Origin of the sequence: Mycolicibacterium llatzerense, from assembly GCF_025331195.1 — a bacterium.
GTDB classification, from domain to species: domain Bacteria; phylum Actinomycetota; class Actinomycetes; order Mycobacteriales; family Mycobacteriaceae; genus Mycobacterium; species Mycobacterium llatzerense.
In genome coordinates this window covers 211616-268621 of the sequence record NZ_LXOV01000014.1, presented here as the reverse complement: position 1 = coordinate 268621, position 57006 = coordinate 211616, and the positions used below count along the sequence as shown (strand labels likewise).

Sequence of the window (57006 nt, the reverse complement as noted above, 5' to 3'; positions counted from 1 at the left end):
GCCGCCAACCGTGCGAACTTGGCCTTGTCAGTTTCCTTTTCGCGCAGCGATCCGTCCAGCGCCGCGCCGATGATGCCTTCGACCTCGTCGGCCAGGAACGCCATGCCCTCGACCTTGGTCACCGACTGCACGTCGACCAGGAACTTGCCGCGCAGCAGCAGGGCCAGCTGACCGAGGTTCATCTCGGGCACGACGACCTTGTCGTACTTGCGCAGGACCTCTTCGAGGTTCGCCGGGAACGGGTTGAGGTGACGCAGCTGGGCGTGGGCCACCTTGATGCCGTTGCGCCGAGCTCGCCGGCACGCCTCGCCGATGGGGCCGTACGAGCTGCCCCAGCCGAGCATCAACAGTTCGGCCTCGCCGCTCGGGTCGTCGACCTCGAGGTCGGGCACCTTGATGCCGTCGATCTTGAGCTGGCGCAACCGGACCATGAGGTCGTGGTTCTTGGGCTCGTAGGAGATGTTGCCGGAGCCGTTGGCCGCTTCCAGACCACCGATGCGGTGCTCGAGGCCCGGCGTACCGGGGATGGCGAACTGACGGCCCAGGGTCTCGGGGTCACGCGCGTACGGCTGGAACGGCTCGCCCGGCTTGGCGAACGTGTGCTCGATGGCCGGGTAGCTGGCGATGTCCGGGATGCGCCACGGCTCGGAGCCGTTGGCGATCGCGCCGTCCGACAGGATGATCACCGGGGTGTGGTAGCCGATGGCGATCCGCACCGCCTCCACCGCGATGTCGAAGCAGTCCGACGGGGAGCACGGGGCCAGCACCGCGACCGGCGACTCACCGTTGCGGCCGTAGAGCGCCTGCAGCAGATCGGCCTGTTCGGTCTTGGTCGGCAGACCGGTCGACGGGCCACCACGCTGCACGTCGATGACGATCAGCGGCAGCTCGGTCATCACCGCCAGGCCGATGGCCTCGGACTTCAGCGAGACGCCGGGACCCGAGGTGCTGGTCACGCCGAGCGCGCCACCGTACGAGGCGCCGATCGCCGAGCCGATGCCCGCGATCTCGTCCTCGGCCTGGAAGGTCATGACGTTGAAGTGCTTGTACTTGGACAGCTCGTGCAGGATGTCGCTGGCCGGGGTGATCGGGTAGGTGCCGAGCACCACCTGAACGTCGGCCAGCTGGCCGGCGGCGACGATGCCGTACGCGGTGGCGGTGTTACCGGAGATCTGGCGGTACTCGCCCGACTTGAGCTTGGCCGGGGCCACCTCGTAGGTGGTACCGAACGCCTCGGTGGTCTCGCCGTAGTTCCAGCCGGCCTTGAGCGCCAGGACGTTGGCCTCGGCGATCTCGGGCTTGCGGGCGAACTTCTCGCGGATGAAGGCCTCGCTGTGCTCCAGCTCGCGGCCGTACATCCAGGACAGCAGGCCGAGCCCGAACATGTTCTTGGCGCGCTGACCGTCCTTCTTGGTCGCGCCGATGGCCTCGACGGCGGCCAGGGTCAGCGTGGTCATCGCGACCGGGATGACGACGAACTCGGACAGCTCGTCGTTCTCGAGCGGGTTCTCGTCGTACCCGACCTTGGCCAGGTTGCGCTTGGTGAACTCGTCGGAGTTGGCGATGATCATGCCGCCGCGCGGCAGGTCGGCAACGTTGGCCTTGAGCGCGGCCGGGTTCATCGCGACCAGCACGTCGGGGCGGTCACCGGCGGTGAGGATGTCGTAGTCCGCGATCTGGATCTGGAACGACGACACACCGGGCAGGGTGCCCTGTGGTGCGCGGATCTCGGCGGGGTAATTCGGCTGCGTCGCAAGGTCATTGCCGAAGAGCGCGGCTTCCGAAGTGAACCGGTCACCGGTCAGCTGCATACCGTCACCGGAGTCACCGGCGAACCGGATGACGACCTTCTCGAGCTTCTGCCGCGAGGCTGCGCCGCTCCCGGCGCCAGTGCCGTTGTCGCCGTCGTTAAGACCCACGACGCCCGCCTTTCACACTCTGTTTCGGCAGCCCGTCGCACCGTGTCGGAGACGCCGCGGAGCGGTACTCACGATCACCAGCCCGGCGTCGCCAAATTTTTGATGTCACTGCTAGTACCGATTATTGCACTTCTCTTAGGGTGCACTCGCCAGGACGCGCCATTGCAGGTCTGATGACGACCACATGAATACGCACGTCAAATGGATTACAGGCGCTTGACACCTGTCAAAATGTGGCTTTCATCACGCTCCACTCGACGGAATTCCTAAGAAAGCGGTTACCGATCGGTAGCCGTCTGCGCTAGCGCTCGGCCGCGTCGGAAATGCCCGGCGCCACAAGCGAATAGGCGTCAGTCCGGTTGGCCGTCTGGACGGGTGTCCAGACGGCGGCCATGCCACCGGAGGCGCAGCAGCATCAGCTGCCGGTGCGCCTGGAACCCCAACGTCAGCGGGTCGGCCCAGGCGCGGCGACCCGGCGTACTACGACCGGTATCGGTATCCATACGGCCATTGTCCAGAAGCTGGGCAACCGCGCACGTCCCGCGACGGGGCGGCGACATGTCGGTCTGGTGAAGATTGCGGCAACCCGATCTACACCTGGAGTCCGCTGAACTGCTGCACCAGGTCCGAAAGCTCGGATCGCGACGACACCCCGGCCTTGACGCTGGCCTGATAGATGTGGCCCTCGACCGTCCGGATCGACAGCGACGTCGCCGCCGCGATGTCCCTGTTGGACAGGCCCCGGGACAACAATCCCGCGATCTCGTGCTCTCGGCGCGTGAACGGCAGCGGTACGCGAGCCGTCGCCAGTGCGGGGCTCACCGCACCACCGCACTCCTCGGCGAGCCGGCAGGCGCGGGCACTCGCGGTGAGCGCGCTGCCCCGGCGGCCGGCGAGGCGGTGCGATGCCGCCGCTTGCGCAGCCGCGTCCGCCGCGGCCAACGCATCGGCCATCTCTTCGAACTCGACCGATATTCCATCCAGCGCGGCAGCGTCGTCGGCTGCGAGAGCATCTGCGTAGCGACGCACCAGCGGAGCTCGGGGACCTTCCACCGCGTCGGCCAGTTCGCTCAGCCGGGTGCCGCCACTGACGTCGCCGAACTGCACGGCCGTCTGCAGGCACAGCACTTCGCGTGCTGGCTGCCCATGTACCCGGGCGAATTCGGCTGCCGCCAAAGCTGTTTCGCGCGCCGCCGCAGTTCGCCCCTGGACCGCACTCACCCACGCACTAGCCAAGAGATACCCGGAGGTGACGTATTCGTAGGCGGGATGCCGACTTCGGCGGGTCGCCTCCAACGCAGCTTCGGCAGCGGCTGCGTCCCCCGACCGGGCCAGCGCCTCGGTCCACAGGATCCTGAACCGGTAGAACAGCCCGGAAACGTCGCCGTAGCCGCCGAAACTCTCGGCCGCCGAATCTAGATGCCGCAGCGCACTGACCAGATCGCCACGCGCAAGCGCGGCCATACCCAATGCGGCGACAGCCATGGACAGCGACTGACCGGGCAGCTCGGCACACCGTCGGTACCCACGGTCGGCGATGGCACAGGCTTCGTCGATGTGGCCCGCCGCCAGGAGCGCGTAGGCGTGAAACTCGGCCAGGCCGGTCGCCTGGAAGGAATCCAGCGGTGATTCGTCGAGTACCCGGTGTCCGGCGCCGGCCCGACGGGCCACCTCTGCCACGCGACCGAGATCCCCGAGCGCGAGGGTCTCCGCCGCGTAGCCGACGACGCGCCCGTAGTTGTCCAGGCAGTCGTAGTCGACGGCCGCCATCGTCTCGATCGCCTCGGTGTGCTCGGCGGCCATGGCCGACCAGACCGCCCGGAACGTCCGCAGCGCATGCCGGCGTTCGGCGGGACCCAGGCTCAGTGCCGTGTCGAGTACTTCCCGAGATTGTTGCGGATCACGCAGTGGCAGCAGCAGATTCGCGGCGCGGATGACGGCGCCGTCGAGGAACCCCGGGACGGCCAGCTCGTGCGCTTCGAGGCTGTTGAGAATCTCCTCGACCGCTTCGCCGTTCTCCTGCAGATACAGGATGTGGGCCAGCTGGAGCTTGACCTCCGGGGTGGGCCGCGCGTCGACCGCCGCCCGAGCCAGCCGTTCGGCCAGTGGCACGGACAGCCGAAGCGCCGCCACGCTGGCCGCTCGGGCCAGGACGTCTGCGTCCGGCGGAAGGTCGGATTCCAGCCACAACAGACCGAGCCGAAGCGGATCGCTGGTGTCGGCCTGCACCATCGCGGACGCGACGCGTCCACGCAATCTGCGCAGCCGCAGCGGACCACACCGGCCGAGCCGGATCTCGCCGTACAGGGGATGACCGACATAGACGCTGTCGCCCGCCGGGGCCGCCGCGATCAGTCCGCGTTGCTCGGCATCCTCGATGGACCCCGGATCGGCGAGTGCCGCCAGGACCATACGGTCGATGGGCTCGGCGACCACGACCAGGTCGACGACTTCGAGCACGTCGTCGGGGACGGTACCGATCTGCATGTCGACCAGCTCGACCAGGGACGGCGGCGCGGATGCCGTTGCCGCCCAGGACCATTGGCCGTCGAGTGGAGTCAGCCCACCCGTCGCACGGCCGTGCTCGACGAGATGACGCAGGAAAAGGACGTTTCCGCGGCTGAGGTTCCACATCCGTTCGGCGCAGTCGGCAGCGACCGGGCCGCCGAGGACGCTGTGCAGCAGGTCACCGCAGTCGTCGCGGGACAGCGGCTGCAGGTCGAGCCGGTACAGGTGATGGTCCTTCCACAGCGCCGTCACCGCGTCGGCAGCGGGCTCGCCTGATCGGATCGTGGCGATGACGGTGATGCCGCCCTGTAGCACCAACTGGTGGACGACGAGTGCTGACAGGTCGTCGAGCAGATGAGCGTCGTCGACGAAAAGCAACAGGGCCGCGCCGCCCGTCTCCGCCGTGAGGCTGGAGAACACCTTGCGCGCCAAGGCCAGTGGCGAGGCACCGGTGTCGTCGACCCACCGCGCGAATGCCCCGAGCGTGATCGCCCGACCGGTGGCCGTGCCCGCGATGCGGTGCACTGACAGGCCTTTTCGGCCGGCCGCCTCAGCCGCGGCACGGGCCAGTTGAGTCTTGCCGACACCGGCAGGACCGGCGATGAGGACGCCGGCGTGTTCGTCATCGGCGAGCGCCTCGTCGATGACGAGCAACTCCTCAGCGCGGCCGGTCAGCGGCCAACGCTGCATCATGGCCCAGATGTTAGCGGCTCACTGAGTTCACGGGCCGCGTTTGCTGAGGACGGTGTGCAGCTTGCGCCGGGCCACCTCGAGCAGGATGGGCAGGCCCTCGGCATCGATGTGGAGGTAACCGCAGATCACCTCGTCGGCTGCCCCGGCATCGCGCAGACGCAAGGCAAGCGAGTGCGCCTCGGGCAGCCTTCGGAGCGCGGCTTCGTACTCCTCGCCGGTTGCCATTGCCGTGCGGTGGCTCTATCCGTCGGAACCGTTACTGCCACCGGGGGAACCGCCGGTGCCACCGGTGCCGCTCGGAGAGCCGCCGTTGCCGCCCGGCCCGCCGGTGCGGCCGTTGCCGCCACTGCCGCCGTTGCCGCCCGTCTTGCTGGGTATCGCGGCCGACGCTCCGCCGCCGTTTCCGCCCGCACCCCCGGTACCTCTGGTGCTGTCTCCGCCGCGCCCACCGTGGCCACCCAGGCTGATGCCCACGGACGTGAGGGAGTCACCACCATCTCCGCCCCTACCTCCCGCGGCCTCAGACCGGGCATTGCCACCACGGCCCCCGGAACCCGCGGTGACGGTGCCGGCACCAGAACTGGTGTCGCCGCCGCGGCCGCCGTCGCCGGCTGTGCCGGACCTCCCGGAGTTGCCGCCCGCGCCGCCGGTTCCGCCGGTGACGGTGTAGCCGACGTTGGCTCTGCCACCTGCGCCGCCGTCGCCGGCGTTGCCCCGGAGAGCCCCGCTGTCACCACCGGCTCCACCTTGGCCGCCGGTCGCCACCGAGTCGCTCGCGTAGGTGGCCTTGCCGCGACCGCCGGCGCCACCATCGCCGCCGGCACCGGACAGCCCCGCGTCGCCGCCGGCACCGCCGGCACCACCGATGCCCAGCTCCCCGGCTTGGGACGAGCCCTCCCCACCGGCCCCGCCGGCGCCGCCGCTCCCGGCGATCAGCCCGCCACGCCCGCCGGTTCCGCCGGCCCCGCCGGAGGCGTCGTAGGTGACATCAGCGAGCCCGCCGGCGCCACCTTTGCCGCCGTTGCCGGACAGCAGCCCGCCGTTGCCGCCCTTGCCGCCGTTGCCACCCGTGCCGTTCCAGTTCTCGTGTTCGACCGCGTTCGCGAGAGCGGCTGCGCCATCGCCCCCGGCACCGCCGTTGCCGAACAAGCCCGCGTGTCCGCCGTTGCCGCCGTCCTGCGCGACCACCGTGATCCCGTCCAGGGTCGACAACACCGCGTTGCCGCCACGTCCGCCGTTGCCGAACAGCAGGCCGCCACGCCCGCCGTCCTGGCCGGGGCCGCCGTCGGCGCCATTGCCGATGAGCAGACCGCCGTTCTCGCCTGGCTCGTCGCCGTTGCTGACGAACACCGCCACCACCGCGGCCAGGAAGTCGGCCGGAGAGGATCCAGCATCGAGGGCCACCATCCTTCCCGCCTGCGCTCCCGGCATGCCCTGATCCGACAATGCGTTGCGAGCCATGATGATTCGACGGGTCGGGCCGGTCTGCGCCGGCCCGGAAGCCACCTTCGACACGGCAAGGTTCGTGGCCGCCAAGGTGGACGGACGAACCGTCGGGCCACGCCACACGGCGCCACCGTCAACGCCGGTGATGGGCAACGAGAGATCGGCCGGTCGGATCGGTGCCGCTTCGGACCACACGGCATACAGACTGTTCGGCGTCGCGAAAACGGCCGGCGTCCACACCGCACTCGACGCCTGGTGCCGCGGCACGGCGGGCGTCGACGGCGCGACCTGTGGACTGATCACAGTGAGCGCGCCGGCAGTCATCGCGGCGATGGCAACCATCGTCGACCCGGACTTCAGCCCCGACGACACGCGGCGATGCCCGCCGGCGTGCCGACCCCTCGAACGGCGGCTTCCCATCACGATCCCTCGATTCCCTCGCGGACACAGCACCGCACATGACACTGCTCCACACCACTGCCCGGGGACCCGTAGCTAACTACTTGGATTCGCGAGCCCGTCCGCGCAGGACTACCTGGTCGTCGCCAAATCCCGGCATTGATAGGCCTCGCCTATCAATGCATTTGAAATGCCGATTACCAACGGCCCGCCAACAGCCTGGATCGCCGCTGACGAGGATTAGATTGGAGCGATGACCACCGTCAGGGACGGCCACGACGTCGACGCGACATACGACGAACACGACGTTCAGGTCAGCGGCGCGAAACACGAAGCCGCCGGGGTCAAGGCCGTGCTGGTCAGCATGCAGCGCGCCATGGCACAGATGGGGCCGCTCCGCACCGCGGAGACGCTGAGCAAGATCAATCAGCGCCACGGCTTCGACTGCCCGGGCTGCGCCTGGCCCGAGGAACACGGCGGCCGCAAGATCGCCGAGTTCTGCGAGAACGGCGCCAAGGCCGTGGCCGAGGAAGCCACGCTGCGCCGCGTCACCCCGGAGTTCTTCGCCCGGCATTCGGTCGCCGACCTGGCCGCGCAACCCGAGTACTGGCTGTCCCAGCAGGGCCGGCTCACGCACCCAATGGTGTTGGCGCCCGGCGACACCCACTACCGGCCGATCGACTGGGACGACGCGTACGCGCTGATCGCGAATGAGCTGAATGCCCTGGGCTCCCCTGACGAGGCGCTGTTCTACACCTCCGGCCGCACCAGCAACGAGGCCGCGTTCCTCTACCAACTGCTCGCGCGCAGCTACGGCACCAACAATCTGCCGGACTGCTCGAACATGTGCCACGAATCGTCGGGCACCGCGCTGGTCGAGTCGATCGGCATCGGCAAGGGGTCGGTCACCGTCGACGACCTCATCCACGCCGACTGCATCGTCATCGCCGGACAGAACCCGGGCACCAACCATCCCCGCATGCTGTCCACGCTGGAGAAGGCAAAGGCGAACGGCGCCAACATCATCGCCATCAACCCGCTGCCCGAGGCCGGGCTGATGCGGTTCAAGGATCCGCAGAAGGTGCACGGTGTCGTCGGCCACGGGGTACCCATCGCCGACGAGTTCGTGCAGATCCGGATCGGCGGCGACATGGCGCTGTTCGCCGGATTGGGCCGGTTGCTACTGGAAGCCGACGACCTGGCACCGGGCACCGTGCTGGATCGCGACTTCATCAACGAGCACTGCGCCGGCTTCGACGAGTACGAAACCCGCACCCGCACAGTCGAACTGGACGTCGTCTCCGAGGCCAGCGGAATCGGACGTGACCAATTGCAACGGGTCGCCGACGCGCTGGTCCGGTCGGAGCGCACCATCATCTGCTGGGCGATGGGCCTGACCCAGCAGACGCATGCGGTGGCCACCATCGGCGAGGCCACCAACCTCTTGCTGATGCGCGGCATGATCGGAAAGCCCGGCGCGGGAGTGTGTCCCGTGCGCGGACACTCGAATGTGCAGGGTGACCGGACCATGGGTATCTGGGAGAAGATGCCCGAGCAGTTCCTGGCCGCGCTGGATACCCGCTTCGGCATCAGCTCCCCGCGCAAGCACGGCCTCGACACCGTGGACGCGATCCGGGCCATGCGCGACGGACAGGCCACGGTCTTCGTCGGCATGGGCGGCAACTTCGTCTCGGCCACCCCCGACACCGACGTCACCGCCGCGGCGATGCGCAATTGCGCTCTGACGGTGCAGATTTCGACCAAGCTCAACCGCAGTCACCTGATCCACGGGCGCACGGCGCTGATCTTGCCGACGCTCGGCCGCACCGACAAGGATTTCCAGGCGGGCGGCAAACAGGTGGTGTCGGTGGAGGATTCGATGTCGATGGTGCACCTGTCGCGCGGTGGCCTGACCCCGCCCAGCGACCAGGTTCGCAGCGAGGTCGCCATCGTCTGCCAGCTGGGCCGGGCCCTGCTGGGCGCCGACCACTCGGTGCCGTGGGAATCGTTCAACGCCGACTACGACGGCATCCGCGACGCCATCGCCGACGTGGTCCCCGGCTGCACCGACTACAACGTGCGGGTCCGCCGGCCTGACGGCTTCCAGCTGCCGCACCCGCCGCGGGATTCCCGCGAATTCCCCACGCACACAGGCAAAGCCAACTTCTCGATCGAGCCCGTGGAGTGGGTTCCGGTGCCCGAAGGCCGGCTGGTGCTACAGACGCTGCGCAGCCACGACCAGTACAACACCACCATCTACGGCTTGGACGACCGCTATCGCGGCGTCAAAGGCGGCCGGCGCGTGGTGTTCGTCAACCCGGCCGACATCGCGGCCCTCGGGTTGCAGGATGGCAGCCGTGTCGACCTGGTGTCTGAATTCGACGGCCAGGAGCGCCGCGCGAAAGACTTTCTGGTGGTGCCCTATTCGACGCCCGCGGGCAATGCCGCGGCCTACTATCCGGAGACCAATCCGTTGATTCCGTTGGACCACACCGCCCGGAAATCCAATACCCCGGTATCCAAGGCAGTCGTGATCAGGCTTGTCCCGGGGGTCGAGCGCAGCGAGGGGGGATCGGACCAGCCATGGGCCGAGTAACCGCACGGCGCCGGGCCGAACACGTCACCGCGGGCGGCGCGGTCTCGCGCCCGGAAACCCTGGCGGTCGAGGAGCCCCTGGAAATCCGGGTCAATGGCAGTCCCCTCACCGTCACCATGCGGACGCCGGGGTCGGATGTCGAACTGGCCCAAGGGTTTCTGCTCACTGAGGGCGTGATCGCACGCCGCGACGACATCGCCCGCGTCGCCTACTGCCGTGGCGCCACCGAAGACGGGGCCAACACGTACAACGTGCTCGACGTGATGTTGGCACCGCATGTTCCGCCGCCGTCGGTCGACGTGACGCGCAACTTCTACACCACCTCGTCATGCGGCGTGTGCGGCAAGGCGTCGATCGATGCCGTCCGAACCGTCAGCCACTACTCCCCCGGCGACGACCCGACCAGCGTCACCTCCGACGCGCTCTCGGCCATGCCACAGGTACTGCGCCAGGCCCAGAAGGTGTTCAACAGCACCGGCGGACTGCACGGTGCCGCGCTGTTCAGCGCCGGCGGCGAGATGTTCGTCGCCCGTGAAGACATCGGCCGGCACAACGCGGTGGACAAGGTGATCGGGTGGGCGCTCGAGAACGACCGCATTCCGTTGACGGGCACCGTCTTGCTGGTCAGCGGGCGGGCATCGTTCGAACTCACGCAGAAGGCCGTCATGGCCGGTATCCCGCTGCTGGCCGCCGTGTCCGCGCCGTCCTCGCTGGCGGTCGACCTGGCCAGCCAGGCCGGGCTCACCCTCGTGGCGTTCCTGCGCGGCGAGTCGATGAACGTCTACACCCGTCCGGACCGGGTGCTCAGGTAGGGACTCAAAAGGAAAAGCCCCCGCCGTGGCGGGGGCTTTTCCTTTTGACGAACTAAGCGCTCTTGTCGCGACGCTCCGAGCGGGACGCCTTGCGCGGCACGATGGTCGGCAACACGTTGTCCTGGACGGTCTCCTTGGTGACGACCACCTTGGCGACGTCGTCGCGGCTCGGGATGTCGAACATCACCGGCTGCAGGACCTCTTCCATGATGGCGCGCAGGCCACGGGCACCGGTGCCACGGTGGATGGCCTGGTCGGCGATCGCGTCGAGGGCCTCTTCGGTGAACTCCAGCTCCACCCCGTCCATCTCGAAGAGCCGGACGTACTGCTTGACCAGCGCGTTCTTCGGCGTGGACAGGATCGACACCAGCGATTCCTTGTCCAGGTTGGTCACCGACGCCACGACCGGGAGACGACCGATGAACTCGGGGATCAGACCGAACTTGATCAGGTCCTCGGGCAGCACCTCGGCGAAGTGGTCCTGGGTGTCGATCTCGGCCTTGGAGTGCACCTCGGCGCCGAAGCCCAGGCCGCGCTTGCCGACCCGGTCGGACACGATCCGCTCCAGCCCGGCGAAGGCACCGGCCACGATGAACAGCACGTTGGTGGTGTCGATCTGGATGAACTCCTGGTGCGGGTGCTTGCGCCCGCCCTGCGGCGGCACCGACGCCTGCGTCCCCTCGAGGATCTTCAGCAGCGCCTGCTGCACGCCCTCACCGGACACGTCGCGCGTGATCGACGGGTTCTCGCTCTTGCGGGCGATCTTGTCGACCTCATCGATGTAGATGATGCCGGTCTCGGCGCGCTTGACGTCGTAGTCAGCGGCCTGGATCAGCTTCAGCAGGATGTTCTCGACGTCCTCGCCGACGTAGCCGGCTTCGGTCAGCGCGGTCGCGTCCGCGATGGCGAACGGCACGTTGAGCATCTTGGCCAACGTCTGCGCCAGGTAGGTCTTGCCGCAGCCGGTGGGTCCGAGCATCAGGATGTTCGACTTGGCGAGCTCGACCGGCTCAGACCGGGAGTCGCGCGACTTCTCCTGCGCCTGGATCCGCTTGTAGTGGTTGTAGACAGCCACCGCGAGCGTCTTCTTGGCGTTGTCCTGACCGATGACGTAGCCCTCGAGGAAGTCCCGGATCTCCTGAGGCTTGGGCAGCTCGTCGAGCTTGACGTCGTCAGCGTCGGCCAGCTCCTCTTCGATGATCTCGTTGCAGAGGTCGATGCACTCGTCGCAGATGTAGACGCCAGGTCCAGCAATCAGCTTCTTGACCTGCTTCTGGCTCTTTCCACAAAACGAGCACTTCAGCAGGTCACCGCCGTCTCCGATGCGCGCCATGGGGTGAGGCCCTACTTTCTCCGGTCGCCGTCAGTCGTTACACCAGATAGTGGGTTATTTCGGGTGTGAACCCGACGCTACCCGTTCGCTCCGTTGCGATGCGACCGAAAGGGGCGAATCGCTCCGGTGGTATTTATCCGTGTGCAGGAGAACATAGCCCGATCGGTGGCTTGCCACCCCTCGGCGCGCTGACCGTGATTCTGGCGTGTCTTCCCGGCGCCGGTTGACGTCGGCTCGACAGGCCTCTGATCAGGGCTGTTCACCTATCTGCAACCCTACCGTGTGCACATTGAGGCCGCCGACGCATTTCGCGGCCAGCGCAAGTCGACGACCGTCGACTACCCCTGCAGCCGCCCGCCCAGCTGGTCCACCGGCACCGCCACCGTGAGCGGCCCACCGTTGCCCACCAGTTGACTTTCGCCGAAGAAGAACGTGACGGCGTCGTCGGTGAGCGCGAAGTCCCGGTACGAGTTGCGGTCCGGTTCGATCAGCGCCGCATTGCGCGCCTTCAACGCGCGCTGCACCACCGGCGTCAGGATCGCCACCGGATCGGAACCCGGCCCGAACAACGTGTCGATGGTGATCGACCCGTCGGGCCCGTGGGTGAAGGTCTGGTACCGGATGTCCGGATGCCCTTCGTGGGCGAAGCCCGTCGGATCCACGATCTTGAGCACCAGGGTTTGGGTTCGCGCCGAGCGGTACACCGTCGGCGTCACCGTCTCCGTGTACACCCGGCCGCGGCCGAACTTGTCCACCCAGCCGACGAACCCGTCACGGTCCTGGGCCAGAAAGTCAGCTACCGCCTGTTGGTCGGGATAGTCGACCGGGAAGGCCGCGGTCCGTTCGTACCCGGTCCCGACCTCGTGAATCCGGCAGATGCCGGTGGCGTCGGCCGTCCCCCCCAGCGCACCGCACGACTGCTGCGTGGACGCCGTCGGCGCCACGCTCAGGAATGTCACTGTCGCGGCCAGGGCAAGAACCGAAAACCTCATGCCCCCATGGTTCGCCGATGCGCTTGGCGGATTCTTGGCCTGCCCCTACCCGAGTTCGACGGTGAACTCATGCCCGCCGATGCGGATGCGATCACCATCGAACAGATTGGTGTTGGCCTCGATCCGCGCGCCCTGCACGTACACGCCGTTGGCCGAGCGCAGGTCCACCATCACCGGCCCGGTGCCGGCATCGACGATGACGGCATGGTGCCGGCTGACGTCGGCCGCGTCGAGCACGATGTCGTTGTCGGCGAGGCGACCGATCCGGGTTGCCATCGCGCGCAAGGCAAACCATCGCCCGGTCGCGTCGCGCAGGCCTGCTCTGGACGAGGTCGACTGCGTGGAGCCTGGCCGGAGCCGGCCGATCGTGTGCACCGCCGTCGCTTGCGCGGCACCCTGCACGTCGAGTGGTTCCTGGCGCAGAATCCGTTGCTGCAGGGCAGTTATCGCCTGGCCTGGGTCGATACCGAGGTCCTCGGCCAGGATCGCCTGCACCCGCCGGAACGCATCCAGCGCGTCCGCCTGCCTTTGACAGCTGTAATAGGCGGTGATCAACTGCGCCCACAGCGGTTCCCGGTAGGGATGTTCGGCGACCAGCGATTCCAGCGGCCCGATCACCAGAGATGCATGGCCACAAGCAATTTCAGCTTCCGCTCGGGCCGTCTCCACCGCGATCCGGTCGTCAACCAGCGCGGCGGCGACGGCGTCGACGAAGGCGAAGTCGGACAGATCGCCGAGGACCGGGCCGCGCCACTGCGCCAACGCGGCCGACAGGTGGGTGCCCGCGGATGAGAACCGACCGGCCGCCGCGGCGCGCACACCGGCGACCTTTTCCTTCTCGAAACGCCCCAGGTCTGTTGCCTCCTCCGGCACATCGAGTCGATAGCCGGGCGGTGCGGCGGCCAACGTCTCCCGCGGCATTCCGGACTCCGCCAGGACCTTTCGGAGATTGGAGATGTAGGAGTGCAATGCGGTGCGGGCGGCCGCGGCGGGCGACTGCTCCCACACCGCGTCGATCAACGCGTCCACCGACACCGGGCGACCGCGATTGAGTAACAGCATCGCGAACACCGCTCGCTGCTTGGGTGCGCCCAGCGAGACGACGTGGTCGTCGACGGCCATCCGCAGCGGGCCCAGAACGCCGAAATCGATTCCGGTCGGCCGCATGGGCCGAGGGTATCGGGTGCTATCGGCCGATGCGGGCTATTGCCAGTTCCGCGAACGTCTTCAGGGTGTCGCACCGCCACACATAGCTGCCGGTCACCCGATAGATCCGTTCACCCGTCAACAACACGGTGAGCGTCGTCGACGGAGGTGTGACGTTGGGTTCGTAGGTGCAGACCGCCTGCAGGCCCACGCCGTCGACCGCGGTGGCCCTGGGCCAGGCGGCCACCTCTTTGAATGTCGTTGCGGCGTCCCATGGGAACGCGTCGGCGAACCGGACATCGGACTCCAGGCTGCGTCGTGCCTGCGGCTCGTCTGATGACCGGTAGGCACAAGACAATTCGGGCAGCTGCGTCCGAATCGGCGCGGCGGTGGCCGGACCTTCGAGAAAGACCGCGGCTTCGTCGGCGCTGACCCAGCTGCAGGCCTCGGTGCTCTCGTGGTCGTCGGCGTGCGCGATGGGCGACAGGGTGACCGCGACGGCCAGGGCCGCCAGGGCGGACGCGAACCGGGTCATGACCGGTAGCCCTCGCCGAAGGTCATGGCGTCGACGACGTGCCCGTCGTTCACCGTCGGGCCGAGCAGGACCCGCGTGGTGTTCGCGGCCGGGTCGTAGGCCATCAGCGCCTGCGACGGGCTGCATCCGGCCGTCGACTTCAGGACCAGCGAGCCGCCTGACGCACCGACGACGTCGATGTTGTTGCCGGCGCCGGGAACCTTGACGCGCTGGGTGTGACCATCGGCCGTCACCCGCGATAGGAACACCACGCCGCAGGCGCCGAGTGACTGCACGAACGTGCCGCTCGGCAGCTGCCAGAGGCCGACGTCGCCGTAGTCGCCTTCGAATCCGGGTTCGTTCTTCGCGTTGTTGACGGCGGTGAGCGCGGTCGGCGCCGACCCGTCGATCGGCACCTTCCACAGCTGGCTGCCCGCGGACTTCTGCGCGGTACAACTGGCGACGAAATCCGTTGGCGCCAACCATCGGGTCGTCCGGCACACCGCGCCCGGCATCGGTACCGGCAGCACCCGCCCGACGGTCCCGTCGTTGCCCATGAGCACGAAGCTGTTGTCGGTCCGCGGCACCTCGTCATTGGCCCGGTTGGCCGTCGACAGCACGAGTGTGGTGCCGTCGGGGGTTTCCAGATAGTCGCCGCCGAATCGGCCGGCGCCGCCCAGGTCGTCGGTCGGGTAGGTCAGCTGCACGTTGCCCGCCAGGTCGACACGCTGCAAGGTGCTGGGCTGGTCGTGGCTCGTCGATGACAACACGATCGCTTCACCGCCCGGCCGGCTGAACCGCGGGGAAGCACTCGACGGGAAGGACGTCTGACTGCCGGTGCGCAAGTCGACGACGATTACCGAGTCGCCGATTGTCAGCAGTGCGCGACCACCGTTGCCCGACCAGTCGACCAGGCGCGGGTGCCATCCTTTGTCCGTCGGCTCGAACCTGGTGATGGCGTACCGGTGACCGGCCGGATCGATCAGGAACAGGGTCTCGGCGGCCTTCGCGGGTGCCGGCGCGTCCGGGTCGGGGCGTTCGCCCGGGAGTCGCCCGGGGACCGGGTTCCAGGTGGCCAGGGTCCAGCCGTCGCCAACCTGATTCCACGGCACCGGCATCGAGGTGTCCGGGGTTGGATTCGCCTGGGCCACCGGCAATCCGGCCACCACGGACGCGACCAGAGCGGCAGCGGCCAGTGCGACGGAGGAACGGCGTGCGGGTCGGCTCATGACGGGTCCTGTTCGGGGTGGCCGGGATTCGTGGTCGCGTCACAGGGTGCGGCGGGCGCCTTGGCGGTTTCTTGGCGCGAGGCTGGCGGCCGACGAAGGGCGAAAACATACCTTTCGACGTAATCTTCCGATTACGTCAATTAACCTTCTCGACTGGGGCCCACCCCCACCGAGCGACGCTCTCATCCGAATACGCGAAGGACCTGCGCGATGAATCACTTCAGCCACGCCACGACAGCCACCCCACTCCGGCGGCTCCAAAGCCTGCCCCTGGCCGGTGTCGTCGCGGCCGCCTGCGTCCTGGCGCCGAACGGCCAGCTCGCGACCCAGGCGCATGTTGCTGCCGTCAGCACCCCGCGGATTGAATCCCGGGCCATCCAGTTCGCGGCATTCGCCCAGGACATGGCCGCGCAACAGCAGCAGCTGCTCGACCAGATCACCAGCGCCGCAGCGACCAACACGTCCGCGGGGCCGGTTGCCCTGGCCGCCAACCCGGTCGCCCTGGCAGCCAACCCGGTCACGACGGCCGGCAACGTCGTCGTCGACGTGATCACAGTCCTCGCGCAGGCCGTGGTCGCGTCAGCCAAGAGCACCGTCCAATCGGTGGTGTCCATACCGCTGGTGATACTGAGCCGCGCGACTACCGATCCCTTCTATCTCCCGTGGGTGCCGATCGCGCTGGCGTCCTATGTGCTTACGCTCCCGTTCCAGGTGGTGGGTACCTTCGCGTACAACCTGGTCGCAAACCTGACCAAAGCCGTGACGACCCTGCTGCCGGCCGCCGCCGGCCCGGCACCCGCTGCGGCCGACAGCCCGGCGGCCGCGGCAGCCGACCCGGCACCGACTGCGACCAACCCGGCCCAACAGACCATCGACACCGTCAAGACGAGAGTGACCAACGCGACCAACGCCGCCGGCTCTGCCTTGGCCGCCGCGCCGGCCGCGCTGGCGTCCGGGCTGCAGCTGCCGTCGGCACTCGCTCCGCTGGCGCCCGTCGCCGGTGCCGCGTTCGCCGCCCTGTCCCCGGCGATCGCCGTCGCGAACTTCATCTCCGTGCTGGTGACGGGCAAGGCGCTGCCATTGAATGTGGTGAAGCCGCAGCTGTCGTCCATCTTGTCGTCTGCGGCGACCGCCCCGCGCTCGACCGCCGCGACCGACAAGGCGTCGGAGCCGGACTCCCCCGCTGCCGGCACCGCGGGCACGAACGAAGCCGCCGGCGCCGACAAGCCGTCCACTCAGACCGAGAAGAAGCCCACCACCAAGACCGTGCAGAAGTCGCGGACCAAGCGGACTTCTCCGGCGTCGACCGCAAGCACGACACCGACGGCGAGCACCGACGATTCGCCCACCAAGTCCGGTAGCGAGCCGGCGACGGCCACCAAGCCGGAAAAGCCCGACACCAAGCCCGAGAAGCCCGATACCAAGCCCGATACCAAGCCGGAGAAGTCCGAGAAGTCCGGCACCGACAATTCGTCGTCAGCGCAACACGATTCGACGAAGGGCAAGAAGACCAAGGACAAGAAGGCCGCCAAGGGCGGCGCGTCGTCCGCCGCGTCGAAGGCCGGCTCGGTCAAGGACTGAACAAACGCCAACGGCCGCCAACCTGAACAGGTTGGCGGCCGTTGTGCGTTACAGAACTAGGCCTTCTGGGCCGAGAGCTTCCGGTACTCCAGGACCGTGTCGATGATCCCGTACTCCTTGGCGTCGGCCGCGGTGAGGATCTTGTCGCGGTCGGTGTCCTTGCGGACCTGCTCGGCAGTCCGGCCGGTGTGCCGCGCCAGCGTCTCCTCCATGAGGGTGCGCATGCGCTCGATCTCGGCGGCCTGGATTTCCAGGTCCGAGAACTGCCCCTGGATGACGCCACCGAGCGACGGCTGGTGGATCAGCACGCGGGCGTTCGGCAGGGCCATGCGCTTGCCGGGCGTACCGGCGGCCAGCAGCACCGCGGCGGCCGACGCGGCCTGACCGAGGCAGACCGTCTGGATGTCGGCGCGCACGTACTGCATCGTGTCGTAGATCGCCATCAGCGAGGTGAACGAGCCACCCGGCGAGTTGATGTACATGGTGATGTCGCGATCAGGGTCCTGCGACTCGAGCACCAGCAGCTGGGCCATCACGTCGTTGGCGGACACGTCGTCGACCTGGGCACCCAGGAAGATGATGCGCTCGTCGAACAGCTTGGCGTAGGGGTCGACGATGCGCTCGCCGGTGTGCGTGCGCTCCGTGAACTGCGGCAGGATGTAGCGCGCCTGCGGAGCCAGCTCCGGGTTCAGATGCTTGGAGATCACTTCGAGGCCCCCTTGCCGCCGTTGAGGTTTGCGCGGGTGATGATGTGGTCGACGAAGCCGTATTCCAGCGCTTCCTGCGCGGTGAACCAGCGGTCGCGGTCGGAGTCGGCCTCGATCTGCTCGATGCTCTTGCCGGTGAACTCCGCGTTCAGCCGGAACATTTCCTTCTTGATGACGTGGAACTGCTCGGCCTGGATGGCGATGTCCGACGCGCTACCGGTGACGCCACCGAGCGGCTGGTGCATCAGGACCCGCGCGTGCGGCAGCGCGTGGCGCTTGCCCTTGGCGCCGGCGGCCAGCAGGAACTCACCCATGGACGCGGCCATGCCCATCGCATAGGTGGCGATGTCACAGTCCGACAGCTGCATGGTGTCGAAGATCGCCATACCGGCGCTGATCGAGCCACCCGGCGAGTTGATGTACATGTGGATGTCTTTGGTCGGGTCTTCGGCCGTCAGCAGCAGGATCTGAGCGCACAGCCGGTTGGCGATGTCGTCGTCGACCTGCGAGCCCAGGAAGATGATGCGCTCGGCAAGCAAACGCTCATAGACCGAGTCCGTGAGGTTGAGCCCCGGTGCGCTTGAACGCATGTCAGTCACGACTGGATACCTGCTTTCTCGAGTTCGTTCACACGACACTAACCAACGGCCGACGGCCGCGAGTCCCCGACGCGGCCTAGTTCGCTCACAGCGTCACAGTCGCCGTAGAGCGGACGGTGCCGCAGGCATCACTGAAGACACCTGCGGCACCCGTACCACGATCAGAGTTTGAGGACTCAGTCCTCGTCCTTGGAATCCTTAGCGGACTTCTTCACCTTTTTGTCTTTGGCCGGCTTCTCGTCCTTCGCCTCAGCCTTGGCCTTCTTCGCCTTGGCGGGCTTCTCGTCCTTGGCTTCCTCGGCCGGAGCCTCGTCGGCGGCCTCGGTCTCGTCGGCAGCCTCAGCCTCAGCGGCGTCGGCGGCCGGGCCGAAGAACTCCGCGGTGTCGACCGCGTTGCCGTCGGTGTCGGTGACGGTGGCACCGCTGACGACGGCGGCGATGGTCATGCCGCGACGGATGTCGGCGAACATGGACGGCAGCTGGTTGTTCTGCTGCAGGATCTGGATCAGCTGCTGCGGCTCGATGCCGTACTGGCGGGCCATCAGGGCGATGCGCTCCATCAGGTCGCCCTGGCCGACCTTGACGTCCAGCTCATCGGCGATGGCGTCCATCAGCAGCTGGGTCTTGACGGCCTTCTCGGCGTTGGTGCGGGTGTCCGCGTCGAACTCTTCGCGGCTGCTGCCCTGCTCCTTGAGCTGCTCCTCGAACTTGGCCTCATCGTGGTCCAGTCCGTGGACCGCGTTGTGCACGGTCTCGTCGATGGTGGCCTGGACGATGGCCTCGGGCAGCGGCACCTCGATCTGCTCCAGCAGGGCCTCGACGGCCTTGTCGCGGATCTGCTCGGCCTGGCCGATCTGCTTCACCCGGCGAACCTGCTCGACGAGGCTGTTCTTGAGCTCGTCGATGGTGTCGAACTCGCTCGCCAGCTGGGCGAAGTCGTCGTCCGGCTCCGGCAGCTCGCGCTCCTTGACCGACTTGACGGTGACGGAGACCTGGGCTTCCTTGCCGGCGTGCTCGCCGGCGGCCAGGGTGGTCGGGAAGTCCTTGGACTCGCCGGCCTTCAGGCCGATGATGGCCTCGTCGAGGCCCTCGATCAGCTGACCGGAACCGATCTGGTGCGACAGGCCCTCGGTCTTGGCCTCGGGCACGTCCTCGCCGTCGACGGTGGCCGACAGGTCGATCGAGACGAAGTCGCCGTCAGCGGCGGCGCGCTCGACACCGGTCAGGGTGCCGAAGCGGGCGCGCAGGTTCTGCAGCTCGGCGTCGACCTCGTCGTCGTCGATGACGATCGGGTCGACCGAGATCTTGATGGCCTTCAGGTCCGGCAGAGCGATCTCCGGACGGACGTCGACCTCAGCGGTGAAGACCAGCTCGTCGTTGTCCTCGAGCTTGGTGATGTCGATCTCCGGCTGGCCCAGCGGCTTGACGTCGCCAGCGGTGACGGCCTCGCCGTAGCGGGCCGGGATGGCGCTGTTGACGACCTGCTCCAGCACCGCGCCGCGGCCGACACGGGCCTCGAGCAGCTTGGCCGGGGCCTTGCCGGGGCGGAAGCCGGGCAGACGGACCTGCTTGGCCAGCTCCTTGTAGGCCTGGTCGAACTCGGGTTGAAGCTCGGTGAAGGGCACCTCCACGTTGATGCGAACCCGGGTGGGGCTCAACTGCTCCACGGTGCTCTTCACAGCGTTACTCCTTGTTTTTTGATACTTGTCATCAGTCGGTGGTCGGGGTGACAGGATTTGAACCTGCGGCCTTCCGCTCCCAAAGCGGATGCGCTACCAAGCTGCGCTACACCCCGTGCCTCGTCGCGGTCGCATTACCGCGGTCGAGATACTACGTCCTAGACACACGACAACCTCAATTGGATTGGCGGCCGCTGTCCCGGTACTGTCTGCCGGTACTGTGATCGCAGCAGTGCACGCGGGCGTAGCTCAATGGTAGAGCCCTAGTCTTCCAAACTAGCTACGCGGGTTCGATTCCCGTCGCCCGCTCCATAGGACCGGCCTGACCAGGCCGGTCCTTTTGTTTTGGGTCTGGTTTTTCGGCGTGGGCGGGCACGAAATCCCGTCGCGCCGGAACCGCCTCGGCGGCGCGCGTGACCCCTCGCCCAGCGAGCACCCGAATCCGCTATTTCTTTCGACAAACGAATTTGCCTGAGCGATAAATGCCCGTTATTGACCGGCGGGCCAATTAATTGCGTTTTCCGGCGCGCCGATTTCACCGATTTCTGGGAGTTTCCTGCCAATTCAGTGCAAATTGCCGCAATGCCGTATCAGCCGTGATCCAGGGCCACAATATGCAGGTCAAAGCCAATCTGGCCAACTATTCGGAAGACGCTGGCAAATATTTTTGCCAACCGAGTCGAGACTTCACAGCGGCAGCGGTATAAATGCTCCGATGACCACGTCGATCACCCGAACAGACCGCCGAGACCGGCGGTCTATTGACGTGGATTCAGAAGTTGCTGAGCACACTTGGCGAGACCCGAAGCGATACCTGTGGCTACTGGTCCCGTCCGCCCCCGGCGCCGTGACCCTGTCCTGGCTGCTGGTGTGGACCACCCGGCTGCACGTCTTCTGGTGGACCGCACTGGTCGTGATTCTGGTCGTGGGGCCCGCCGCCGACCATCTGTTCGGACGGGAAACGCACGACCGCGCACCCGACCGCATCCTGGCGGCGCTGCAGCAGGACAAGTTCTACCGATTCGCCACCCACATGTTCCTGCCCACGCAGTACCTCGCGCTGGCTTTCGGCTGCTGGGTGTGGGCCGGCGGCGGCTGGGTCACGTTGACGTTCACCGACAAGCTGGGGCTGATGGTCGCGGTCGGCCTGTCCGGCGGCATCGCCAACAACGCCGCACATGAATTGGGGCACCGGCGCGACCGCGCCGAACGGTGGCTCAGCAAGTTGGCTCTCGCGCAGAGCTGGTACGGGCAGTTCTACGTCGAGCACAACCGCGGGCACCACGTCCGCGTCGCGACGCCGGAGGACCCGGCCAGCGCTCGCTTCGGCGAGAACGTGTACTGCTTCGTCGTCCGGTCGGCGCTCGGCAGTACCCGCTCGGCCTGGCGGCTCGAAGCCAAACGCCTTGACCGGCAAGGCCATTCACGCTGGAGCCTGCGCAATGACGTCCTCAACGCCTGGCTGATGAGCGTCGTCCTGTTCGCCGGGCTCGCTCTGTGGTTCCGGCCCGTGGTCCTGCCGTGGCTGTTCGGCCAGGCAGTCATCGGCATCTTCCTGCTGGAAGGCATGAACTACCTGTCGCACTACGGGCTGCGCCGGCAGAAACTACCGTCGGGCCGCTACGAGCGACTGCGTGCCGAGCACAGCTGGAACAGCAACACGGTCATCATGAACGTGTTTCTGCTGCATCTGCAGCGCCATTCGGACCACCACACCGACCCGTCCCACCGCTACCAGGGGATTCGGCATGCCACGGAGGCACCGCAGCTGCCGAGCAACTACACCGCGATGCTGGTGCTGAGCCTCGTCCCGCAGTTGTGGCGCCGCGTCATGGATCCGCGCGTCCTCGCCATCTACGGCGGTGACGTCAGGCTGACCGCGCTCAGCCCGCGCCGGCTGAAACGGTTGCAGCTCGACGGCAGCTAGCGCTGCTTGCCGTACCCCTCGAACAGGTTCCAGGACTGGCTGCCCCGCACCACGTGCAGGTAGTACGCGTAATTCGCGGTCGTCATGGCGATCGCGGCGAGACCGAACCCGATGCCACGCACGAGGGTGTCCGACGCATTGAGGACGACGAGCACCACCTCGACCGCGACGAAGATGCCGAGCAGGGTCAGCCCCTTGCGCCACATGCCCTTGACGAAGAAGTAGATGGGGCCGAACAGGAACGCCAGGATGTTCGAGGTGAGCTTCAGCCGTTCCAGGAACGTCAGGGCCTGGTAGGCCGCCTTGGACTCCGGCGTCGAGTTCGGCAGACCGTAGGTGTTGAAGAAATCAAACCGCTTCTGCCACGACGGGGACACCGTGAAACTGGGGAATTGCTGTGACACCTCATCGACATTAACGCCTGTGCAGTTTTGCTTGTGTGCTCGGGCGTCTAGCTACTACCCGGAATCGGCCGCGCGACGCCGTTCGTCGTGCGAATGACGTTGAACTGCGGCGGATTGGCGGGGGCTTCCGAACTCGCGGGCGCGGTCGCGGTCGCGGTCGGTGACGCGCTGGCGGTCGGCGACGCGGTGCCGGGCTGACTGGCAGGTGGCGTGTACTGCCTGGCGGGCGGCGTATAGGTCGTCGGCGCCTGAGTGGTTTGTGTCGACGGGCCAGTTGGCGGTGCGGGCGTCGGGCTCGCGGGGGCGGTGGCCGTCGCGGTGGTGACCGGCGCCGGCGCGGGTGTCGCGGTTGCCGAAGACGACGAAGTGGCGGCAGGAGCCGAGGTCGAGGCCGGAGCCGACGTGGCGGCGCTCGTCGGGGCGGCCGGTTGATCAGGCGCGGGCGGCGGGATCTTGAATCCGGCAAGAGCCCCGATCGCCAGCAGCAGCAACAAGATGACGACTGCACCGACCCCGATGATCAGCACCTTGCCGGTGTCGGTGTTGAACCATCGCCCGGGTGCTGCTTCGGTATCGGTGTTTGCCATAGGTTCGGTCTCTGCACTTGTCATCAGTTGATCTCCTCCCAGCAGGGTGCCGGGAGCGTATCTCGCAAAGCAGCAGGTCGCGACTCGAGGCGAGATCATTTCCCCAGGTCGCGGGCATGTTCACAGGAACGTAACGAGCGCACCCCGTACCGAGTCCAGCCGCACCCAAGCAATTTGCCAGCGCTTACGCAGGCGCCGTTTTACCGCGCCACCCTGAACACCGTCACCGGCCGGGTATGCGCGGGCCGACTGCCATCCGAGGTGAAGAGCGCTGCCCGTTCCAGCCGGCGCCGCATCGCAGCGAGCGGAATCGGCTCGGCTCCCGTACCGCCGGACAGGTGGAACAGCAGCTCGGTCAGCGCGCAGACCTCGCCGGCCGTGCACCCGGCGCCGAACATCGCCGCGGCCGTCGCGGGGTCCGACAACAGCCGCTGCGACACCGTGGCCGCGGTGTCTCGGATCATCGCGTTGTGCCCGAACGGCAGGGCGGGCATGGCCTGTCCTTTGCGCACCACCAGCGCGTCGTCGCCGGCTTGTGCGCGCATCACATTCACCAGGGACACGGTGTGACCGCGCTCGTCGCGCTGCGGGTCGGACACCACGAGGGCCACGGTCGGCGGCCCGTCGATCGGCTCGGCATCGGCCCGGTCCCGCAGCGCTCGGTGTGCCGCGGCCACGACCGTCTCCCCGTTGGCGGCGTCGAGCACCACGCCGGGCAGCGCCCAGTCCCCCTTATGCGGTTCGCGTTGCCTGCGCGCCAGGATGAGCCCCGGCTCCTCGCCGGGGCTCACCGCAAAGACGTCGACGCTCAGCCAGGTGGCCAGCGACTCAGCCATGACGCGCGTCCTCCTCGCCGGCGGCGTATGCCGCCCAATCACGTCGCACGGTAGCGCGCACCTCGGCGAAGGACACGGGGTTGACGATGACGCCGTCCTCGAACACCGTCCGCATGGCGTCCGTCGCCTCTACGGCACCGGCAGCGCCCTGCACCAAGGTCAGCCGCCCACGCTCGTCACGGACCACAGCCAACCGGCCCCGCGCGCTGAGCTTGCCCGGATCGGTGACCGGCGCCTTGGCGATGTCCCGGCCGCGGCCGTCGACCTGTACCCAGGTGGCCTTCATCGCGATGGAGAAGGTGTCACGCGTGACGTATTGATATGTGTACGAACCGAATCCGAGAACCGGAGTGGTGGACACGTAGCCCTGCCCCATCAGGTTGGCGGTGATGGCGGCCGCCCGCTCGTGCGTGATCGAGTCGCCGTAGATGACGCCGATGTGCGGGTCCAGTTCCCGATATCCGGCGGCGTTGACCGTGCCGCCGAACACCTCCCACAGCAGGTTCACGACGCCCTTGTTCGCGGGGCTGCCCGCCGGGGCCTGCGGGTCGCCGCACAGGATGCGTTCGGGGTCACCACTGTCGGGGCGGATCACCACCTTGCCGTCACGCGCGGTGATCGCGTCTTTCAGCGTGGGCAGGATGCCGGTGCAGACATGCCACAGGTCCCAGGTGTCGCTGACGATCGACACGATGCCGGTCGGATACAGGTCCAGCAGCCGGGCGAACGTGGCGACCTCATCGTCCTGGGTGCCGGCACACATGACGCTGTGCTCGGTGGCCGGCACGCTGCCCCCGATGATCCCGGTTGAGCCCGGGTAGTTCCGGTCGATCCAGCCCAGCGCGGGCAGGCAGTCGGTGCCGGTGAACGCCAACAGGTGCGCGGCCCCCGATGCGGCGGCAGCCGCGCTGCCGGCCATGCCTCGGAAGGAGAAGTCGTGCCCCTGCCAGTCGACCGCGGCCGGGTCGGCGCCGCAGTCCCGCGCCCGAGTGTCCAGCAGAGTCCGGTTGCGCCACGCGGTGGTCGCCGACGTGATGGGCTGCCACAGTGCGGCCGACATCTCGGTCTCGATGTAGTTTGTCAGCCAGAAGAACTCGGACGCGGTGTTCTCGACGGTCAGGTACGGGACGCCGACCGGCACGATGGTGCCCTCCGGCAGTGCCCGTACCCGCAGCGGCAGCCTGCCGTAGGCGTGCAGTTGCCGGATGTGCTCGGCGCCAACATCGTTGGGCCCCAGCACCTGGGTGACGCGGTCGACGTAGGCCCGGCATACCTCGTCGATGTCAGCGGCGAAGAAGGCGCTCCACCGCTGGTTCAGGTCGCGCAGGTAGGCCTGCAGGCCGAAGAACGCGGTCCAGGTCACCCCGGGGATGCGGCTGCCGCGAGCGGTCAAGTTGGAGTAGACGTACTCGGTGCCGGCAGGGTACTGACGGCGGTGGTCCAGCTTGTAGGCATCGGTGTCCATCAGGACATCCAGGGCCGCAATGGTTTCGGGCCGGTACGTGGCGGTTGCTTCGATGGTCATGATGAAGTCCTTCTGATCAGATCAGCGTGGTCAGGGTGTGGGTGATGAACGGTTCCAGTGGTTGGACGTGCACGCCGTCGGGTGTCGCGCGGGAGTCGGTACTGGTGACCGAGGCGTAGCCGGCGAGGTTGTCCCGCCAGCGTCCGGTGAAGCAACCGTGGCTGACCCACAGGTGCAGGGCCAGGTTGGGTCTGCTCGCGCGGATGGCAGCAGCAAGCCCGGCGAAGGTGCCGCCGCCGTCGCAGATGTCGTCGATCACCAGCAGGCGGCCGCGCTCCGGCAGACCCTCGGGGGCGACAAACCCCGACAGCTTCCCGTTGGCCGGATTCCGTTGCTTGCCAGCGACATACAGCGGCATACCCAACCGGGATGCCACCTGTCCGGCACGGTCGCGGGCGCCCTTGTCGGGTGCGACGACACCGGCCCAGCCGGGGTGGTGCGCGGCGCCACAGCCGACCAGGTCGACGGCTTCGATGACGGCGACGGCCGCTCCCCCGCGCCGGGCTTCGTCGGCCCAGACCGGGGAGTGCGGGTCCACCGTCACGATGTGCGCGACGCCGGTGGCGGCGGTGAGCCGGGCGGCGACGCGGGCGTCGTCGGTCGGGTCGTGATCACCGCGGGCCGACGGCAGGTACGGCGCGACCAGCACCGGGGCCTCCGCGGACTGGTTGCGATGGAACGCCGCCCATTGCCCGAGCGCGGCGTAATCGATGGCGCCGCAACGACTCCAGGCGACCGGGCGAAATCCCGCACCGAGCGGTGCCAGTTCACGGACTGCGGTGTCGCCACCCGGGTAGCTGGTGACGATTCCGGGCGCGGTCGACAACACACCGCGTTCGATGTCGAAGACGTGGAATGTCAGGTTCATGACGACGACGTTAGTAGATATGGACATAAATGTCCATATCTATGTGATGGCGGTCATCGGTAAGCTGCCTGCATGGAGTTCGTGCTCATCCTGATCGTCATCGCGGCCATCGGGTTCTTCCTGTTCAGCAGGCAGAGCAAGGCCAACAAGGCCGCCGCCCTGGCCAACGCGAAAGCCGATGCCCGGCGCGTCATCGAGATGCTCGGCGGCCAGGTGTTCAACCTGACCGGCACCGACGACGCCTCGCGCCAGGCCATGGCCGACGCATCCGAGCGCTACAACGCCGCGGCGTCGCAGATCGAGCAGGCCACCACGGCCCAGCAGGCGGCGTTCGCCAAGCAGAGTGCGATCGAGGGGCTGTACTACGTGCGCGCCGCTCGGACCGCGATGGGCATCGACCCCGGTCCGCCGCTGCAGGCACTGGCCGGTCAGCGCGGCGCGGGCGAGGTCACCGAGGACCGCCGAATCCAGTTCGACGGCAGGCAGATTCAGGCCTCACCGGGGCCGACGGCGGCGACGCCGAACTATTACCCCGGCGGGCGGGTCGCCGGCCGCCCGGTGCCCGAGGGCTGGTACTCCGAGCCGTGGTGGAAGCCGGCGCTGGTGGCCGGTGCGTGGGGCGTCGGCTCGGTGCTGTTGTTCGACGCACTCTTCGACGGCATGCACGGAGTCAATTACGGTGCACAGGGTTTCGAGTCCGGATACGGATCGGGATTCGACCAGGGCTACCAGCAGGGCCTCGATCAGAGCCAGTTCGCCGACTCCGGCCAGGGGCAGGACGTCAGCTGGAACGACAACAACGGCTGGGATGCCGGCGGCGGCAGTTGGGACTCCGGGAGCAGTGACTCCGGAGGCAGCAGCTGTGGCGGCGGTGGTTGCGGTGGCGGCTGCGGCGGCGGCGGCGACTAGCTCGCCGGTCCGTCACACCTGACAATCGGGGCACCAGAACAGGTTTCGCCCCTCCATCACCTCGGTGCGAATGGTGGCGCCGCACACGCGGCACGCCTCCCCCGCCCGCCGGTACACATAGGTCCGCGGCCGGTCCGCGGCGTAGGACGGCGCGCCGTGGTCGTCTTCCGGACGCACGACGACGATCTTGCCGCGACGCACGCCGACCTTCATGAGGGCGACGAGATCGGTCCACAGTTCGGCGAATTCGGCCTCGGTCAGCGCCGCGCCCGGCCGGTGCGGATCGATCCGGTGGCGGTACAGCAGCTCGCTGCGGTACACGTTGCCGACGCCGGCGATCACCGACTGGTCCATCAGCATCGATCCGATTGATCTGCGGGACTTGCTGATTCGCGCCCAGGCGACCCCGGGGTCGGCATCGCGGCGCAAGGGGTCGGCACCGAGCCGGGCCACCACGTCGTCGACCCCGCCCTCGTCGATCAGCTCGCAGACGGTCGGGCCCCGCAGGTCGGTGCCGAAGTCGGACCCGAGCATGCGCATACGCACCTGCCCGATGGGTGCGGTCATCGGCAGCGGCTGTTCGGTGAACGTGCCGTACAGGCCGAGGTGGACGTGCACCACCGCGCCACCGTCGTAGTGGTGGAACAGGTGCTTGCCCCAGGCATCGGCCTTACGCAGTACCCGGCCGCTGACAGCGGCCGCGGCATCGGAGAACCGGCCCTGCGGACTGCTGACCACCACCGGCGCCCGCCCGAAACGCTGCTGGTGCAGGCGGGCCAACCGGTGCAGGGTATGCCCCTCCGGCATAGGTCAGGCCTTGATCAGGACCCGGCGCCCGGGACTGCCGGCGCGACGTGCGTCTTCTCGTACTCGGCCAGGATGTCGATGCGGCGCTGGTGCCGCGCGGCCTCCGACCATTCGGCGGCCAGGAAGGCGTCGACGATGGCGAAGGCTTCCTCGGTGCTGTGCATACGGCCACCGATGCCCATCACCTGCGCGTTGTTGTGCTCGCGGGCCAACTGCGCGGTCTCGACACTCCACGCCAGCGCACAACGCACACCCGGCACCTTGTTGGCCGCGATCTGCTCGCCGTTGCCCGAGCCGCCGATCACGATGCCCAGGCTGCCCGGGTCGTCGACGGTGCGCTTGGCGGCGTCGATGCAGAACGCCGGGTAGTCGTCCTCGGCGTCGTAGGCGAAGGCACCGCAGTCGACGACCTGGTGGCCATTGGCGGTGAGGTGGTCGAGCAGGGCCTGCTTGAGTTCGTATCCGGCGTGGTCGGCTCCGAGATATACGCGCATGGCGCACATTCTGGCAGAACAGCGGCCCCGGACAGAATCAGCCGGTTAGCCGGAGGCGATCTTCGTGTCGCGGTCGATGGCCTCGGTGATCTGCTTGATGATCTCGGTCTGGTCCGCGACGCCGTCGATGTTGATCTGCATGACGTACAGCCCGGTCCCGTCCTGGATGACGACGGTGTTCTGCGTGATGAGCTTCGTCACCCCGTTGGAATTCCAGGAACCGGCGATCTGGAACGACTTGTGGCCGTCGACAGTGCCCGGTGTGCCGGGGTCGGTGGCGGTGAATCCCGGCAGGTTGTTCAGCTCACCCGGCGCGAAGTCGAGAATCTTCTGGGCATCGGCGTTCGGGCCCAGCCGGGAGATCAACGCCGTGGCGCTGGGCCGGTACGCGCCGGCGCTCGGGCCGTTGTAGACGATCGACTCGTACGCGAAAGCCGGCGTCTGCGGTCCGGCGTCGACCCAGCCCGGGGGCATCGGCATCGTCACCACCGGTGCGCCGGGTTCATTGCGGTGGACCAGCGCCTCCGGAATGTTGTTGCTCTTCAGGTAGGTGGCGATGGTCTGGTAGTTGCCGGGTGTACCGACCAGCAGCGGCGGTGTCGGCTTGTGCGACGACGACGGCTTGTCAACTCCGGAGCTCTGGCTGCTGGTTCCCGAGGCGTCCGAAGACCCACTCGAGTCGCCACCGGAATTCAAGAGGACGACACCGATCAGCACGACGACGACGGCGGCGATGGAGCCACCGATCACCCAGATCTTGGTGGACTTGCCGCCCGAGGACTGGCTACGACCGGGCTGCGTCTTGCCGATGTCGGCCGCGAGTTGCGAGTACGACTGTGGCGGTCCGCTGGGGCGGCCCATACCGGGCCCGGCGTGCGCCGCCGGGTCGGCCGGGATGACCGGCAGCACCACGGTCGGAGACACCGTCTCGTGAGTGGGCCGAACAGGCCGCTGCGGCGGCATGGGCGGAGGCCCCGGAGGTGTCGGCAGCGGCTGCCGATACGGCGGGGCCGACGGTGACGAATCCGGTTCCGGCCGAAACGGTTTCGGCGGCGGCAGCCTGACCGGATCGGTTGTTGGCGTGGGCGGCGGCGTCGGCTCGGGGCGAACCGACTCTGGCGTCGGCGTCGGCTCCGAGACCGGCTCGGACGGTGGCTGCGGAACGGGTGGCGCGGGTGGCTCCGGAACCGGGGGCTGCGCAACGGGCTCCTGGACAACAGGTTCCGGCGCGACCGGTTCGGGCTCCGGCTCCTCGACGGGGTCGGGTTCAGCGACCGGGACCGGCGGCGGCGTCACCGGCTCGACCGGCGGCGGCGTCACCGGCTCGGCCGGCGGCGGCGTCACCTCGGGGGCGGACGGCGTCTCGGCAGCCGGCGCTGCGGGCTCGGCCGGCTTGACCGTCGGCAGCCGCAACTCGGCGGTGCGCAGGTTCAGCGTCGGTGACTCGGTGACCAGTTCGGCCTGCCGTTCGAAGGCCCGCGCGAACTTGGTGCAGGAATCGAATCGGTCATCGGGCGACTTGCCCATGGCCGTGATCAGCACGTCGTTCAGCGGCTCCAGCCACGGCTTCAGGTCGCTGGCCTTGGGCGGCGTCGCACTGAGGTGCTGGCTGATCACCGCGATCTGGTTGGTGTCCTGGTAGGGCGTCTGGCCGGTGAGCAACCGGTACGCGGTCGCGGCGAGCGCGTACTGGTCGGCGCGGCCGTCGATCTCGCCGCCCATCAGCTGCTCGGGCGCCGAGTAGGAGACGGTGCCGATCGCCAGGTTGGCCGACGTCAGGCCCGTCACCTCACCGATCTGGCGGGCGATGCCGAAGTCGCTCAGCAGGATTCGCCGCTCGTCGGTGTCGATGTTGCTCAGCAGGATGTTGGCCGGCTTGATGTCGCGGTGCAGCAATCCACGCTGGTGCGCGTAGTCCAGGGCCGAGCTCATGGCCTTGACGATGGCGACCACGAGCTCCAGTGGCAGCCCGTTCGGGTACTCGTACTTGACCAGCTGCGCGGCGTCGGTGCCGTCGACGTAGTCCATGGTGATCCACAGCCGGCCCTCGAACTCGCCGCGGTCGTGCAGGCCGACGATGTGCGGATGCCACAGGCCCGCGGCGATATTGGCTTCGCGCTCGAACCGGATGCGGAATTCGTCGTTGGCGGAGGCGGTTTCCCGGAGCACCTTCATGGCGTCGAGGCGGGGCAGCCTGGGGTGCTGGACGAGGTACACATCGCCCATTCCCCCTGAGCCCAGCAACCGGCGCACGGTGTACCCGGCGAAGGTTGCGCCCGTCTCCAGCGACATCAGCGCATCCTACTCAAACCCGCACGTCGAAGGACGAAACTGTCCGTCGGCACGTCGCTCCCCACCAGTTGCATCGTTGTGGCTCATGTTTCGGATGTGTCTGACCACCGTAACGGCGTCCAGACGTTCCTTGCGGAACGCCGACGAGATTACCTGTGCCGACCCAGGCGAGCGTGACTAGCGGCCGATTGCGCTCAGTCGAATTCGGGAGCCTCGTTGCGGGAGCGCTTGAGCTCCCAGAAGTGCGGGTAGGAAGCGAAAATCACCGACGCGTCCCAGAGCTTGCCGGCCTCTTCACCGCGCGGGATACGCGACAGCACCGGACCGAAGAACGCGACGCCATTGACGTGGATGGTCGGCGTCCCCACATCGGGGCCGACGGCGTCCATGCCGGCGTGGTGACTCTTGCGCAGCGCCTCGTCGAACTTGTCGCTGGTGGCCGCCTCCGCCAGCTCGGCAGGCAGCCCGAGTTCTTCGAGGGACTCGGCGATGACCTCGGGGAAGTTCTTGTTGCCCTGGTTGTGAATCCGGGTGCCCATCGCGGTGTACAGGGGCGCCAGCACGTCGGAACCGAGCGCTTCTTCAGCAGCGATCGCGACGCGCACCGGACCCCATGCCAGCTTCATCATCTCCTGGTACTGCTCGGGCAGGTCCCTGCCCTCGTTCAGCACGGCCAGGCTCATGACGTGAAACTGCACGTCGACATCGCGGACCTGCGCGACCTCGAGGATCCAGCGCGAGGTGATCCACGCCCACGGGCACAGCGGATCGAACCAGAATCCCGCGACATCTTTGGTGACTGCAGAGTCGGCCATTCGTCTTTTCCTTTTGCGCTCGGTACAGAACCCGTTGCGAACAACTATGCCCGGCGTCCCTATGTTCCCGGTCACGGCTACCAGTTGTCCCCTAAGTTGGTGACGTGGCACTTCCGAACCTGACCCGCGACCAGGCCGCCGAGCGCGCCGCACTGGTGACCGTCGACAACTACCGCATCGATCTTGACCTCACCGACGGTGCCGGCGCACCGGGCGAGCGCACCTTCCGGTCGGTGACCACGGTGACGTTCAGCGCCCTGCCCGGCGCCAACACCGTCATCGACATCGCCGCCGACACCCTCCGCAGCGCGACCCTCAACGGGCTGCCCATCGACGTGTCCGCGTACGACGAATCAACGGGCGTGCAGCTGGCCGGGCTGGCCGAGCAGAACGTCGTCGTCGTCGACGCGGACTGCCGCTACTCCAACACCGGTGAGGGGCTGCACCGCTTCGTCGACCCCGTCGACGGCGAGGTCTACCTCTACTCACAGTTCGAAACCGCTGACGCCAAGCGGATGTTCGCCTGCTTCGACCAGCCGGACCTCAAGGCCACCTTCGACGTGGCGGTGACCGCACCTGCGCATTGGCAGGTGATCTCGAACGGCGCGACGGTCGATGCCGACGGCGGCAAGCACACCTTCGCCACCACCCCGAAGATGAGCACGTACCTGGCCGCCTTGATCGCCGGCCCCTACGCCCGGTGGGACGACGTCTACAGCGACGAGCACGGCGACATTCCGCTGGGCATCTTCTGCCGCGCGTCGCTGGCCGAGTACATGGACGCCGAGCGGCTGTTCACCGAGACGAAGCAAGGATTCTCCTTCTACCACAACAACTTCGGCACGCCGTACGCGTTCGGCAAGTACGACCAGCTGTTCGTGCCGGAGTTCAACGCCGGCGCCATGGAGAACGCGGGCGCGGTCACGTTCCTGGAGGACTACGTCTTCCGGTCCAAGGTCACGCGCTACTCGTACGAGCGCCGCGCGGAGACCGTGCTGCACGAGATGGCCCACATGTGGTTCGGCGACCTGGTCACCATGCGCTGGTGGGATGACCTGTGGCTCAACGAATCCTTCGCCACGTTCGCCTCGGTGCTGTGCCAGGCCGAGGCCACCGAGTACAAGCAGGCCTGGACCACCTTCGCGAACGTGGAGAAGTCCTGGGCCTACCGGCAGGACCAGCTGCCGTCCACCCACCCGGTGGCCGCCGACATCCCCGACCTGGCGGCAGTCGAGGTGAACTTCGACGGCATCACCTACGCCAAGGGCGCCAGTGTGCTCAAGCAGCTGGTGGCCTACGTCGGGCTGGAGCCGTTCCTGTCGGGCCTGCGCGATTACTTCCGCGACCACGCCTACGACAACGCCACGTTCGCCGATCTGCTTGGCGCACTGGAGAAGTCGTCGGGCCGGGACCTGTCGGACTGGGGCCAGCAGTGGCTCAAGACCACGGGCCTGAACACGCTACGGGCCGACTTCGACGTCGACGGTGCCGGCGCGTTCACCCGGTTCGCCATCACCCAGAGCGGTGCGGCACCCGGGGCCGGTGAGACCCGCGTGCACCGGCTGGCCGTCGGGCTGTACGACGACGACGGCTCCGGCAAGCTGGTCCGGGTGCACCGCGAGGAACTCGACGTCGACGGCCCGGTGACGGATGTCCCTGCGCTGGTGGGGCTTTCGCGCAGCAAGCTGATCCTGGTCAACGACGACGACCTGACGTACTGCTCGATGCGGCTCGATCCCGCGTCGCTGCAGACGGTGCTGAGCCGGATTGCCGACATCGAGGACCCGCTCCCCCGCACCCTGGCCTGGTCAGCGGCGTGGGAGATGACGCGCGAGGCAGAGATGAAGGCCCGCGAGTTCGTCGCACTGGTCATGAGTGGCCTGCACGCCGAGACCGAGGTGGGCGTCGCCCAGCGGCTGGTGCTGCAGGCACAGACCGCCCTGACCTCCTACGCCGAGCCCGCGTGGGCGGCCGAAATCGGTTGGGCCGCTTTCGGTGACGCGTTGCTGGACCTGGCGCGGGACTCGTCGCCGGGATCGGACCACCAGCTGGCGTACATCAACGCGCTGTGCACGTCGGTGCTGGCACCGAACCACATCGCGGTGCTGTCGACACTGCTGGACAACGAGCCCGCCGCGGTGAACATGGCGGGCCTGGTGATCGACACCGATCTGCGGTGGCGCATCGTCACCGCACTGGCCCGCGCGGGCGTCATCGACGCCGACGGCGTGGCGACACCGTTCATCGACACCGAGGCCCAGCAGGATCCGACGGCGGCCGGTCAGCGCAACGCCGCGGCCGCGACCGCCGCCCGCCCGCAGGCAGCGGTGAAAGAGGCTGCGTGGCAACAGGTCATCGAGGACGACACGCTGGCGAACATCACCACGCGCGCCATCGTCGGCGGCCTGGTTCAGCCCGGGCAGACCGAGCTGCTGGCGCCATTCCGGGACCAGTACTTCGCGGCGATCTCCGGGGTGTGGGAGCGGCGCTCGAGTGAGGTGGCCCAGACCGTCGTCATCGGCCTGTACCCGGCGTGGGACATCAGCCAGGCCGGCCTCGACGCCGCCGACCGGTTCCTCTCCGACCCGGAGCTGCCGCCGGCCCTGCGCCGCCTGGTCGTGGAAGGCCGTGCGGGAGTGGAGCGTTCGCTGCGCGCGCGGGCCTTCGACATCAGCTGACGCGACTGCGGGAGCCGCACCTGGCTGACACGGCTAGGTGCGGCCCTGCAGGATGCCTTCGATGTTGCGCTCCGCGAGCGCAGTGATGGTCATGTACGGGTTGCAACCGAGGTGCCCGGGCATCAGTGAGGCGTCGTTGACGAATAGGTTGCGGTGGCCGTTCACCCGTCCGAAGGCGTCGGTGGCCTTGCCTCGTACACAGCCGCCCAGCGGATGGACAGTGTTGGGCGCGAACACTTTTCCGCTGAACAGATCATTGCGGTAGTCGACGCGGTTGGCCCGCACGATCTTGTCGAAGACCTGCCTGGCCCTGGCCTCGTTGTTCGCGGCGAAGGCGTCGGTCCACTGGATGGTCGCGGTGTCGGACTGGCGGTCGTAGGTGATGTCGGCCCGGTCGCCGGTGTCGACCATGACGTAGTAGCCGAGCAGGTACGTCTCGACCGGCAGCGGCATGGAGAACATGCTGGCGTACACCGGGTTGTCCGGGTCGTCGCGGCCATCGATGTTGATCATGCCCATCAGGGATTGCGTGGTGCCTGCCGGATCACTCTTGGCCAGGTTGTGGCCGACCATCAGGTCGCCGTTGTTGCCGTAGCCCTTGCCGACCTGATCGTTGAGCCGGGCCAGGTCACCGGTCTCCCGCGCCTTCAGCAGCAGCTTGGTGGTGCCGAGCACGCCGGCCGCGAGATACAGCTGGTCACAACCGAATTCGGTCTTGGACAGCTCTTTGCCCCAGCGGTCGATTTCGCGGGTGGACACCACGAACTCACCCGAACGCTCCTGGCGGATCGAGGTGACCTCGGTCAGCGGGCGCAGCGTGACGTGGCCCGTCTTGAGCGCTTCGGCGATGTAGGTCTGGTCGACGCTGCCGAACCGGCCGTAGTTGCTGCCGAACTGCTGCTCGAATGCCAGCGAGGACTGCGGCACCTGTCCGGCCGCCTCCTTGACCAGATAGTCGAAGGAGTAGGAGCTGCCGTTGTAGTCGACCTTGTAGCCGGCCGCCGCCGCGTACTTGCGGCCGACGCGGGCGTATTGGAAGCACGGGGCCTGCTCGAACCAGGGCATGTCGCGGTAACTGATCTTCAGCGCGGACTTGGCGCGTTCGACATAGGTGCGCAGGAACTCGTCGCCGCCGATGTCGGGGAACGCCTTGGCGACCTGGCGCGGCGTCGGGATGGCAGCGATGCCCGCATTGATCATCGAGCCGCCACCGACCGCCAAACCCCGGAAGACGTCGTGGGCGCCGTGCGTCACCTTCTGGCAGATGCCTGCCTGGATCGGCTGGGGCGACGGCGCGTGCTCCGCCACCTGCTCCACCGTGAAGCCACCGAAGGAGGTGACCAGACTCGGCGGCACCTTCGTGAACCAGCCGGCGCGGGTGTCGGCCGGCAGCATCTTGGAGAACCGCTTGCCGTCGTCGTCGGGCTTGTCCCACAGCCGGCCCTGTTCGATGACCAGTGTCTCGATGCCGGCCTGTCCCAGCCGCAGCGCCGAGACCCCGCCGCCGTAACCGCTGCCGATCACGATGGCCGAGAAGTGCTTCCGCGACTCGGTGCGGTCGCGCGATCTTTCGACGAGGACGCCCACGCCGGCCGCACCCGCGACGCCCACCACCGCCGCACCGCCGAGGAACTGGCGCCGGCTGATCGGGCTCATCGGTTGCCTGCCTCGACAGGACATGCGCCGGCGGCACGGGCCGCGCCGCAGCGCGGGATGTGTCGATGCCGGCCCTGCATCACTGCCAAGATCGTCCTTCCGCCTAACCATCCAGCTAACCCGAAGCCGGCCGCCTCCCGACGTTCCGAATAACGGATTCATCACAAAAATTACACGATGCCGCGGGGTTTCCGCCGCTCTGCGAGATCCGGCCGCCAGCGCGTCGACCAACCCGCGGGACGCCTGGTATGCCGTAGGTCACCCATATCCTTCTATGGCACTCTACCTGCAAGTTTATTACCGAATAAGTCGAACTTCCGACCGGTGTCCCACTGCCGGGACAGCAGCCGGGCAATTCGGCGGAATGCCCCCGCGCCCTGACCCCGCAGACAATTTGCTGGATAACGCTAAGAAAACGGACAAGAACTGGCGCTGGCAACCGTTGTGTATTTGCGCAAACGGCTGATTGCGGGTACGAATACGGGGTGTTGTCGGCATTGCGCGCGGGCCAGGAGGCGTCGCAGCCTCACGCGCCCGCTGAGCCCGACGCATCCGAAGCGCCGAAGTCGAAATGGCGCGATCCCAAGCGCTACCTGTGGCTGCTGGGCCCCATCACTCCCGGAATGGTGGGCCTGTCCTGGCTGCTGGTGTGGCTCACGGGCATCGACGCCTTCTGGTGGGCCGGCTCGCTGCTGACGTTCGGCTTGGTCCCGCTGCTGGATCACATCGTGGGCCCCGAGGCCGAGACGACTCCCGGAGACCTGCGCCGTCTGGAAGACGACCCCTTCTACCGGATCGCCACCCACCTGTTCCTGCCGGCGCAGTACCTCTCGCTGATCTTCGCGTGCTGGCTCTGGGCCGGCGGCGGCTGGGTGACGATGTCGCCCGTCGACAAGCTGGGCCTCATGGCCGCGGTCGGGACGGTCGGCGGCATCGCGATCAACGCCGCCCACGAACTCGGCCACAAGCGCGGCATGTCCGAACGCCGGCTCAGCAAGATCGCCCTGGCCCAGACCTGCTACGGCCACTTCTTCGTGGAGCACAACCGCGGCCACCACGTGCGGGTGGCCACTCCGGAAGATCCCGCCAGCTCACGGCTCGGCGAGAGCCTGTACGCCTTCATCGGCCGGTCGGTCGTCGGCAGCCTGCGGTCGGCGTGGCAGCTGGAGTCCGACCGCCTCGCCCGCATCCGTAAATCCAAGTGGTCTCTGCACAACGAGGTCCTCAACGCCTGGCTGATGACCGTCTTCCTGTTCGTCATCCTGGTGGCCTGGTTCGGCGTCACCGTGCTGCCCTGGCTGTTCGGGCAGGCCGTCATCGGCATCTTCCTGCTGGAGACCGTCAACTACCTCGAGCACTACGGCCTGCGGCGGCAGAAGCTGCCGAACGGCCGCTACGAGCGCGTGCGCGCCGGTCACAGCTGGAACAGCAACACCGTGATCGCCAATGTGTTCCTGTTCCACCTGCAGCGGCACTCCGATCACCACGCCAACCCGATGCGTCGGTACCAGGCGCTGTGCCATGCCGATGAGGCTCCGCAGCTGCCGGGCGGTTACGGCACCATGCTGCTGCTGGCCATCTGCCCGCCGCTGTGGCGTCGGGTGATGGACCCGCGCGTGCTGGCGCACTACGACGGCGACATCAGCCTCACCGCGCTGCAGCCGGGATATGAAGCCCGCCTGCGCAAGCGCTACCCCGCCGCGCGCTGATCTCGTCGCGCTGATCCTGCGCCCACGGCGTACTTGTGCGAGTGGACCGCGCCCTCAGCGCAGCGCCAACCTAAGCCCCAGATAGCACTCTGCCGGGTGCGAACCATTGGTTCACACCCGGCAGAGTGAAGAGAAATCAGGCGGGCGAGACGCCGGCGCTCAGCACGCGGACCGCGCTGATCAGGCCGTCCATCAGGTTGCCCTGCTTGAACGACGCGGCCGCCGCGGACACTCCCAGCGGAGCGGCCTCTTCGATACCACGACCGCGGACCTCGGAGCCGTAGACGACCTCGATGGCCTTCTGGTTCGGCGAAACGGCCAGCAGCACCGCGTTGTTCGGCGTCGGCACAGTGGCCAGCACCTCACGTGCGGTGGCGGCGGTGTCCGCACCCAGGTCGCCGATGTAGACGGCGAAACGGGCGCCGGCAGCGCGCGAACCGTACTTCAGGGCGTCGTCGAGGAACACCAGGTCCTTGACCGGGAACGGGTAGTGCACCGACAGCTCACCGGGTTCGGTGACGCCGGAGATGCGGCCGCTGTACGTGACGGCGTAGCCGTACGGCAGGTTGGCCGGATCGATGTTTGCGACCTCGGTCTGGCTACCACTTGCCACTTGCGCCACCTCCCACAGTCAGGTGCGAGTCATGGCCACCGTGGCCGTGATCCGCAGGTTCCTCGGCCGCCCACAGGATCGGCGCGTGGGTCCACTTGTCGGTCATCTTGTAGGTGTCCGGATGCGGACTCTTGCGCAACAAGAACAGCGCGCCAAGCACCAGCAGCAGCGCCAAAGGCACCCCACCGAGCAGCGAATGAGTAAGTGCAATGCTCACGCGCAAACCGTATCAGTACGCAACCAGCTCACGCTGAGGACAGGGGCATTCCGCCGCCGGATTTCAGGCGGCGCCTTCACCGAGGTAGCGCACCCAGGCCGGATCGAGTTCTTTGACCGCCGACAGCAGCCGCCAGTGCTGCCCCTTGGGCGGCAGCGGCGCCGCATGCAGCGTCCAGCCGAGTTCGGTCAGCAGCCGGTCGGCCTTGCGGTGATTACACGGACCACAGGCCGCGACGCAGTTCTCCCAGGAGTGCTCGCCGCCGCGGCTGCGTGGCACGACATGGTCGACGGTGTCGGCCTTGCCGCCGCAGTACGCGCAACGAAACCGGTCCCGGTGCATCAGCGCGGCCCTGGTCATGGGAATGCGGGCCCGATACGGGACCCGCACATAACTACGCAGCCGGATTACCGACGGAACGGCGACCGCACGGGTCGCCGAATGTATGACAGGACCCGTCGGATCGTCGTGCACCACGTCGGCTTTGCCGCACAGCACCATGATCACGGCGCGACGCATGGGTAGCGCGGTCAACGGTTCGTAGGTCGAGTTCAGCAGCAGGACACGGCGGCGGCCCCAGAGCGAGCCGACTGATCCCTCAGAGGGACTTGATTCGACTGCGTGCAGGGGTGATGACAGTGCTGTGCTCGGCACAGGCAAACCCACCGCGGCGCTGTGAAGTCTGTGGCCGCGGACCTTTCTCCGTTGCGACATACGTCCTCCGTGTTGACAGTCCACCATGGATCGGCAGAGATCGCACGAGAATTCCGGCGTGTTAGCTGGACGATCCGGTGAACTTCGGGTGACGGAAGCGCCGCCGCCGACTGGTAGACAATGGAACCGTGACTGATGTCCAACCGTCGTCCAACGACGAAGCGCAACGGTCGTTCTACGACGAAGTCGGTGGAGCTCAGACCTTCCAACTCCTGGTGTCGCGGTTCTATCAACTGGTCCGCGACGACGAGATCCTGCGCCCGCTGTATCCGGAGGATGACCTCGACGGCGCCGAACACCGGCTGCGGATGTTCCTCGAGCAGTACTGGGGTGGTCCCCGCACCTACGGTCAGGAACGCGGCCATCCCCGGCTGCGGATGCGGCACGCCCCGTTCCGGATCGGCTTCCTCGAGCGCGACGCCTGGCTGCGGTGCATGCACACCGCGCTCGCCTCGATCGATGCCGACACCATCGATGCCGCGCACCGGCAGGCACTGCTCGACTACTTCGACATGGCCGCCCAGCACATGGTCAACTCGGCGTTCTGATGACAGCGCCGCGGTGGTGGTCACGCGCGGTCTTCTATCAGCTCTACCCGCGATCGTTCGCCGACAGCGACGGTGACGGCGTCGGCGATCTCGATGGCGTGACGGCGCACCTGGATTATCTGCGGTCGCTCGGCGTCGACGCGCTGTGGCTCAACCCGGTGATGGTCTCCCCCATGGTCGATCACGGGTACGACGTCGCCGACCCGCGCGACGTCGATCCGCTGTTCGGCGGGATGGCGGCGCTCGATCGGTTGATCGCCGCCGCGCGGGCCGTGGACATCAAGGTCACGATGGACCTGGTCCCGAACCACACCAGCTCCGCGCATCCGTGGTTCCAGGCGGCCCTGGCCGCGGGTCCGGGCAGTCCGGAGCGGTCCCGCTATCACTTCCGGGACGGCCGCGGGCGCAGCGGCGATTTGCCGCCCAACAATTGGACATCGGTGTTCGGCGGTCCGGCGTGGACCCGGGTTTCCGCGGCCGACGGCCGGCCCGGCCAGTGGTACCTGCACCTGTTCGACGCCGCGCAGCCGGACCTGAATTGGGACAACCCGGAGATCGCCGCGGATCTGGAACGGACGCTGCGGTTCTGGCTGGACCGCGGCGTCGCCGGCTTCCGGATCGATGTCGCGCACGGGATGGCGAAACCGGCCGATCTGCCGGACATGGCCGATCGCACCGCGGAATCCGACACCGCCATGCTGACGTCCGAGTCGAACGATCCGCGCTTCAACAACGACGGCGTGCACGCCATTCACCGTGACATCCGGACGGTGCTCGACGACTATCCCGACGCGGCCACCGTGGGCGAGGTCTGGGTGTTCGACAACGCCGATTTCGCGAAGTACCTACGCCCCGACGAACTGCATCTGGGTTTCAATTTCCGTTTGGTACGAGCCGATTTCAGCGCGCACGCCGTCCGTGAGGCGATCGAGAATTCCCTGGCCGCCGCCGAGCTGGCCGACTCGCCGCCCACGTGGACGCTGTCCAACCACGACGTCGAACGCGAGGTGAGCCGTTACGGCGATGGCACACAGGGACTTTCCCGGGCCCGGGCGATGGCGCTGGTGATGTTGGCGCTGCCCGGCGCGGTATTCGTCTACAACGGCGAAGAACTCGGACTACCCAACGTCGACCTGCCCGACGACGTCCTGCAGGACCCGGTCTGGGAGCGTTCCGGCCACACCGAACGAGGCCGCGACGGCTGCCGGGTGCCCCTGCCCTGGTCCGGCGACACCGCACCGTACGGATTCTCTTCTGCCCCGGAGACCTGGTTGCCGATGCCCACCGGTTGGGGGCCGTTGACGGTTGACGCGCAGTGCGCCGACCCGGAGTCGACGTTGTCGCTGTTCCGGCGGGCCATCGAATTGCGCCGGGGCCGAACGGTTTTGGGTCGTTCGGTGCGGTGGCTACCGACCGCACCGGACCTGTTGGCATTCCAGTGCGAGGACGGCCTGGTCTGCCTGCTGAATGCGGGCAGCACCACGGTCGACCTACCCGCCGGCCAGGTGGTGCTCGCGAGTGGGCCGCTGCCCGGCGGCCGAATGCCACCCGCCACCGCCGCCTGGCTGACTTACGATTAGTCCATGCCCGTCGACGCGACCCGTGTTGCGGTGCGATTGTCCGCACCGACCGGTGACGCGCGCGCCGACCGGTGGCGGGCGCACCGCGCAACGGTGCGGGAGGAGCTGATCGAGGCCACCCTTCGGGCAATCGACGAATACGGGCCCGACTTGTCGATCGACGACGTGGTGAAAACCGCCGGCGTGCCACGGCCGAAGCTGTACCGCTTCTTCACCGACAAGGAGACGTTGTTCGCCGCCGTCGGCGACCGCATGCAGGAGCTGATCGTGCAGCGCGTCATTCCGTGCTTCCACGTCACCGCGACGGCACTGGAGCTCGTGCGTTCTGCGCTGGCCGGCTACATCGATCTGGTGGACGAGCGGCCCAACCTCTTTCGGTTCGTGGTCGGTTCCCATTTCAGCGACGACCATTCCCGGACCAAGCTGCTGGAGAACGGCCGCAATCTGTCCAGCGCCATGACCGAAGTCCTCGCCGCGATGCTGCGCATGCACGGCGGCGACGCCGACCACCTGGAATACACGGCCGACGCGATCCTCGGCGCGGTGGCCCTCGGTGTGCTGCGGTGGCTCAACGAGCCGACGATCAGCAAAGACGAACTCATCGCGCAGCTGACCCCCGTGATCTGGGGTGCGGTGTCGGCGGCCGCCGCTGCCCGCGGCGTCGTCATCGCACCCGACGAGCAGATGGCGTTGTTCGGCACCGCGGACTGAACCGTTGCCGGTCGTCCTGACCTGCACTCAGGCAGCTCAGAAAACGTCATTATCCAAAACCCTTGCGCAATAGCGCATGCCGTCGTAACTTCGAACTACTAGAACTCGCGGTACTAGTTACTGAATGTTCGAGGAAAGGCTGGCGGCATGGCCGTACGCAGCAGGCAACACCCGACAATGACGTCGGAGCGGAACTCCCGGGCGCTCTACCCACGGACCCGACGAATCCGCTTCCGCTTCGGCGAGGACCCCGGCCGGAAGTATTTCGTCGCCGGGGACATGGTCTTCAGCCATTTTGTCGCCGGCCTGTCGGGAGCATTTCCTCCCGGCGAGGAAGGTTTCATCCGGTCGGTCCGCCGATTCGCCGACCGGATCACCGATCCCGACCTCAAGAAACGGGTAGCCGGCTTCATCGGCCAGGAATCCATGCATGGACAGGAACACCGGCACCTCAACGAGAAGCTGGTCACGATGGGCTACCCCATCGCGTGGTGGGATTCAAAAGGGTTGAAGGACAGACAGATACGGCTCGAAGACCGGTTGCCCGCGCACGTACATCTGGCGATGACGGCCGCCGCCGAGCACTACACCGCGGTGCTGGCCGAGCGGGTGTTGTCGAGCGACGAACTGCAATCGATCCCGGCCGAACCGGAAGTCTGGCACCTGCTGAATTGGCATGCGTTGGAAGAACTCGAGCACAAGTCGGTTGCCTTCGACGTGTACCGCGCCGTGGGCGGTACCGAGCGCACCCGCATCACCGTGATGGCCGCGGTGTGCGGCCTGCTGCTGCCGGTGACCCTGGCCTCGCTGGCCGTCTCGATCGCGTCCGATCCCGTGGCCCGTCGGCGGCCCGACCGCCTGGTCCGCGAGGCGTACGACCTCTTCACCGGCCCGATCTTCAAGGGCCTACTGCCCGATCTCGCGGTCTACCTGCGGCCTGGATTCCATCCCGACGATGTCGATACCAGCGCACTGGCCCTGCAGTGGCGGGACACCCTTTTCGGCGCCGACGGCGTCCTCGTCGACCACCTCAAATAGCCGACACAACGGAAGGAATCGATCATGAGTGCTGAGCCGATCACCCCGCATGGGGTTGCTCTTCCCAAGGTCCGCCGGATGCGGTTCCAGTTCGGGGAACCCGAGCCCCTGCACCGCCATTTCGTCGAAGGCGACATCGTATTCAGCCACCTGGTGGCCGTGCTGTCCGGCTCATTTCCGCCCGGCGAAGAGTCGTTCATCCGTTCCGTCCGGCGCTTCTCCGACCAGATCACCGACCCGGTGCTCAAGAAGCGCGTCGCCGGGTTCATCGGTCAGGAATCGGTGCACGGCCAGGAACATCGCAAGTTGAACACTCAGCTCGCCGACATGGGCTATCCACTGGTGCGGTTCTTATTGTTCGCGCCGACCAGCGTGCGGCAGAAGGTGGTGCTGCGCATCGAGCAGCTGATCCCGGCGAAGGTCCATCTGGCCATGACGGCCGCCGCGGAGCACTACACCGCGGTCCTGGGTGCGCGGGTGCTGTCCAACGACGAAATCCAGGCGATCCCAGGCGATCCCGAGGTCTGGCGGCTGCTGAACTGGCACGCCATGGAGGAGCTGGAGCACAAGTCCGTCGCCTTCGACGTCTACCGGTCGGTGGGCGGTTCCGAGCGCACCCGCATCGCGGTCATGTGGTTCATGTACTTCCTGACGATCCCGGTCGTCACGGCCGCGGTGGCACTGTCGATCCTGCTGGATCCGACCGCGTGGCGGCCGTTCAAGGTGCTCCGCCAGACCTACGGGGTGTTCCGCGGACCCCTGGTGCGCGGGATTCTTTCAGAGATTGCCGAGTATCTGCGGCCCGGCTTCCATCCGGACGATGTGCCCACCGATGAGCTGCTCGAACGCTGGCAGCACGACTTGTTCGGCGCCGGTGGCGAACTCGTCGGCTACGTCCGATAGCCGAGGACGGACATGACCGCGAGTACGAAGGTCGCACCGTTACCTACAGCCGAGCGGCACACGCCCGATCACGAAGTGGTGATCGTCGGCGCCGGGTTCGGTGGCATCGGCGCCGGTATCGCCCTGTACCGCAAGGGGATCCACGACTTCGTCATCGTCGACAAATGGGACCACGTCGGCGGCACCTGGCACGCGAACACCTATCCCGGTGTGGCAGTGGATATCCCGTCTGTCATCTACAGCTTCTCCTACGAGCAGCGCGGCGGCTGGTCGCGGGTCTTCGCTCCCGGCAGTGAGTTGCGGGACTACGCCGACGACATGGTGGACAAGTACGGCCTGCGCGACAAGTTGCGGCTGGGTACCACCGTGACCGGGGCGACGTTCGACGAGCGCAACAGCATGTGGCGGTTGCGGACCGACGGCGGCTCCGAGATCACCGGCCGCCACATCGTGATGGCGGTCGGCGGGCTGGAACGGCCGAAGTTGCCGGACATTCCCGGGCTGCAGGATTTCGGCGGGGTGCTGATGCACACCGCGCTGTGGGATCACGATGTCGCGTTGGCCGGGAAACGGGTGGCGGTGATCGGGACGGGCGCGACGTCGCTTCAGCTCGTGCCGGCGATCGTCGACGAGGTGGCGCACCTCACCGTCTTTCAGCGCACCCCGATCTGGGTATTTCCCAAGCCCGACAGCCAGATTCACGGCATCGCCCGCACGGTGCTGGAGTTCGGCCAATTGCGGTCGGCGCTGCGCGCAGTCGGGACCGTCGCGACCGAGATCGGGATGGGCGGCATGCTCACCGGCCCGAGCTGGCTGGTCGAAGCCACCCGCAAGCTCGCCGAAGCTCCCGTCCGGGCGTGGATGCGCAGCCAGGTCACCGATCCGGCGACCCGCGAGAAGCTGATCCCCCGCTACGGCCTGGGCTGCAAACGGCCGTCGATGTCGAACGACTACTTGAAGACGTTCAATCGCAGTGACGTCAGCCTGGTCACCGACTCCATCGAGCGCATCACCGAGACCGGTGTGGTGACGGCCGACGGCGTCGAGCACGAGGTCGACGTCCTCATCTGTGCGACCGGATTCAAACTGTGGGAAAGGGATTCGGTACCGCCCTTCCCTGTCGTCGGCCGCGACGGACTCGACGCCGCAGAGTTCTGGGCGGTCAATCGATTTCAGGCCTATCAAGGTGTCTCCGTACCCGGCTTCCCGAACATGTTCATGATCACCGGGCCCTACGGATTCGTCCTCGGGTCTTATCTGTGGATGATCGAGGCCACCGCCGCACATCTCAGTCGGGCCATCGCCGAAGCCAAGCGGCGCGGCGCCCGGGAGGTCGAGATCCGGCGCGACGTCCACGACGCCTACTTCCAGCACTGCCTCCAGCGTCAGGCGCGCAACGTCCTGTTCACGCCGACCTGCGCGGGGTCCAACACGTATTACATCGACTACCACGGTGATTCACCGTTCCGGCCGACGACGCACGGCGAGATGTACTGGCAGAACCGTCATTACAACCTCGACGTCTATCGGTATGGCGCGGGCACCGACAACGTCGACGAAATTGCAGCCACCTCGAAGGAGGCCGGATGAAGATCAACAATCTGGAACCACAGCTCGTCGTCGTCACGGGCGCGGGCAGCGGCATCGGGCGTGCCACCGCCATCCGCTTCGCCAAACGCGGTGCGCACGTGGTGGTCTCCGATATCGACGCCGACTCGGCGGAGGCGACCGCGGCCATGATCAAAGGCGCCGGGCGCCGCGCGTCGGCCGCGCAGCTGGACGTCACCGATCCGGACGCGTGGGAGGCTTTCGCAGCTGCAGTGCGTGCCGAGCACGGCGTGCCCGACGTCGTCGTCAACAACGCCGGCATCGTCGTCAGCGGTCCGTTTCTCAAACTGTCCGCCGCAGACTGGGATAAGCAGCTCAGCATCAATCTGATGGGTGTGGTGCACGGCTGCCGGGTGTTCGGTGCGCAGATGGCCGAGCGCGGCAGGGGCGGTCATATCGTCAACATCGCCTCGGCGGCGGCGTTCACGCCGACGCCGGTCATGGCGCCGTACTCGGTGTCCAAGGCGGGGGTCAAGATGCTGAGCGAATGCCTGCGCCTGGAGCTCAAGCCATACGGCATCGGGGTCAGCGCCATCTGCCCCGGCGTGATCAACACGAACATCGGGGACCGGGCGGTGACCGTCGGTGTCGATCCCGCGCTCGTCGCGCAGGCCCAGCGCCTGACCAAACAGCTACAAGAGTTCGCCGAGATGCTGCCGTTCTCGCCGATGAGCCCCGACCTGGTGGCCCGGGCCGTGGTGCGGGCGGTCAGCTACGACCTCGCGGTGGTACCGGTGCGGGCGGAGGCCTGGCTGGGCTACGTCATGCACCGCGTCGCCCCGGGAATCAATCGCATTATGGCGCAGCCATTCTCGTTCGACTTGGCCGAGAAGCTGGCCGGTGCCGTGCTGGAGCGCGTGACTCCCGCGACGACCGCGTCCGTCGCCGGCGCGGAAGCGATGGCGCGCCACTAGCCGGGCTCACCACCCACGATCAGGCCCACCATGCTCTTCACCAGCGTGGTGACCCGCTTCGGCGGCGGCTCACCCGCGAGGAGGTGCCGCCGTACGGCGGCCAGTGGCAGATCCAAGAGGGCGAAGGCGATCTGATCCGCAGGCCGTCCGGTCTGTTTCGCCAGGCTCCGAACAGCACCGTCGAGGCGCTGTCGCGAATCGTCTTCAGCGGTGGCCAATTCGGCGCGGGCGGCCTCGCTCCAGCCGTCGGGCTCGAATGCCCGAACGCCGGCCTGCAGCACGACAGCCGCCGGTAGTTGACCGCGGCACCAGTCGACCAACCACACTGCCGCGCGAACCGCGCTGTCTGGCGTGGGGTGATCCCCGAGGGCCTCCAGGTAGCCGCTTTGAAAGCCCGCCGTGGTGCGGAACCACAAGGCGGCCAACAACGCAGCCCGGTCGGGAAAGCGATGGTAGATCGACCCGCTCGGGGCCCCTACCTCGCGCGCCACCGCGTTCATCGTCAGCGCCCGCACTCCCCCGGCGGCGAACAGTCGTGCGGCCGCGTCCAGGAGATCGTCGGCACTGTGCCGTGGAGCCCTACCCATGATCTAGAGAGTATGCTCTACTATTTATTAGAGTGTTCTCTCTAATAAATTTGATTGGCACACCGAAAGGAAACTGGATATGAGCACACCCGACACAACCGTTGAAGTTGCCGAACGTCTCTACTCCGCTTTCACCTCGCATGACAGGGCAGGCTTGGCTGCGCTGCTGCATCCCGACTTCACCGGACGGGTCAGCGAGGGCATGCCCTTCGGTCTCGGCGGAGCCGTACACAGCCCCGAGCAGATGCTGCGCGATGTCTGGGGCGGCGCCTCCGCGCACTGGGAAACCGCGCCATACCCAGACGAATTCGTCGCCGCGGGCGCGAATCGCGTCATGGTGCTCGGGTACTACCGCGGCCGCGGCCGGACCACCGGACGCCGCTACACGGCCGCCTTCGTCCACGACATCACCGTCCGCGACGGGAAGATCGCATCGTTGACCCAGATCACCGACACAAAGGCCTGGCACGACGCGCTTGCCGCCGGCTGACCACGTTAGAGTTCATGACTCTGGGACCGGCAACCCGAACGGAGTCACGATGCTCGTCGATCTGTCTCACACAATTCGTGCGGGGATGGTGACCTACCCCGGGCTGCCGGCCCCGTCGATCAGCGCCCACCTCACCCGTGAAGCGTCCCGCGACGTCTACGCCCCTGGCACCGAGTTCGCGATCGGCGCCATCACCATGGTCGGCAACACGGGTACCTACATCGACTCGCCGTTTCACCGCTACGCGGACGGTGCCGACCTGGCCGGCCTGGACCTGAACACCTTGGTGGACCTGCCCACGATCGTCGTCCACCGTCGGGACGTCTCGGCGCGGGCCGTCGATGTCGCCGAGTTACCCGAGGACATCGAGGCCGGCTGTGCCGTGCTGATCGACACCGGCTGGGACCGGCACTTCGGCACCGAGGCCTACGCCGTTGACGCACCGTTCCTGTCCGAGGCCGCCACCGAACACCTGGTGCGCCGCGGAGTGGCGCTGGTCGGCATCGACTCGGTGAACATCGATGACGCCAGCCCGGCGGCGGCCGGTCGGCGGCCCATCCATACTGCACTGTTGGGCAACGGGATTCACGTCGTCGAACACCTCACCAACCTGGCTGCGCTGCCCGCCCGCGGCGCCCGCTTCACCGCCGTCCCGCCGCGTGTCGAAGGATTCGGCACCTTCCCCGTCCGGGCGTACGCCACCATCCCCGACTGAGGCCCTCGGAGGGTTTCCAGGCGCGGCGACGGGGACTACCGTCGCGAACATGACGAGCTGGAAAGAATTCGCGGACGTCGCACCGCAGATCGCGGCCACCTTCGTCCGCCGGCACACCGCCACCGGAAACCTGTGCATGCTGGGCACGCTGCGCTCGGATGGATTCCCGCGGATCAGCCCCATGGAGCCGCGGTTCTTCGAAGACGAGCTGTGGCTCTCGGGCATGCCGCACACCACGAAATTCGATGACCTCGCCCGCGATCCACGCTTCTGCCTGCACACCGCAACGGTCGATACCCACGTCAGCGACGGCGACGCGAAGTTATGGGGTGTCGTGGAAGACGTGCAGGACAAGGCCCTGCATCGCCGGTTCGCCGAGGCACTGTACGAACAGACCGGCTTCGACATCCGGGGCCAGGAATTCGAGCACTGCTACCGCGCCAACCTGATCGGGGCGTCGGCGGTCGAGGTGGGCGACGGACACCTCGACATCACCGTATGGAAGCCCGGCGAATCCGAACGCGTCGTCCGCAAGCACTGATGCGCTTGGCCCCTAGGGCGACAACAGGATCGGGCCACCGCGGCGGCGGTACACCGAGCCGAACCGTGCGTCGATGCGCAGCCACGCCGGATGGACGCGAACGCGGACCACCTCGTTCTCCGGCAGCGGGTCGGGCACGAAACCCATGGCGGTCAAAGCGAATACGCAGCGCATCGGGATGCCGACCTCGACGTCGCCGGCGCTGACCCGCAGGACGTCCTGGTCCAGCAGCGACGGCGGCGGGCCCTGCGGCCCGCTGTGTTCCCGAGCCAATTCGACGCCACGCTGAAACAGCTCCAGCACCGCGTGGGCCGGCACGTCATCGAGGTGGCTGAAGCCGTTGTCCGGCGGCAGCGCACCACGCCAGGCCGAGTCCATCGAGAAGCCCGGATCGATCCGGCCCGATCCGGGCAGCTCGCGACCGAGCGCATCCGCTCCGGCGCACAGGTCGGACGGCGCCACCCGGCCGCTCACCACCCGCGCGGCCAGCACCTCGAAACCCGTTGCCGCCCAAGCGACGATGACACCCTCACCACGCGCCCGCAGCCGCACCACCGCAGCCTCGTCGAGGCGCAGCGCGCGCTCGACGAAGGTGCCCAGGTTCTCTGCCTGCGCCGTGTCGGCGAGCCAGACTCCGCGTTCGGTCATCGGGCAAAACGCTGGAGATACTCCCGCTGATGCGGGGCGATGCGCACCAGCATCTGCCGTTCGATGTTGAAGGTGGCCAGCTGGGTCTCCCCGATCACGGCCGGCTTGGAATCCGGATCGGCCTGAGCCGACCGCACCTCATACCCCAGCGTGAAGTCGCAGGCCCGCAGCCGGTTGGTCCAGATGGTCACCTGCAGCGGCGAATCGACAAGGCGCAGTTGGTCCTTGTACTTCACGTTGACTTCGGCGATCAGCAGTCCGGTGGTGGCGACGTCCTCGGCGAAGGGCTCGGTGAGAAACGGAACCCGCGCCTCCTCGAGGATGGTCACCATGGTGGCGTGGTTGACATGCTGATACATGTCGATGTCCGACCAGCGCACTGGCACCGGCGTCGTGAAGCGTTCAGTCACCCGCCCATCATCCCTGATTGCCCGTTCCCGTCGTTCGCGTGGTCATGCTGCGCAGCTGCCGTGCGGCCACCGACAGGGTCGCCAGGTCACGCACCTCGTCACCCAGGATCTCGGTCAGCGTCCGGCGGGCCCGCGTGACCCGGGAGCTGTTGGTCGACGCCCACTCGTGAATCTTCTGTTCGCCGGTCTCATCGGTCTCACCGACCGCCATCACGTCGATGCACAGCGCCCGGATCGATCCGTAGATGTCATCGCGAATCGCCAAGCGCGCCAAGGAATGCCAGCGATCGTTGCGGGTCAGCTCGGACACCGCGGTGAGCAGGTTGTCGATGCCCAGGTGGTCGGTCAGCGCGAAGTAGGTGTCGGCCACCTCGGCGGGCTCCCGCTCGGCGATATCGGCGATGTCGATGACGTCCAGCAGGCTGTACTGGTACAGCCCGGTGGCCACCATGTAGGCCAGCTCCTTCGAGACACCGGCGGCCACGAACTGAGCGGCATCGGTCTCCGCGATGGCCTTGTCATCGCCACGCAGCCACTGCGCCATCTGCGGGGTGAGCGCCTCGACTTTCGCCGCGAACCGGTTGGCCTCGGCGCCGACCGCCAGCGGCTGAGGCCGGTAGTTCAGCAGCCAACGGCCGGCCCGGTCGATGAGCCGGCGCAGGTCCAGCGTCATGCGGTCGGTGACATCCACCGGGACGCCGGCCAGGCCGGCCGCCCGGATGTCCCGCCACACCTCGCCGACCCGGAAGATCTTGTCCACCGCGACATAGCTGCGGACTGCGTCGACCGGCCCCACACCGACGTCTTCGGAGACCCGGTACGCGTAGGTGATGCCTGCGGTGTCGACGAGGTCATTCACCAGCATCGTGGTGATGATCTCCCGGCGCAGCTGGTGCGACCGGATGTCCGGCGCGAACCGGTCCCGAAGTTCCGCCGGGAAGTAGTTCGGCAGCCGCCCGGCGAACACCTCCTGGTCGGGCAGGTCGCTGGCCAGCACGTCCTCCTTGAGCGCCAGCTTCACGTGCGCCATCAGGGTCGCCAGCTCCGGTGAGGTCAGTCCCAGACCGGTTTCCATCCGCCGACGGATCTCCTTCTCCGAAGGCAGCGCCTCGAGCTCACGGTTCAGCCCACGCGTCGCAGCCAGATCCCGAATCTGGGCGGCGTGCACCGGCAGCAGGCTGGCGGCGTTGGCGCGGCTGGTGCCCATCAGGTCGTTCTGCGAGATGTTGTCGGCGAGCACCAAGAGACCGACCTCGTCGGTCATCGACATCAACAGGTCGGTGCGCTCGGCGGCCGCGACCTTGCCGGCCGTGACGAGGGCATCGACCAGAATCTTGATGTTCACCTCGTGGTCCGAGCAGTCCACACCCGCCGAGTTGTCCATCGCGTCGGTGTTGATGTGGCCGCCGGCGAGATCGAATTCGATGCGGCCGCGCTGCGTCACGCCGAGGTTGCCGCCCTCGCCAACCACCTTGATGCGCAACTGATTTCCGTTGACGCGGATGGCGTCGTTGGCACGGTCGCCGACGTCGGCGTCCGACTCGGTCTCGGCCTTGATGTAAGTGCCGATACCGCCGTTCCAGAACAGGTCGACGGGCGCCAGCAGGATCGACTTCATCAGCGCCGGCGGCGTGAGTTCGGTGACGTCGGCGGCGAGGCCGAGCACTTCGCGCACCTGCGGGCTGATCGGGATCGACTTCTGCTCACGGCTGTAGACACCGCCGCCCTCGCTGATGAGCGACTTGTCGTAGTCATCCCAACTCGATCGGGGCAACTGGAACATCCGGTCGCGTTCGATCCACGATCGGGCTGAATCAGGATTCGGGTCCAGGAAGATGTGCCGGTGGTCGAAGGCCGCCACGAGCCGAATGTGCTTGGACAGCAACATGCCATTACCGAACACGTCACCGCTCATGTCACCGACGCCGACGACGGTGAAGTCCTGGGTCTGGGTGTCATGCCCCATCTCCCGGAAGTGCCGCTTGACCGACTCCCAGGCGCCCTTGGCGGTGATGCCCATCGCTTTGTGGTCGTAGCCCACCGAACCACCCGAGGCGAACGCGTCGCCCAGCCAGAAGCCGTACGACTTGGCGACGTCGTTGGCGATGTCGGAGAACGTGGCGGTGCCCTTGTCCGCGGCGACGACGAGGTAGGCATCGTCACCGTCGCGGCGCACCACCTGTGCCGGCGGGACGATGGCGCCGGTGGCCGTCTCGACGTTGTCGGTGACGTCGAGCAGGCCGGCGATGAACAGCCGGTAGCAGGCGACGCCCTCGCTGCGCAGCGCATCGCGATCGGTGGCCGCGTCACCCGTGAGCGCCGGCGGCGATTTGAGCACGAAGCCGCCCTTGGCGCCGACGGGGACGATGACGGCGTTCTTCACCGCCTGCGCCTTGACCAGGCCCAGGATTTCGGTGCGGAAGTCTTCCCGCCGGTCCGACCAGCGCAGGCCGCCGCGGGCCACGTTGCCGAACCGTAGGTGCACGCCTTCGACCCGCGGTGAGTACACGAAGATTTCGTATTTCGGCCTGGGCAAGGGCAATTCGTCGATCAGCTGAGGATTGAGCTTGAACGACAACGCATTTCGCTGCCTCGCCGAGCCCTCGGCAGTGACGTAGTAGTTCGTGCGCAGGGTGGCCTGCACCAGCGCCGCGAACGCCCGCAGGACCCGGTCGGTGTCCAGGCTCACCAGCGCGTCGATGTCGGCGGCGACGGCGGCCGCGGCGGTCTGAGCGCGTTCGACGGCATCTCCCCCGGCTGGGTCGAACACCGCCTCGAACAATTCGACGAGGGACCTCGCCGTGCCCGGGTTGTCCCGCAGCACCGTCTCGATATGCGACTGGCTGTACGGAAAACCGGCCTGCCGCAAGTACTTTGCGTAGGCCCGCAGGATCGTCACCTGTTGCCAGGTCAGCCCCGCACCCAGCACCAACTCGTTGAACCGGTCGACCTCCACCTTGCCCTGCCAGATGGCAGTGACCGCGTCGGCGAACCGGGTGGCGATGACCTCGCGTTCGGCCTCCGGTGCGTCGACGGTGGACTGGTGCGCCGAGATCTTGAACTGGTAGATCCACACCGGCATGCCGTCGCCGCGCACCACATTGAACGGCTGCTCCTCCAGCACCACCACGCCCGTGGACTGCAGCATCGGCAGCAGCTCACTGAGCGACGCAGAGCGGCCGGCCAGATACCAGGTGAGTTGCGCGGTGCGGTCCTCGTCGGCGGCCGGCTCGGGGTAGTCCAGCACGAGTTTGACGCTGTCGTCCTGCAGCTGATCGATGATGCCGATCGCGGCGATGGCCTTGACCGGCGTGAACGCCTGCTTGTACACCTCGGGGAATGCCACCGCATAGTGCTCGGCCTCGGCCCGGGTGATGGTGCCCGGCGTGACGGCGCCGATCAGCCGGTCGCCCCACGTCCGGGCTGCCTCGGTCAGCAGGCTTTGTATCCGGGTCTCGTTCGCCGTGGAGGTGTCGACACTCGCCGGGCTGGCGGTCTCACCCAGGCGCACGGTGAAATGCACAACAGCCCATGGCGATTCACTGACGCGCGCGGTGTACTCGATGCTTTCGCCACCGAGCTCGCGAACCAGGATGTCCTGCATCGCCAACCGGACGTCGGTGGTGTACCGGTCACGAGGCAGGTACACCAGGCACGACACGAAGTGGGCCAGCTTGTCGGCACGCAGGAACAGCAGCGCACGCCGGCGAGAACCCAGGTCGATGACGGACTTGCCCATGTCCACCAGGTCGCGCGCGGTCAGCGAGAACAGTTCGGACCGCGGCACGGTCTGGATGATGTCGAGCATCAGCTGGCCGGGCCGGCTCGGGTCCCCGTTGGACAGCGCCAACGCCTCGTTGACCCGGCGCGAGATCAGCGGTATCTCAAGCACATTCGCGTTGCCCGCGGCGACGGTGAACTGTCCGATGAAGCGGTGTTCGCGGGCTGGCCCGTTCGGGCCCGCGCTCTCGCGGACCACCACGATGTATGGGTAGGCGCCGTAGCGCAGGTAGCTGGGCATGGTGGCCTGCGCGACCGCCAGCAGTTCGTCGTCGCCCGCCAGCGGTGGCAGCACGTCGGCGCGTAGCTTGGCCACGCCCAGCCGGGTCGTCGGGTCTACCTGGGCCTGCCCGTTCTGCACCGTGCACTGCTGATAGCCGAGCAGCACGAAGTGTCCGTCGGCCAGCCAGCGCAGCAGGGCCGCCACATCGCGCCGGTCGTAGCCGGGGAACCGGCCGTTGTGGTCGGCGTCGAGTGCGTTGGCCAACCCGACGAGCGCGGCGTTCATCGCGGGGGTGTCGAGCTCCACCGCGCGGGTGTCGGTCAGGGCGTGGGGCAGCACCGCCGCGGCGTCGGCGACTGCCTTGCCGTCACCGATGGTCGCCAACTGCACATGAATCCAGGTCTCGTCGATGCCGTCGGCCGGTGCGCTCGGGTCACCCGCCGGACCCATCGCGACGACCTCACCGGCCGAATCACGGCGCACCCGGAACTCGGGACTCATGATCGCGGTGTAGGCGACGCCGATGCGGTGCAGCAACACCATCACCGAGTCCATCAGCAGCGCGCTGTGGTCGGTCACGATCTGCAGCGCCGGGCCGAAGCGACCGGGGTCGTCGGCCGGGTAGATCGCGACCAGCGTCTCCCCCATCGAGCGGCGACGGCCGAGCCGGAAATGCGCGGCCAGCAACTCCGGGGAGACCCGGGTCGCCAGCGCCACGTCGATCGGGGCGGTGACCCCACCGTCGGCCGGTGAGCCGTCGTTGGGGCCGCGGTAGGTCAGCAGATATGCCCGTGCAAGACCAGCATTGCCGCCCGCGCCGGCGGACTGCGTCGTGCTGCTGAGTCCGCCCCGATTTTCCGTCATCCGACTTGCTCCTGACGTCGCACCGTCGTGCCCCGATCGGCACGTACGTGCGACGTTAGTCGCGAGTCAGCTTGCGGTGGGTCACTCTGTGCGGACGCGCCGCTTCGATTCCAAGTCGTTCCACTTTGTTCTCTTCATAGGCACCGAAGTTGCCTTCGAACCAGAACCATTTGGCCTCGTCCTCGTCATCGCCTTCCCAGGCGAGGATGTGGGTGCAGGTGCGATCCAGGAACCAGCGGTCGTGGCTGATGACCACGGCGCAGCCCGGGAACTGCTCGAGCGCGTTCTCCAGCGAAGACAGCGTTTCCACGTCCAGGTCGTTGGTCGGCTCGTCGAGCAGGATCAGGTTGCCGCCCTCTTTGAGGGTCAGCGCCAGGTTCAACCGGTTGCGCTCACCACCGGAGAGCACGCCCGCCGGCTTCTGCTGATCGGGGCCCTTGAAGCCGAACGCCGACACGTAGGCACGGGACGGGATTTCGTTCTGGCCGACCTCGATGTAGTCGAGCTTGTCGGAGACGACCTCCCAGACCGTCTTCTTCGGGTCGATGCCCGCCCGGCTCTGGTCGACGTACGACAGCTTGACCGTGTCGCCGACCTTCACGTTGCCGTCGTCCGGCTCCTCGAGGCCGACGATCGTCTTGAACAGCGTGGACTTACCCACACCGTTCGGGCCGATGACGCCGACGATGCCGTTACGCGGCAGCGTGAACGACAGGTTCTTGATCAGGGTGCGGCCGTCGAAGCCCTTCTCCAGGTTGTCGACCTCGACCACGACGTTGCCCAGGCGCGGCGGCGTCGGAATCTGGATTTCCTCGAAGTCGAGCTTCCGCGTCTTCTCGGCCTCGGCAACCATCTCCTCGTAGCGTCCGAGGCGGGCCTTGTTCTTGGCCTGGCGGGCCTTGGCGCCCGAACGCACCCAGGCCAGCTCGTCCTTCAGTCGCTTCTGCAGCTTCTGGTCCTTCTTGCCCTGAACCTCGAGACGCTCGGCCTTCTTCTCCAGGTAGGTGGAGTAGTTGCCCTCGTACGGGTAGGCGCGGCCGCGGTCGAGCTCGAGGATCCACTCGGCGACGTTGTCCAGGAAGTACCGGTCGTGGGTGACGGCGAGGATCGCACCCTTGTAGTCGGCGAGGTGCTGTTCCAGCCACAGCACGCTCTCGGCGTCCAGGTGGTTGGTGGGCTCGTCGAGCAGCAGCAGGTCGGGCTTGCTGAGCAGCAACCGGCAGAGCGCGACGCGGCGGCGCTCACCACCGGACAGGTGGGTGACCGGCTCGTCCGGCGGCGGGCAGCGCAGCGCGTCCATGGCCTGCTCCAGCTGGGAATCGATGTCCCAGGCGTCGGCGGCGTCGAGCTCCTCCTGGAGCTTGCCCATCTCTTCCATGAGCTCGTCGGTGTAGTCGGTGGCCATCAGCTCGGCGACCTCGTTGTACCGGTTGAGCTTGCCCTTGATCGCCACGCCCGCCTCGACGTTCTCGCGGACGGTCTTGGTCTCGTCGAGTTCGGGCTCCTGCATGAGGATGCCGACGCTGGCGCCGGGCGCCAGGAAGGCATCGCCATTGTTGGCCTTGTCGATGCCGGCCATGATCTTCAGGACGCTGGACTTACCGGCGCCGTTGGGGCCGACGACACCGATCTTCGCGCCGGGCAGGAAGTTCAGGGTGACGTCGTCGAGGATGACCTTGTCGCCGTGCGCCTTACGGACCTTGCGCATCGTGTAGATGAATTCGGCCATGCCGTCGTCATGCCTTTCGTTGGCTGTTCGTCGTAGCGTTCTCGTAGCGCGAGCCCCGGCTCACTGGATCTGGCGCGGTCCCGCGAAAACTCGCTGCCCATCCTAGGCAAGCCGCCAAATCGCCCGATGGCGCGGTCGGGGCGCCCGCGGATGGCCCTGCGCGCGGCGCCCCGACCGAGGCTCTACGCGGACAGCACCAAGTCGTCCGAATTCGTGGTCTCGGGCGGCTCGTCCTGGGGCTGTGCGTCGCCGGCCTCGACGTCGAGCGGGCTCGGCCGCCGGGGGTCGACCTTGACCTGGCACCGCCCCATATCCGGACCGACCGACGTCGCCCGCACCTCCATCGATGAGCGACGGTTGCCTTCCTTGTCCAGGTACTCGCTGGTGTAGATGTAGCCGACGACCACCACCGGGTCGCCCTTGAACAACCGGCCGGCCACGCCGTCGGCCACGCGGCCCCAGCAGTTCACCGTGACGTACAGCGAGTTACCCGCTTCCCAGCCGTCCTCGGTC

The 57006-nt window shown here is 67.4% G+C and carries 49 protein-coding genes and 2 tRNA genes (2 of these 51 only partly in view); 18 read left to right on the top strand and 33 right to left on the bottom strand.

The window, feature by feature from the left end:
* The 5 genes from A7G45_RS22325 to A7G45_RS32355 form a co-directional block, all read right to left on the bottom strand.
* Nucleotides 1-1919, bottom strand: the 5' portion of a protein-coding gene (locus A7G45_RS22325; RefSeq protein ID WP_260940336.1) for a 2-oxoacid:acceptor oxidoreductase subunit alpha. 37 nt of this gene lie to the left of the window's left edge; only the first 1919 of its 1956 coding nucleotides appear in the window; its start codon is at nt 1917-1919; its stop codon lies off the left edge, out of view.
* 350 nt (nt 1920-2269) lie between these two features.
* Nucleotides 2270-2422 (bottom strand): hypothetical protein, encoded by a 153-nt coding sequence (locus tag A7G45_RS22320; RefSeq protein WP_260940335.1) that lies wholly within the window; start codon nt 2420-2422, stop codon nt 2270-2272.
* A gap of 88 nt (nt 2423-2510) precedes the next feature.
* Nucleotides 2511-5120 carry a LuxR C-terminal-related transcriptional regulator gene (locus tag A7G45_RS22315; protein WP_260940334.1) on the bottom strand — a complete coding sequence of 870 codons (2610 nt, stop codon included), beginning with the start codon at nt 5118-5120 and terminating at the stop codon, nt 2511-2513.
* Between the two features lie 27 nt (nt 5121-5147).
* Nucleotides 5148-5345: a hypothetical protein gene (locus tag A7G45_RS22310; protein WP_260940333.1), complete on the bottom strand. Its 198-nt coding sequence runs from the start codon at nt 5343-5345 to the stop codon at nt 5148-5150.
* Nucleotides 5346-5360: 15 nt separating this feature from the next.
* A complete protein-coding gene (locus A7G45_RS32355; RefSeq protein ID WP_276555495.1) occupies nt 5361-6986 on the bottom strand; it encodes a PGRS repeat-containing protein in 1626 nt (541 codons plus the stop codon).
* 232 nt (nt 6987-7218) lie between these two features.
* Between A7G45_RS32355 and A7G45_RS22300 the strand changes: the two genes are divergently transcribed.
* Nucleotides 7219-9561, top strand: coding sequence for an FdhF/YdeP family oxidoreductase (locus A7G45_RS22300; RefSeq protein ID WP_260940332.1), 2343 nt, complete (start codon nt 7219-7221; stop codon nt 9559-9561).
* Nucleotides 9549-10373 carry a formate dehydrogenase accessory sulfurtransferase FdhD gene (gene fdhD, locus A7G45_RS22295; protein ID WP_260940331.1) on the top strand — a complete coding sequence of 275 codons (825 nt, stop codon included), beginning with the start codon at nt 9549-9551 and terminating at the stop codon, nt 10371-10373. Before A7G45_RS22300 ends, fdhD begins: the two co-directional genes overlap by 13 nt.
* Nucleotides 10374-10425: 52 nt before the next feature.
* Here the strand turns inward: fdhD and clpX are convergent, their stop codons facing one another.
* The 5 genes from clpX to A7G45_RS22270 all read right to left on the bottom strand — a co-directional run bounded on the left by clpX (nt 10426) and on the right by A7G45_RS22270 (nt 15587).
* Nucleotides 10426-11706, bottom strand: coding sequence for an ATP-dependent Clp protease ATP-binding subunit ClpX (gene clpX, locus A7G45_RS22290; protein ID WP_043394298.1), 1281 nt, complete (start codon nt 11704-11706; stop codon nt 10426-10428).
* A gap of 338 nt (nt 11707-12044) precedes the next feature.
* Complete coding sequence (locus A7G45_RS22285; RefSeq protein ID WP_260940330.1) at nt 12045-12698, bottom strand: RsiV family protein; 654 nt, start codon at nt 12696-12698, stop codon at nt 12045-12047.
* 45 nt (nt 12699-12743) lie between these two features.
* Nucleotides 12744-13865, bottom strand: coding sequence for a BTAD domain-containing putative transcriptional regulator (locus tag A7G45_RS22280; RefSeq protein ID WP_260940328.1), 1122 nt, complete (start codon nt 13863-13865; stop codon nt 12744-12746).
* Between the two features lie 19 nt (nt 13866-13884).
* Nucleotides 13885-14379 carry a hypothetical protein gene (locus tag A7G45_RS22275; RefSeq protein WP_260940327.1) on the bottom strand — a complete coding sequence of 165 codons (495 nt, stop codon included), beginning with the start codon at nt 14377-14379 and terminating at the stop codon, nt 13885-13887.
* Nucleotides 14376-15587: a hypothetical protein gene (locus A7G45_RS22270; RefSeq protein ID WP_260940326.1), complete on the bottom strand. Its 1212-nt coding sequence runs from the start codon at nt 15585-15587 to the stop codon at nt 14376-14378. Before A7G45_RS22270 ends, A7G45_RS22275 begins: the two co-directional genes overlap by 4 nt.
* Nucleotides 15588-15797: 210 nt before the next feature.
* Between A7G45_RS22270 and A7G45_RS22265 the strand changes: the two genes are divergently transcribed.
* Nucleotides 15798-17168 (top strand): hypothetical protein, encoded by a 1371-nt coding sequence (locus A7G45_RS22265; protein ID WP_260940325.1) that lies wholly within the window; start codon nt 15798-15800, stop codon nt 17166-17168.
* A 56-nt stretch (nt 17169-17224) separates the two neighbouring features.
* Here the strand turns inward: A7G45_RS22265 and A7G45_RS22260 are convergent, their stop codons facing one another.
* The 4 genes from A7G45_RS22260 to A7G45_RS22245 form a co-directional block, all read right to left on the bottom strand.
* The gene (locus A7G45_RS22260) at nt 17225-17875 is read right to left on the bottom strand and encodes an ATP-dependent Clp protease proteolytic subunit (RefSeq protein WP_043394308.1); all 651 of its coding nucleotides are present in this window, start codon (nt 17873-17875) and stop codon (nt 17225-17227) included.
* On the bottom strand, nt 17872-18465 hold the full coding sequence (locus A7G45_RS22255) for an ATP-dependent Clp protease proteolytic subunit (protein ID WP_043394310.1): 594 nt from the start codon (nt 18463-18465) through the stop codon (nt 17872-17874). Before A7G45_RS22255 ends, A7G45_RS22260 begins: the two co-directional genes overlap by 4 nt.
* A 185-nt stretch (nt 18466-18650) precedes the next feature.
* Nucleotides 18651-20153, bottom strand: coding sequence for a trigger factor (gene tig, locus A7G45_RS22250; RefSeq protein WP_260940324.1), 1503 nt, complete (start codon nt 20151-20153; stop codon nt 18651-18653).
* 39 nt (nt 20154-20192) lie between these two features.
* Nucleotides 20193-20269 (bottom strand) — tRNA-Pro (locus tag A7G45_RS22245).
* Between the two features lie 122 nt (nt 20270-20391).
* Between A7G45_RS22245 and A7G45_RS22240 the strand changes: the two genes are divergently transcribed.
* Both A7G45_RS22240 and A7G45_RS22235 read left to right on the top strand, forming a co-directional pair.
* Nucleotides 20392-20465, top strand: a tRNA-Gly gene (locus A7G45_RS22240).
* Between the two features lie 454 nt (nt 20466-20919).
* Nucleotides 20920-22080 carry an alkane 1-monooxygenase gene (locus A7G45_RS22235; RefSeq protein WP_260940322.1) on the top strand — a complete coding sequence of 387 codons (1161 nt, stop codon included), beginning with the start codon at nt 20920-20922 and terminating at the stop codon, nt 22078-22080.
* Here the strand turns inward: A7G45_RS22235 and A7G45_RS22230 are convergent.
* From A7G45_RS22230 to A7G45_RS22210, 5 genes are all read right to left on the bottom strand, one after another.
* Nucleotides 22077-22484: a DUF2628 domain-containing protein gene (locus A7G45_RS22230; protein WP_260940321.1), complete on the bottom strand. Its 408-nt coding sequence runs from the start codon at nt 22482-22484 to the stop codon at nt 22077-22079. The genes A7G45_RS22235 and A7G45_RS22230 overlap by 4 nt on opposite strands.
* Before the next feature lie 47 nt (nt 22485-22531).
* Entirely contained in the window at nt 22532-23095 is a 564-nt protein-coding gene (locus A7G45_RS22225) for a hypothetical protein (RefSeq protein WP_260940319.1), read from the bottom strand.
* Between the two features lie 176 nt (nt 23096-23271).
* The gene (locus A7G45_RS22220; protein ID WP_260940318.1) at nt 23272-23907 is read right to left on the bottom strand and encodes an NUDIX hydrolase; all 636 of its coding nucleotides are present in this window, start codon (nt 23905-23907) and stop codon (nt 23272-23274) included.
* Nucleotides 23900-25432: a nicotinate phosphoribosyltransferase gene (locus A7G45_RS22215; protein ID WP_260940317.1), complete on the bottom strand. Its 1533-nt coding sequence runs from the start codon at nt 25430-25432 to the stop codon at nt 23900-23902. Before A7G45_RS22215 ends, A7G45_RS22220 begins: the two co-directional genes overlap by 8 nt.
* A 16-nt stretch (nt 25433-25448) precedes the next feature.
* Nucleotides 25449-26300 carry a phosphoribosyltransferase family protein gene (locus A7G45_RS22210; protein WP_260940316.1) on the bottom strand — a complete coding sequence of 284 codons (852 nt, stop codon included), beginning with the start codon at nt 26298-26300 and terminating at the stop codon, nt 25449-25451.
* A 72-nt stretch (nt 26301-26372) separates the two neighbouring features.
* On the opposite strand from A7G45_RS22210, the gene A7G45_RS22205 reads away from it, so the two are divergent.
* The gene (locus tag A7G45_RS22205; RefSeq protein ID WP_043394319.1) at nt 26373-27209 is read left to right on the top strand and encodes a hypothetical protein; all 837 of its coding nucleotides are present in this window, start codon (nt 26373-26375) and stop codon (nt 27207-27209) included.
* 12 nt (nt 27210-27221) lie between these two features.
* Here the strand turns inward: A7G45_RS22205 and A7G45_RS22200 are convergent, their stop codons facing one another.
* The 4 genes from A7G45_RS22200 to A7G45_RS22180 form a co-directional block, all read right to left on the bottom strand.
* Nucleotides 27222-28016: an Fpg/Nei family DNA glycosylase gene (locus A7G45_RS22200; RefSeq protein WP_260940315.1), complete on the bottom strand. Its 795-nt coding sequence runs from the start codon at nt 28014-28016 to the stop codon at nt 27222-27224.
* A 14-nt stretch (nt 28017-28030) separates the two neighbouring features.
* Entirely contained in the window at nt 28031-28510 is a 480-nt protein-coding gene (locus A7G45_RS22195; protein WP_260940313.1) for a ribose-5-phosphate isomerase, read from the bottom strand.
* Between the two features lie 45 nt (nt 28511-28555).
* Nucleotides 28556-30802 carry an LpqN/LpqT family lipoprotein gene (locus tag A7G45_RS32350; RefSeq protein ID WP_276555493.1) on the bottom strand — a complete coding sequence of 749 codons (2247 nt, stop codon included), beginning with the start codon at nt 30800-30802 and terminating at the stop codon, nt 28556-28558.
* A gap of 194 nt (nt 30803-30996) precedes the next feature.
* Nucleotides 30997-31617 (bottom strand): mycothiol-dependent nitroreductase Rv2466c family protein, encoded by a 621-nt coding sequence (locus tag A7G45_RS22180; protein ID WP_043394324.1) that lies wholly within the window; start codon nt 31615-31617, stop codon nt 30997-30999.
* A gap of 104 nt (nt 31618-31721) precedes the next feature.
* Between A7G45_RS22180 and pepN the strand changes: the two genes are divergently transcribed.
* Nucleotides 31722-34295 (top strand): aminopeptidase N, encoded by a 2574-nt coding sequence (gene pepN / locus A7G45_RS22175; protein ID WP_260940312.1) that lies wholly within the window; start codon nt 31722-31724, stop codon nt 34293-34295.
* Nucleotides 34296-34328: 33 nt separating this feature from the next.
* On the opposite strand, the gene A7G45_RS22170 is transcribed toward pepN, so the two are convergent.
* Nucleotides 34329-35951, bottom strand: coding sequence for a GMC oxidoreductase (locus tag A7G45_RS22170; protein WP_260940311.1), 1623 nt, complete (start codon nt 35949-35951; stop codon nt 34329-34331).
* A gap of 485 nt (nt 35952-36436) precedes the next feature.
* On the opposite strand from A7G45_RS22170, the gene A7G45_RS22165 reads away from it, so the two are divergent.
* Nucleotides 36437-37660 carry an alkane 1-monooxygenase gene (locus A7G45_RS22165; protein WP_260940310.1) on the top strand — a complete coding sequence of 408 codons (1224 nt, stop codon included), beginning with the start codon at nt 36437-36439 and terminating at the stop codon, nt 37658-37660.
* 136 nt (nt 37661-37796) lie between these two features.
* Here A7G45_RS22165 and A7G45_RS22160 read toward each other — a convergent pair whose 3' ends face one another.
* The 3 genes from A7G45_RS22160 to A7G45_RS22150 all read right to left on the bottom strand — a co-directional run bounded on the left by A7G45_RS22160 (nt 37797) and on the right by A7G45_RS22150 (nt 39204).
* The gene (locus A7G45_RS22160; protein WP_043984350.1) at nt 37797-38273 is read right to left on the bottom strand and encodes a DUF5130 domain-containing protein; all 477 of its coding nucleotides are present in this window, start codon (nt 38271-38273) and stop codon (nt 37797-37799) included.
* Nucleotides 38260-38490, bottom strand: coding sequence for an aa3-type cytochrome oxidase subunit CtaJ (gene ctaJ, locus A7G45_RS22155; RefSeq protein WP_029105398.1), 231 nt, complete (start codon nt 38488-38490; stop codon nt 38260-38262). The genes A7G45_RS22160 and ctaJ overlap by 14 nt, the downstream gene beginning before the upstream one ends.
* A 63-nt stretch (nt 38491-38553) precedes the next feature.
* Nucleotides 38554-39204 (bottom strand): HNH endonuclease, encoded by a 651-nt coding sequence (locus A7G45_RS22150; protein ID WP_260940309.1) that lies wholly within the window; start codon nt 39202-39204, stop codon nt 38554-38556.
* 128 nt (nt 39205-39332) lie between these two features.
* Between A7G45_RS22150 and A7G45_RS22145 the strand changes: the two genes are divergently transcribed.
* The 7 genes from A7G45_RS22145 to A7G45_RS22115 all read left to right on the top strand — a co-directional run bounded on the left by A7G45_RS22145 (nt 39333) and on the right by A7G45_RS22115 (nt 46506).
* Nucleotides 39333-39752, top strand: coding sequence for a globin (locus A7G45_RS22145; protein ID WP_260940307.1), 420 nt, complete (start codon nt 39333-39335; stop codon nt 39750-39752).
* Complete coding sequence (locus A7G45_RS22140) at nt 39752-41332, top strand: glycoside hydrolase family 13 protein (protein ID WP_260940306.1); 1581 nt, start codon at nt 39752-39754, stop codon at nt 41330-41332. The genes A7G45_RS22145 and A7G45_RS22140 overlap by 1 nt, the downstream gene beginning before the upstream one ends.
* Nucleotides 41333-41335: 3 nt before the next feature.
* Nucleotides 41336-42043: a TetR/AcrR family transcriptional regulator gene (locus A7G45_RS22135; RefSeq protein WP_260940305.1), complete on the top strand. Its 708-nt coding sequence runs from the start codon at nt 41336-41338 to the stop codon at nt 42041-42043.
* A 147-nt stretch (nt 42044-42190) separates the two neighbouring features.
* Nucleotides 42191-43081: a metal-dependent hydrolase gene (locus A7G45_RS22130; protein WP_260940304.1), complete on the top strand. Its 891-nt coding sequence runs from the start codon at nt 42191-42193 to the stop codon at nt 43079-43081.
* 24 nt (nt 43082-43105) lie between these two features.
* Nucleotides 43106-43984, top strand: coding sequence for a metal-dependent hydrolase (locus A7G45_RS22125; RefSeq protein ID WP_260940303.1), 879 nt, complete (start codon nt 43106-43108; stop codon nt 43982-43984).
* Between the two features lie 12 nt (nt 43985-43996).
* A complete protein-coding gene (locus A7G45_RS22120; protein WP_260940302.1) occupies nt 43997-45574 on the top strand; it encodes a flavin-containing monooxygenase in 1578 nt (525 codons plus the stop codon).
* On the top strand, nt 45571-46506 hold the full coding sequence (locus A7G45_RS22115) for an SDR family NAD(P)-dependent oxidoreductase (RefSeq protein WP_260940301.1): 936 nt from the start codon (nt 45571-45573) through the stop codon (nt 46504-46506). The genes A7G45_RS22120 and A7G45_RS22115 overlap by 4 nt, the downstream gene beginning before the upstream one ends.
* Here A7G45_RS22115 and A7G45_RS22110 read toward each other — a convergent pair.
* Nucleotides 46503-47093 carry a TetR/AcrR family transcriptional regulator gene (locus A7G45_RS22110; RefSeq protein ID WP_260940300.1) on the bottom strand — a complete coding sequence of 197 codons (591 nt, stop codon included), beginning with the start codon at nt 47091-47093 and terminating at the stop codon, nt 46503-46505. The two genes, A7G45_RS22115 and A7G45_RS22110, sit on opposite strands and share 4 nt — an antisense overlap.
* A 79-nt stretch (nt 47094-47172) precedes the next feature.
* Here A7G45_RS22110 and A7G45_RS22105 point away from each other — a divergent pair, with 79 nt between their 5' ends.
* From A7G45_RS22105 to A7G45_RS22095, 3 genes are read left to right on the top strand one after another with little or no spacing between them, the layout of a single operon-like run.
* Nucleotides 47173-47583, top strand: a complete 411-nt coding sequence (locus A7G45_RS22105; RefSeq protein WP_260940299.1) for a nuclear transport factor 2 family protein — start codon at nt 47173-47175, stop codon at nt 47581-47583.
* A gap of 49 nt (nt 47584-47632) precedes the next feature.
* Nucleotides 47633-48298, top strand: coding sequence for a cyclase family protein (locus tag A7G45_RS22100; RefSeq protein ID WP_260940298.1), 666 nt, complete (start codon nt 47633-47635; stop codon nt 48296-48298).
* Between the two features lie 49 nt (nt 48299-48347).
* On the top strand, nt 48348-48839 hold the full coding sequence (locus A7G45_RS22095) for a pyridoxamine 5'-phosphate oxidase family protein (RefSeq protein ID WP_260940297.1): 492 nt from the start codon (nt 48348-48350) through the stop codon (nt 48837-48839).
* 12 nt (nt 48840-48851) lie between these two features.
* Here the strand turns inward: A7G45_RS22095 and A7G45_RS22090 are convergent, their stop codons facing one another.
* From A7G45_RS22090 to ssb, 5 genes are all read right to left on the bottom strand, one after another.
* The gene (locus A7G45_RS22090; RefSeq protein WP_260940296.1) at nt 48852-49487 is read right to left on the bottom strand and encodes a DUF8010 domain-containing protein; all 636 of its coding nucleotides are present in this window, start codon (nt 49485-49487) and stop codon (nt 48852-48854) included.
* Nucleotides 49484-49897: an acyl-CoA thioesterase gene (locus A7G45_RS22085; RefSeq protein ID WP_020102240.1), complete on the bottom strand. Its 414-nt coding sequence runs from the start codon at nt 49895-49897 to the stop codon at nt 49484-49486. Before A7G45_RS22085 ends, A7G45_RS22090 begins: the two co-directional genes overlap by 4 nt.
* Before the next feature lie 7 nt (nt 49898-49904).
* Nucleotides 49905-54764, bottom strand: a complete 4860-nt coding sequence (locus tag A7G45_RS22080) for an NAD-glutamate dehydrogenase (protein WP_260940295.1) — start codon at nt 54762-54764, stop codon at nt 49905-49907.
* A gap of 55 nt (nt 54765-54819) precedes the next feature.
* Entirely contained in the window at nt 54820-56493 is a 1674-nt protein-coding gene (ettA, locus tag A7G45_RS22075) for an energy-dependent translational throttle protein EttA (protein WP_043394363.1), read from the bottom strand.
* A gap of 182 nt (nt 56494-56675) precedes the next feature.
* On the bottom strand, nt 56676-57006 hold the 3' portion of the coding sequence (gene ssb, locus A7G45_RS22070; protein WP_260940294.1) for a single-stranded DNA-binding protein. It continues 113 nt past the right edge of the window; only the last 331 of its 444 coding nucleotides appear in the window; its start codon lies off the right edge, out of view — the gene reads right to left on this strand; the stop codon is at nt 56676-56678.

Excerpts from the sequence above, each read along its gene's own strand:
- A7G45_RS22140 (WP_260940306.1), top strand. The coding sequence starts at position 39,752 with ATGACAGCGCCGCGGTGGTGGTCACGCGCGGTCTTCTATCAGCTCTAC.
- A7G45_RS22315 (WP_260940334.1), bottom strand. The coding sequence starts at position 5,120 with ATGATGCAGCGTTGGCCGCTGACCGGCCGCGCTGAGGAGTTGCTCGTC.
- A7G45_RS22285 (WP_260940330.1), bottom strand. The coding sequence starts at position 12,698 with ATGAGGTTTTCGGTTCTTGCCCTGGCCGCGACAGTGACATTCCTGAGC.
- A7G45_RS32355 (WP_276555495.1), bottom strand. The coding sequence starts at position 6,986 with ATGGGAAGCCGCCGTTCGAGGGGTCGGCACGCCGGCGGGCATCGCCGC.
- A7G45_RS22100 (WP_260940298.1), top strand. The coding sequence starts at position 47,633 with ATGCTCGTCGATCTGTCTCACACAATTCGTGCGGGGATGGTGACCTAC.
- A7G45_RS22115 (WP_260940301.1), top strand. The coding sequence starts at position 45,571 with ATGAAGATCAACAATCTGGAACCACAGCTCGTCGTCGTCACGGGCGCG.
- A7G45_RS22320 (WP_260940335.1), bottom strand. The coding sequence starts at position 2,422 with ATGGATACCGATACCGGTCGTAGTACGCCGGGTCGCCGCGCCTGGGCC.
- A7G45_RS22080 (WP_260940295.1), bottom strand. The coding sequence starts at position 54,764 with ATGACGGAAAATCGGGGCGGACTCAGCAGCACGACGCAGTCCGCCGGC.
- fdhD (WP_260940331.1), top strand. The coding sequence starts at position 9,549 with ATGGGCCGAGTAACCGCACGGCGCCGGGCCGAACACGTCACCGCGGGC.
- A7G45_RS22105 (WP_260940299.1), top strand. The coding sequence starts at position 47,173 with ATGAGCACACCCGACACAACCGTTGAAGTTGCCGAACGTCTCTACTCC.
- A7G45_RS22265 (WP_260940325.1), top strand. The coding sequence starts at position 15,798 with ATGAATCACTTCAGCCACGCCACGACAGCCACCCCACTCCGGCGGCTC.
- A7G45_RS22150 (WP_260940309.1), bottom strand. The coding sequence starts at position 39,204 with ATGTCGCAACGGAGAAAGGTCCGCGGCCACAGACTTCACAGCGCCGCG.
- A7G45_RS22135 (WP_260940305.1), top strand. The coding sequence starts at position 41,336 with ATGCCCGTCGACGCGACCCGTGTTGCGGTGCGATTGTCCGCACCGACC.
- A7G45_RS22215 (WP_260940317.1), bottom strand. The coding sequence starts at position 25,432 with ATGACCATCGAAGCAACCGCCACGTACCGGCCCGAAACCATTGCGGCC.
- A7G45_RS22095 (WP_260940297.1), top strand. The coding sequence starts at position 48,348 with ATGACGAGCTGGAAAGAATTCGCGGACGTCGCACCGCAGATCGCGGCC.
- A7G45_RS22090 (WP_260940296.1), bottom strand. The coding sequence starts at position 49,487 with ATGACCGAACGCGGAGTCTGGCTCGCCGACACGGCGCAGGCAGAGAAC.
- A7G45_RS22310 (WP_260940333.1), bottom strand. The coding sequence starts at position 5,345 with ATGGCAACCGGCGAGGAGTACGAAGCCGCGCTCCGAAGGCTGCCCGAG.
- A7G45_RS22275 (WP_260940327.1), bottom strand. The coding sequence starts at position 14,379 with ATGACCCGGTTCGCGTCCGCCCTGGCGGCCCTGGCCGTCGCGGTCACC.
- A7G45_RS22205 (WP_043394319.1), top strand. The coding sequence starts at position 26,373 with ATGGAGTTCGTGCTCATCCTGATCGTCATCGCGGCCATCGGGTTCTTC.
- A7G45_RS22220 (WP_260940318.1), bottom strand. The coding sequence starts at position 23,907 with ATGGCTGAGTCGCTGGCCACCTGGCTGAGCGTCGACGTCTTTGCGGTG.
- A7G45_RS22210 (WP_260940316.1), bottom strand. The coding sequence starts at position 26,300 with ATGAACCTGACATTCCACGTCTTCGACATCGAACGCGGTGTGTTGTCG.
- A7G45_RS22300 (WP_260940332.1), top strand. The coding sequence starts at position 7,219 with ATGACCACCGTCAGGGACGGCCACGACGTCGACGCGACATACGACGAA.
- A7G45_RS22280 (WP_260940328.1), bottom strand. The coding sequence starts at position 13,865 with ATGCGGCCGACCGGAATCGATTTCGGCGTTCTGGGCCCGCTGCGGATG.
- A7G45_RS32350 (WP_276555493.1), bottom strand. The coding sequence starts at position 30,802 with ATGTCGCTGGAGACGGGCGCAACCTTCGCCGGGTACACCGTGCGCCGG.
- A7G45_RS22125 (WP_260940303.1), top strand. The coding sequence starts at position 43,106 with ATGAGTGCTGAGCCGATCACCCCGCATGGGGTTGCTCTTCCCAAGGTC.
- A7G45_RS22225 (WP_260940319.1), bottom strand. The coding sequence starts at position 23,095 with ATGACAAGTGCAGAGACCGAACCTATGGCAAACACCGATACCGAAGCA.
- ettA (WP_043394363.1), bottom strand. The coding sequence starts at position 56,493 with ATGGCCGAATTCATCTACACGATGCGCAAGGTCCGTAAGGCGCACGGC.
- A7G45_RS22195 (WP_260940313.1), bottom strand. The coding sequence starts at position 28,510 with ATGCGCGTATATCTCGGAGCCGACCACGCCGGATACGAACTCAAGCAG.
- A7G45_RS22120 (WP_260940302.1), top strand. The coding sequence starts at position 43,997 with ATGACCGCGAGTACGAAGGTCGCACCGTTACCTACAGCCGAGCGGCAC.
- A7G45_RS22130 (WP_260940304.1), top strand. The coding sequence starts at position 42,191 with ATGGCCGTACGCAGCAGGCAACACCCGACAATGACGTCGGAGCGGAAC.
- A7G45_RS22270 (WP_260940326.1), bottom strand. The coding sequence starts at position 15,587 with ATGAGCCGACCCGCACGCCGTTCCTCCGTCGCACTGGCCGCTGCCGCT.
- clpX (WP_043394298.1), bottom strand. The coding sequence starts at position 11,706 with ATGGCGCGCATCGGAGACGGCGGTGACCTGCTGAAGTGCTCGTTTTGT.
- A7G45_RS22110 (WP_260940300.1), bottom strand. The coding sequence starts at position 47,093 with ATGGGTAGGGCTCCACGGCACAGTGCCGACGATCTCCTGGACGCGGCC.
- A7G45_RS22170 (WP_260940311.1), bottom strand. The coding sequence starts at position 35,951 with ATGAGCCCGATCAGCCGGCGCCAGTTCCTCGGCGGTGCGGCGGTGGTG.
- A7G45_RS22180 (WP_043394324.1), bottom strand. The coding sequence starts at position 31,617 with ATGGCCGACTCTGCAGTCACCAAAGATGTCGCGGGATTCTGGTTCGAT.
- A7G45_RS22200 (WP_260940315.1), bottom strand. The coding sequence starts at position 28,016 with ATGCCGGAGGGGCATACCCTGCACCGGTTGGCCCGCCTGCACCAGCAG.
- A7G45_RS22255 (WP_043394310.1), bottom strand. The coding sequence starts at position 18,465 with ATGCGTTCAAGCGCACCGGGGCTCAACCTCACGGACTCGGTCTATGAG.